Annotated in this window: 40 protein-coding genes and 1 riboswitch; of the genes, 17 read left to right on the top strand and 23 right to left on the bottom strand. The window is 54.4% G+C overall.

Annotation, left to right across the window (positions count from 1 at the left end):
- Positions 1–627: 627 nt before the first annotated feature.
- Positions 628–948: a 2Fe-2S iron-sulfur cluster-binding protein gene (locus FHS90_RS13545; RefSeq protein ID WP_066834178.1), complete on the bottom strand. Its 321-nt coding sequence runs from the start codon at positions 946–948 to the stop codon at positions 628–630.
- A gap of 34 nt (positions 949–982) precedes the next feature.
- On the opposite strand from FHS90_RS13545, the gene FHS90_RS13540 reads away from it, so the two are divergent.
- A complete protein-coding gene (locus FHS90_RS13540; RefSeq protein WP_182513429.1) occupies positions 983–2,131 on the top strand; it encodes a DUF8457 domain-containing protein in 1,149 nt (382 codons plus the stop codon).
- Positions 2,132–2,226: 95 nt separating this feature from the next.
- Here the strand turns inward: FHS90_RS13540 and FHS90_RS13535 are convergent, their stop codons facing one another.
- Positions 2,227–3,420, bottom strand: coding sequence for a TIGR03435 family protein (locus FHS90_RS13535; protein WP_182513428.1), 1,194 nt, complete (start codon positions 3,418–3,420; stop codon positions 2,227–2,229).
- 125 nt (positions 3,421–3,545) lie between these two features.
- Here FHS90_RS13535 and FHS90_RS13530 point away from each other — a divergent pair, with 125 nt between their 5' ends.
- Positions 3,546–5,060, top strand: a complete 1,515-nt coding sequence (locus tag FHS90_RS13530; protein ID WP_182513427.1) for a sensor histidine kinase — start codon at positions 3,546–3,548, stop codon at positions 5,058–5,060.
- A complete protein-coding gene (locus FHS90_RS13525) occupies positions 5,032–5,715 on the top strand; it encodes a response regulator transcription factor (protein WP_182513426.1) in 684 nt (227 codons plus the stop codon). The genes FHS90_RS13530 and FHS90_RS13525 overlap by 29 nt, the downstream gene beginning before the upstream one ends.
- A gap of 342 nt (positions 5,716–6,057) precedes the next feature.
- On the opposite strand, the gene rodA is transcribed toward FHS90_RS13525, so the two are convergent.
- From rodA to FHS90_RS13465, 12 genes are all read right to left on the bottom strand, one after another.
- Positions 6,058–7,332, bottom strand: coding sequence for a rod shape-determining protein RodA (gene rodA / locus FHS90_RS13520; RefSeq protein WP_066834191.1), 1,275 nt, complete (start codon positions 7,330–7,332; stop codon positions 6,058–6,060).
- 9 nt (positions 7,333–7,341) lie between these two features.
- Entirely contained in the window at positions 7,342–9,177 is a 1,836-nt protein-coding gene (gene mrdA / locus FHS90_RS13515; RefSeq protein WP_066834193.1) for a penicillin-binding protein 2, read from the bottom strand.
- Positions 9,174–9,698: a hypothetical protein gene (locus tag FHS90_RS13510; RefSeq protein WP_066834195.1), complete on the bottom strand. Its 525-nt coding sequence runs from the start codon at positions 9,696–9,698 to the stop codon at positions 9,174–9,176. The genes mrdA and FHS90_RS13510 overlap by 4 nt, the downstream gene beginning before the upstream one ends.
- Positions 9,691–10,593: a rod shape-determining protein MreC gene (gene mreC, locus FHS90_RS13505; protein WP_182513425.1), complete on the bottom strand. Its 903-nt coding sequence runs from the start codon at positions 10,591–10,593 to the stop codon at positions 9,691–9,693. The genes FHS90_RS13510 and mreC overlap by 8 nt, the downstream gene beginning before the upstream one ends.
- A 175-nt stretch (positions 10,594–10,768) precedes the next feature.
- The gene (locus FHS90_RS13500) at positions 10,769–11,797 is read right to left on the bottom strand and encodes a rod shape-determining protein (RefSeq protein WP_066834197.1); all 1,029 of its coding nucleotides are present in this window, start codon (positions 11,795–11,797) and stop codon (positions 10,769–10,771) included.
- An 81-nt stretch (positions 11,798–11,878) separates the two neighbouring features.
- Positions 11,879–12,148, bottom strand: coding sequence for a hypothetical protein (locus tag FHS90_RS13495; protein ID WP_182513424.1), 270 nt, complete (start codon positions 12,146–12,148; stop codon positions 11,879–11,881).
- A gap of 981 nt (positions 12,149–13,129) precedes the next feature.
- Positions 13,130–14,659 (bottom strand): bifunctional phosphoribosylaminoimidazolecarboxamide formyltransferase/IMP cyclohydrolase, encoded by a 1,530-nt coding sequence (gene purH, locus FHS90_RS13490; protein WP_182513423.1) that lies wholly within the window; start codon positions 14,657–14,659, stop codon positions 13,130–13,132.
- A gap of 4 nt (positions 14,660–14,663) precedes the next feature.
- Complete coding sequence (locus FHS90_RS13485; protein ID WP_182513422.1) at positions 14,664–14,861, bottom strand: hypothetical protein; 198 nt, start codon at positions 14,859–14,861, stop codon at positions 14,664–14,666.
- Positions 14,862–14,873: 12 nt separating this feature from the next.
- Positions 14,874–15,485: a phosphoribosylglycinamide formyltransferase gene (gene purN, locus FHS90_RS13480; protein ID WP_182513421.1), complete on the bottom strand. Its 612-nt coding sequence runs from the start codon at positions 15,483–15,485 to the stop codon at positions 14,874–14,876.
- Between the two features lie 1,592 nt (positions 15,486–17,077).
- Positions 17,078–17,914 (bottom strand): TIGR03915 family putative DNA repair protein, encoded by an 837-nt coding sequence (locus tag FHS90_RS13475; RefSeq protein ID WP_182513420.1) that lies wholly within the window; start codon positions 17,912–17,914, stop codon positions 17,078–17,080.
- 19 nt (positions 17,915–17,933) lie between these two features.
- Positions 17,934–18,080 (bottom strand): hypothetical protein, encoded by a 147-nt coding sequence (locus FHS90_RS13470; RefSeq protein WP_182513419.1) that lies wholly within the window; start codon positions 18,078–18,080, stop codon positions 17,934–17,936.
- Between the two features lie 77 nt (positions 18,081–18,157).
- Complete coding sequence (locus tag FHS90_RS13465) at positions 18,158–19,423, bottom strand: putative DNA modification/repair radical SAM protein (protein ID WP_066834209.1); 1,266 nt, start codon at positions 19,421–19,423, stop codon at positions 18,158–18,160.
- Positions 19,424–19,734: 311 nt separating this feature from the next.
- Here FHS90_RS13465 and FHS90_RS13460 point away from each other — a divergent pair, with 311 nt between their 5' ends.
- From FHS90_RS13460 to metF, 12 genes are all read left to right on the top strand, one after another.
- Positions 19,735–21,540, top strand: coding sequence for a hypothetical protein (locus FHS90_RS13460; protein WP_182513418.1), 1,806 nt, complete (start codon positions 19,735–19,737; stop codon positions 21,538–21,540).
- Positions 21,541–21,663: 123 nt separating this feature from the next.
- A complete protein-coding gene (locus tag FHS90_RS13455) occupies positions 21,664–21,963 on the top strand; it encodes a hypothetical protein (RefSeq protein WP_182513417.1) in 300 nt (99 codons plus the stop codon).
- Positions 21,964–22,154: 191 nt separating this feature from the next.
- Entirely contained in the window at positions 22,155–25,958 is a 3,804-nt protein-coding gene (locus FHS90_RS13450) for a PKD domain-containing protein (RefSeq protein WP_182513416.1), read from the top strand.
- Between the two features lie 10 nt (positions 25,959–25,968).
- Complete coding sequence (locus FHS90_RS13445) at positions 25,969–27,000, top strand: PorP/SprF family type IX secretion system membrane protein (protein ID WP_182513415.1); 1,032 nt, start codon at positions 25,969–25,971, stop codon at positions 26,998–27,000.
- Positions 27,001–27,194: 194 nt separating this feature from the next.
- Positions 27,195–28,031 carry a CvfB family protein gene (locus FHS90_RS13440; protein WP_182513414.1) on the top strand — a complete coding sequence of 279 codons (837 nt, stop codon included), beginning with the start codon at positions 27,195–27,197 and terminating at the stop codon, positions 28,029–28,031.
- Positions 28,032–28,062: 31 nt separating this feature from the next.
- Complete coding sequence (locus tag FHS90_RS13435; protein ID WP_182513413.1) at positions 28,063–30,606, top strand: DUF5916 domain-containing protein; 2,544 nt, start codon at positions 28,063–28,065, stop codon at positions 30,604–30,606.
- Between the two features lie 16 nt (positions 30,607–30,622).
- On the top strand, positions 30,623–31,285 hold the full coding sequence (locus FHS90_RS13430; RefSeq protein ID WP_066834221.1) for an oxidoreductase: 663 nt from the start codon (positions 30,623–30,625) through the stop codon (positions 31,283–31,285).
- A 1,094-nt stretch (positions 31,286–32,379) separates the two neighbouring features.
- Positions 32,380–33,165, top strand: coding sequence for an SAM-dependent methyltransferase (locus FHS90_RS13425; RefSeq protein WP_182513412.1), 786 nt, complete (start codon positions 32,380–32,382; stop codon positions 33,163–33,165).
- Positions 33,166–33,308: 143 nt separating this feature from the next.
- Complete coding sequence (locus FHS90_RS13420) at positions 33,309–33,818, top strand: hypothetical protein (protein WP_066834229.1); 510 nt, start codon at positions 33,309–33,311, stop codon at positions 33,816–33,818.
- Between the two features lie 477 nt (positions 33,819–34,295).
- Positions 34,296–35,441 (top strand): fatty acid desaturase family protein, encoded by a 1,146-nt coding sequence (locus FHS90_RS13415; RefSeq protein ID WP_182513411.1) that lies wholly within the window; start codon positions 34,296–34,298, stop codon positions 35,439–35,441.
- Between the two features lie 233 nt (positions 35,442–35,674).
- Positions 35,675–35,782, top strand: a riboswitch (SAM riboswitch).
- A gap of 83 nt (positions 35,783–35,865) precedes the next feature.
- The gene (metH, locus tag FHS90_RS13410) at positions 35,866–40,044 is read left to right on the top strand and encodes a methionine synthase (RefSeq protein WP_182513504.1); all 4,179 of its coding nucleotides are present in this window, start codon (positions 35,866–35,868) and stop codon (positions 40,042–40,044) included.
- Positions 40,045–40,523: 479 nt separating this feature from the next.
- Positions 40,524–41,477 carry a methylenetetrahydrofolate reductase [NAD(P)H] gene (metF, locus tag FHS90_RS13405; RefSeq protein WP_066834237.1) on the top strand — a complete coding sequence of 318 codons (954 nt, stop codon included), beginning with the start codon at positions 40,524–40,526 and terminating at the stop codon, positions 41,475–41,477.
- A gap of 208 nt (positions 41,478–41,685) precedes the next feature.
- On the opposite strand, the gene FHS90_RS13400 is transcribed toward metF, so the two are convergent.
- The 9 genes from FHS90_RS13400 to cmk form a co-directional block, all read right to left on the bottom strand.
- A complete protein-coding gene (locus tag FHS90_RS13400) occupies positions 41,686–42,624 on the bottom strand; it encodes a succinylglutamate desuccinylase/aspartoacylase family protein (RefSeq protein ID WP_182513410.1) in 939 nt (312 codons plus the stop codon).
- The gene (gene rimK, locus FHS90_RS13395) at positions 42,602–43,537 is read right to left on the bottom strand and encodes a 30S ribosomal protein S6--L-glutamate ligase (RefSeq protein WP_066834241.1); all 936 of its coding nucleotides are present in this window, start codon (positions 43,535–43,537) and stop codon (positions 42,602–42,604) included. Before rimK ends, FHS90_RS13400 begins: the two co-directional genes overlap by 23 nt.
- Positions 43,538–43,557: 20 nt before the next feature.
- Positions 43,558–44,028, bottom strand: coding sequence for an ATP-dependent zinc protease family protein (locus FHS90_RS13390; RefSeq protein WP_182513409.1), 471 nt, complete (start codon positions 44,026–44,028; stop codon positions 43,558–43,560).
- A gap of 323 nt (positions 44,029–44,351) precedes the next feature.
- A complete protein-coding gene (locus FHS90_RS13385; protein ID WP_246387028.1) occupies positions 44,352–45,554 on the bottom strand; it encodes a PQQ-dependent sugar dehydrogenase in 1,203 nt (400 codons plus the stop codon).
- Between the two features lie 780 nt (positions 45,555–46,334).
- Positions 46,335–47,129 (bottom strand): alpha/beta hydrolase, encoded by a 795-nt coding sequence (locus FHS90_RS13380; RefSeq protein WP_241498987.1) that lies wholly within the window; start codon positions 47,127–47,129, stop codon positions 46,335–46,337.
- Positions 47,130–47,230: 101 nt separating this feature from the next.
- On the bottom strand, positions 47,231–49,804 hold the full coding sequence (locus FHS90_RS13375; protein WP_182513408.1) for a family 20 glycosylhydrolase: 2,574 nt from the start codon (positions 49,802–49,804) through the stop codon (positions 47,231–47,233).
- A 1,433-nt stretch (positions 49,805–51,237) separates the two neighbouring features.
- Positions 51,238–51,780 (bottom strand): DUF502 domain-containing protein, encoded by a 543-nt coding sequence (locus FHS90_RS13370; RefSeq protein ID WP_066834285.1) that lies wholly within the window; start codon positions 51,778–51,780, stop codon positions 51,238–51,240.
- A gap of 76 nt (positions 51,781–51,856) precedes the next feature.
- Positions 51,857–52,750, bottom strand: a complete 894-nt coding sequence (locus tag FHS90_RS13365) for a 4-hydroxy-3-methylbut-2-enyl diphosphate reductase (RefSeq protein WP_182513407.1) — start codon at positions 52,748–52,750, stop codon at positions 51,857–51,859.
- 86 nt (positions 52,751–52,836) lie between these two features.
- Positions 52,837–53,532 carry a (d)CMP kinase gene (cmk, locus tag FHS90_RS13360; protein ID WP_066834259.1) on the bottom strand — a complete coding sequence of 232 codons (696 nt, stop codon included), beginning with the start codon at positions 53,530–53,532 and terminating at the stop codon, positions 52,837–52,839.
- 454 nt (positions 53,533–53,986) lie between these two features.
- On the opposite strand from cmk, the gene ade reads away from it, so the two are divergent.
- A complete protein-coding gene (ade, locus tag FHS90_RS13355) occupies positions 53,987–55,639 on the top strand; it encodes an adenine deaminase (protein ID WP_182513406.1) in 1,653 nt (550 codons plus the stop codon).
- 1,044 nt (positions 55,640–56,683) lie between these two features.
- On the top strand, positions 56,684–57,520 hold the full coding sequence (locus FHS90_RS13350; protein WP_182513405.1) for a sulfite exporter TauE/SafE family protein: 837 nt from the start codon (positions 56,684–56,686) through the stop codon (positions 57,518–57,520).
- The last annotated feature ends 151 nt before the right edge of the window (positions 57,521–57,671 follow it).

Genomic DNA, 57,671 nt, shown 5'->3' with positions numbered 1-57,671 from the left:
TTCCTCCCATCTCAGGACGAATTTACAGCCCTATCCCCCTTTGCTAATGCACAACTTTTCCACAGAGTTATTCAATACACTCAATGACAAGAACTTATACCCCGGAAGAAGTGTCAGAAAGTAGAAAGTGTGAGAGTGAGACAATCAAAGCAATAGCTTTTCTAGTTTGCCCACTGTTCCCTAAGATCCTTTCAGGATGACAAAGAGGGTGGTTTTGGGGGTGGTTTGGGGCTACTTTCAGAAAAACAGGCTGGAAACACGCATTCAAATTAATTGGCTGCAAATTCTCTTCTTGAGGCTCCTCCTACTCTTTATCTTTTTGCACGCATTGCGTCCCCCTTTGAAGGGGGTAGGGGGATGACCAAGGCCGTTGAAGAACTGTCAGCATCAGCTAAATGAAATAGAAGATTATTCTTGGAATACGTCACTCTGCACGAGTAGATCAACACGAGTCATCATCCCCCTACCCCCTTCAAAGGGGACGCAATGCGTGCAAATGCACTAGAGTGAAGCATGAGAATCTGCACTGAACAAGCGTTGCTGTCATGAGCGATTTTAATTGTTCACCAAATCCTTCAACTATTGTACACTCATCCCTTCAACACCTCACTCCTTCCTCCCCCTAAATCACCCGCTATAGGTCATGTGCGGCAGCTTGGTCTGCTCAGGTACTTGGCAGGTAACGGGGCCGGTGAGCTGGGTTTGGCAGGTGAGGCGTTCGTTGGGTTTGAGGCGGCCGTTGCTCCGGAAGCGCTCCTCGGCGGGGGTGGGCGGGGCGGTGTTTTCCATGCCCTGCAGCACAATCATGCGGCAGCTGGTGCAGCGGCCCCTGGCGCCGCAGGCGTGCATCCAGTCAATGCCTTGGGCCTGCAGAGCGGCCAGAACCGTTTGGCCTTCGTATACAGATACCCGCAGATCTGCCAGATTCCGCACCGTGATTTCCCCCATTATTCGCTATATTTACGAGCGTATGCTTCCGCCAATGAAAGACAAATATAATCAAATACGCCTCGCTCAGTACAGCCAAGAGCTAGCCCAGCGCCTCAGCGAGGAACACTTCGCTCAGCATGAAGTGGTTACTGCGCCGCAGTTGATTTCATTTACCCCCATCAAACAGGTGAACCTCTACCTCATCAGGGAGCTGCTCACGCTCTGGAACCATGAGATGGCCAACCTGCGCAGCCCTTACTTTGACTTTGAGAGCCCTGAGGTGAAAGACGCGCTGGTGCAGTTCATGAACGTGCTCTCGCGCAAAATCTCTATCAAGCGCCCGCACTTTGAGCCGCTCCTCCAGAAAGCCATACAAGACACGTTCCGGACGGTGCTGGAGCCGGTGGAGGTGTTTGAGGAGAAGTTTCTGCGGGTAGACGACCTCTCACCGGCCAAGCTGCAGGAAGGCCTGAAATACCAGGACCTGGACAAGGAGCTGTACCGCCAGTTCATAGACTCCCTCTCTGAGGAAAATCTGGACCGCGGCAAGGTGACCACCAAACTGCAGCGGTTCCTGAACGAGCACAACTCCCTGCGGTTTTCTGTAGCCGATGTGGTAACCCGTTTCAATGAGCTGAAACCCCTGAAAATGGAAGAGATCCTGACCCCGGAGGCTCCCGTAGCCCCTGTTGTCCCCTCCATTCCGGTGGTACCTGCCACACCGCCGCCCCCTGCTGCGGCACCAGCCCCCACTCCGGTGGCCGCCGTGCCGCCCGTACCAACTGCGCCGTCTACCAACGGTTCCTCTACGTCTTCGGGCGCAGCTGCCTCCCCGTTCTTCCGGCCAGAGGTGAACATGGAGCCTAAACTGAACGAGCGGTTCCAGCAGGAGCAGAAGCAGACCCTCAATGACCGTTTTAAGCAACCCGTGAACGCCTCTCTGGCCGACCGCCAGCAAGACCAGAAGATTGGTTCCCTCAAAGACGCCATCTCCATCAATCAGCGTTTTTCATTTATCAATGAACTGTTTGAGGGGGACAACATGGCCTACCACGCCGTAATCAAGCAACTTGATGAATTTGGCTCTGCCCATGACGCCAGGCACTATCTCCTGAACGAGGTGGGCAGCAAGTACAACTGGTCTAAGAAAGAAGAGCACGTGCAGAAGCTGGTGCGCCTGATTGAAAGAAAGTTCGCATAAGCCGTTTTTGACCTGTTTTTAGAAAAACAGCCCCAAAACAGAAATCCCCTGCCACCAGAAGACGGCAGGGGATTTCTGTTTTACCACCTTTCTGTCTACCGGAAAACCAGCACGTCAATAGACCGCTCGGCTTTCTCCAGTTTCAGGCCCAGCTTGGCCAGGGCTTCATGAACGGCGCCTTTTCTTTCGGGCTCAAATTCAAAGGAGAGGTCATACCGCGTTTGGTTGCCGGTTTCATCTACCACGGGCAAATTCACCATCCCGAAGCTCTCCAGATAATGGGCCACCTTCTCCAAGCGCACGTGCTCACCGTCAAACGCACCCGCAGAGGCTCCAAAGACCTCGGCCTTGGCCTGCGAGACGGGTATCTTTTTCACCTTGGCCCCATCTGCCACCTGCAGTACGTACACTGGCCGCAGGCGCTTCTCCAGGCTCGCCCGCACGGTGAACATCTTCTGGAGTTCCTGCCGGAGCGTGGGCAGGAGTTGGGCTTCCTGCCCTTTGGGCACAATAATATCAATGCAATACTTGGTCTTGTTCTCCTCCACGCTCTCTCCCGTGGTCAGATCAAGAGTGCGGCCGTAGGGCAGGCTTTCATACGCCAGGCGGTACACGCTTTCCAGCGGAAGGTTGATCATGGTAAGCCGGCGGCCTTTGAACACGGGGTCCTGCAGATACGAGTGGGACTGTCCGCCAACTCCTTTCAGCTCGGGCTGCACCAGAAAATGCGCGCGGGTGTGGGCCGCCGCTGTGAAGTACGTGAGCGGGTCTGCCGCCAGGTTGTCTTCCTTCAAAGGCAAATCTATGGGCTTGCCCGCCAGCACCTTCTCTATGACGGCAAAAGTAATGTTCTGGGGCGCCGTGATAGCCACCACCTTGCCCTGTGGGCTAATCAGCACCGAATGCGGAATCATGCGGTAGGGAAACGCCTTTCTGGCCCCGCCCGTGTCTGCCACCGCAAACAGCAGCGTAGACGGCCGGTTGGCCAGAAACCGCTGTATGCGCTGCTCGGTTTCTTCAGTAACCGTTATAATCTGCAGCCGGTCCTTGAACTGTTTCTGGAGGTCTTGCAGATGCGGCATGGCCTGCACACAGGGGCCGCACCACGTGGCCCAGAACTCCAGCAGCACCGCCTTGCCTTTCAGGTTAGCGAGATTGAGGGAGGGGCTGTTTCCGTTCAGGACGTTGCCGAAAGTGATGGGCGGCGCGGCCTCGCCGAGGGTGGTCTGGGCCAGGAGCGGCCCGTGCAGCGTGCCCGCCAGGAGCAGAAGTGAAAAAAGCTTTTTCATACGGTTTGAATAATTTCCCCAAACCTACCGCCCCGGCTCCGGGAACTGGGTTAACCAGCGTTAAGCACTGTTAATTAGTGTTAACGCCTGCCCTGCCCATGCGCAGAAACCTTATCTTTGGCCATATGAAGCGGAGAATTCACCTGGTCTTGCTCATGATGGTAACCTGCACGGTGGGCGTGGTGGGGCTGCAGCTCATTTGGAGTTACCAGAGCTACCGCACGGCCTCGCAGGAATTTACCAGAGACATCAACGAGGCGCTGCAGGAGGCGGTAAAGCTGGAGCAGGACGCCCGGCGGAGGGAGCTCCTGCAGCAGTACCGCGGCTGGCTGGCAGACACTAACCTGGTGAAGATCACGTGCCGCGTTGACCCCATCTACAAAACCACCAAATTTTCCCTCGCCGACAAACACCCCTGGGCCCCGGAGAAGCGGGAGCCGTTTGTGATTGGGTTTAACCATTTCACCCAAAAGCTGTCAAAGATCACGCCTGCGGCGAAAGCCTACTTCATTAAGCACTTTACAGAAGATCTTGTCTGGCAGAACCTGCAGGAAGGCTCTCTCTACTTCTACACCCGGCAACTGGGTAATAAGATGGAAGTGGCCTATACCCAGAACCGCCTCAACCCCGTGCGGCTGAAAAAGCTGTTCAGGCAGCAGTTACAGCAACGGGACATTACCGCTGGTTTTGAGCTGATTTTAGAAAAACAGGCCAGAAACAGAAATATTACCCAGTACCCCTACGCCACCCGCTCCTACAATGTGAGCCTTCGCAAGCCCCGGCAACGGGTGCAGGCGTATTTCCCAGACCCCAACCTGGTGTTTCTGCAGCGCATGAAGTGGGTGATTGGCAGCTCTCTGTTGCTCATCGTAACCGCTATCTTCTGCTTCGGCTATACTTTGAAGACCTTGTTCCGGCAGAAGAAGCTGGCCGTGCTCAAGAACGACTTCGTGAACAACATGACCCATGAGCTTAAAACCCCCGTGGCCACCATTAGCCTGGCCGCCGAGGCCATTCAGGCGTTTGATTTGAGCAAGGCTTCCGCCGAGGAATATATAAGCATCGTTCGGCAGCAGAGCGGGCGGCTGTCAGGGCTTATTGACCAGATCCTGAAAAGCGTGGCCCTGGAGCAGGAAAATGTGGCGCTGGAGAGGAAAAGAATCTGTTTGCAGGAGCTAACGGCCCACGTACTGGCCCAGCACAAACCCCAGCTGGAACTGGTGGCAGCCACCGTTGAAACCCAGTTCCCCCATGAGCGCCTCGTGGTCACCGCCGATGAACTGCACCTGGGCAACGTCTTGGCCACGCTGCTGGACAATGCCCTCAAGTATAGCAACAACCAGCTCCGCCTCCAGCTCTCCCTTTACCGGCAGGCCCACCACGCCGTGCTGGAAATAGCAGACAACGGGCTGGGAATAGCCCCTGACCACCAGGCTAAAGTGTTTGAGAAGTTCTACCGGGTGCCGGCTGGCAATGTGCACAACGTGAAAGGCTACGGCCTGGGCCTCAGCTACGCCAAAGCCGTGGCCGAGCGGCACGGCGGCACCCTCACCCTCCGGAGCCGGTTAGGCATTGGCACCACCTTCCTCCTTTCTATTCCGCTTGCGCGCCATGAAGCCCCCGCACCTGTTGTTGCTTGAAGATGAAGTGCCGCTGGCCAAGATTCTGCAGGAAAGCCTCCAGAAACGCGGCTTCACCGTGACCCATGCCCCAGACGGCCAGCAAGGGCTGGAGCTGTTTCGGCGGCAGCCGTTTGATATCTGCGTGGTTGATGTGATGCTCCCCCTGCTGGACGGTTTTTCATTTGTGCGGGAAATCAGGAAAGTAGACGGGCAGGTTCCGGTGCTCTTCCTCACGGCCAAGTCCCAGACCCAGGACCTGGTGCAAGGCTACGCCTCCGGCGGAAATGACTACCTCAAGAAGCCGTTCACCTTAGAGGAGTTGGTGCTGCGCCTCCATGAACTCCTTCGGCGGCAGCCGCCCAAAGAAAACCTGAGCGAAACCTTGTTGGTGGGCCGGTACACGTTTCTGCCGCAAAAGCAGGAGTTGTGGCTGGACAAGAAACTGCACGCCAAACTGTCTTACCGCGAAAGTGAGCTGCTCCTCCTGCTGGTGCAGCACCGCCACCAGGTGCTGGAGCGCAAAACGGTACTGCTGCAGCTCTGGGGCGATGACGGTTTTTTTCAGGCCCGCACCATGGACGTGTTCCTCACTAAACTGAGAAAGCACCTGCGGGAAGACCCTTCGGTGGAAATTCTGAACATCAGGGGCGTGGGGTACAAGCTGTTAGCTTAGAGCAGGTTTAGATTTGTTTTTTCGCTGCAAGCGGGCTTTACAGGAACCTGACCCGGCGGTTGCCTCACCCCGTGGCGCTGCCAGGCTGCTCAATGCCTGCTAGAGGAGAACCTTTTACCCTCGGTTTTTGACTGCAAACTCAAAACGTAGACAAGCGCTTAGTTGGCAGGCACCAGGTTTTCACTCAGTAGACGGCTCCTGTTTCCGGGCTGTTTTTGGCAAAACAGGGCAAAACTGGAACTTCTTTAGCTTTTCAGAAGGGCAAAGGAAAAGTTTGCGTTTTGGGCCTGTTTTTGAAAAAACAGCCCCAAAACGGGAATATTCACTACCAGCTCCCCCACGCTACCGCCCCAGATCCAGCTTGCGGTGGGCGTCAATGGCCAGCAGAATGAACAGCAGAATGGTAAATGACCACAAACCGGAGCCGCCGTAACTGAAGAACGGCAGCGGAATCCCCACCACCGGCGCCAGGCCAATGGTCATGCCCACGTTCACCAGAAAGTGGAAGAAAATGATGGAGGCCACGCAGTAGCCGTAGGTGCGGCCAAAGACCGAGCGCTGCCGCTCGGCCACGGTAATGATCCGGATCAGGAGCCCCATGAACAGCGCAATCAGCACCAGACTGCCAATCCAGCCGTGTTCCTCGCCCACGGTGCAGAAGATAAAGTCAGTGCTTTGCTCGGGCACGAAATCAAACTTGGTCTGGGTTCCTTCTAAGAACCCCTTGCCTAAAAACCCGCCAGAGCCAATGGCAATCTTAGACTGGGTTACGTTCCAGCCCACGCCCAGCGGGTCAATGTCTGGGTCTACCAGTACTTTGATCCGGTTCCGCTGGTGCTCCTGCAGCACGTTCTCCACAAAGAAGTTCACGCTGAACACCACCGCCAGCACCGCCACCCAAATACCAATGTAAGGGTACAAAAACCGTTTAATGCGGTGAAAGTTGAACCAGCCGTAGGCCGCCATCAGTACCGTGACGCCCGCTGCCAGGTACCACTGCGGAATCAGCAGCGTAAGCACGAACACAAACACGCCCACCGCCCCAATGATCAGGATCAACGGCGACATGCCCTCCCGAAAGAACGCCAGGGTGAACGCGGCAAACACCAGCGCTGACCCCGTCTCATTTTGCAGAATGATGATGGTGGGGGGCAGCAAGGCCAACCCCGCCAGCTTGGCCTGGTCTTTCCAGTTCTGCTGCCGCAGGTTAATGCTGCTCATGAACTTAGACACCGCCAGCGCCGTGGCAAACTTGGCAAACTCAGCCGGCTGCAGCCTGATAGACTCGGTGATCACCAGCCACGACCTGGAGCCTTTAATCTCTGACGCAAACGCCAAGGTACCCAGCAGCAGCAGAATAAAGAACCAGTAGATGACGTACGCCAAAGAATCATACGCCTTGTAGTCAATGGCAAACAACATGACAATGATCACCACTGATGCCCCAATCCAGACCAACTGCTTGCCAGAGTTGAGGGAAAAGTCAAAGATGTTGGTCACGTTCTCCGGGTTGTACACCGCGGCGTAAATGTTCATCCAGCCCAGGATCACCATGAGCGCGTACAGGCCAATGGTAATCCAGTCAATGTTCTGCGTAAGTTTATAGGAAGTCCGCATAGCTTACTGTTAATGCCCCCATTTGTAGAAGGCGCCACTGACCATATCATGCTCCCACCGTTTTCTAGCCGGGGTGGTGATGGAGTCATTCAAATATTTCTCTACCATTAAGCTGGCCATAGGCGCCGCGGCAATGGCCCCGCCCCCCGCGTTTTCCACATATACCGCTATGGCAATCTTAGGGTCATCTTTGGGCGCGAAGGCAATAAACACCGAGTGGTCTTTGCCGTGGGGATTCTGCACGGTTCCGGTTTTTCCGCAGATCACTACGCCAATGTGGTTCAGCCTGGCATACCGGGCGGTGCCTGATTCTACTACCCGCTGCATACCCTCTACTACCGCTGGGAAATGCCTGGGGTCTACTGAGGTGTAATGTTTCTCAGAATACGCTGGCAATGGTTTCCCCTTCTCGCCCACAGACCGCACAATGTGCGGAGTGTAGTAATAGCCGCGGTTGGCAATGGTGGCGGCAAAATTGGCCATCTGCAGCGGCGTCACCCCTGTCTCCCCCTGCCCAATGCTCACCGAGTAGATGGTGGGGAATTTCCAGCCTTTGGGCCCGTAGATCTTGTCATAGAACTGGGAGTTGGGCATTAAGCCTTTCTTTTCATTAGGCAAGTCAATGCCCAGCTTGGAGGCGAACCCGAAGCTCTTGATATGTTTGTTCCACGCATCCAGCCCCAGGTGCGAGTCCTGGAAGACGTTGGCTGACCGGCCTTTGTTCACCACGCTTCTGAACACCTGATAGAAGTACGGGTTGCACGACTGCTCAATGGCAATGCCCAGGTTAGACGGGTGCGGGTGACGGTGCGAACATTTTACCAGCGACCAGTTACAGGCATACCCTGTGTTTGGGGTGAGGGTACCTTCCTGCATGGCAATGAGCGCCTGCGCCAGCTTAAAGATGGAGCCCGGCGGGTACGTGGCCATGAGAGGCCGGTTGAAGAGCGGCTTCACCGGATCTTTCAACAACTTCATGTAGTTATTCCCCAGCTCCTTACCAGTCAGGAGCGAAGGGTCATAATAAGGGGCGGAGATTAGGGAGAGTATTTCGCCTGTTTTGGGTTCAATGGCCACAATACTGCCTGTCTTGCCTTGCATGAGCTTCTCCCCGTATTTCTGCAACTCCAGGTCAATGGTGGTGATCAGGTTCTGCCCGGCCACCGAGAGGGTGTCATAGGCCCCGTCTTTGAAAGAGCCTTTCTCCAGCCCGCGCACGTTCACCATGGTGTACTTCACCCCGCGCTGCCCCATCAGGTACTGCTCATACTGCCGCTCAATGCCGCTCACCCCCAGATAATCACCCTGGCGGTAGCCTTTGTAGGCTGAGTCCTCTAACTGCCGCGGGCTGATCTCGCCAATATAGCCCAGCGCGTGCGCAAGGCTCTGGTGCGGGTAGCCGCGTACCGTACGGGCATTGATGTAAAACCCGGGAAAATCAACCAGGTTGTCTTGAATGGCCGCAAACTCAGCATTGGTGAGGCGCTGCAGAAACGGCGACGGCTTGACATAGGAATAGGTTCTGGCGGCCTTGATTTTCTCCCGGTATTCCGGCAGGGTCAACCCCACCAGCTGGCAGAATTTGAGGGTATCAATGGCTTTGGCTTCTTTGGGCACCACCATCAGGTCATATACCGGCGTGTTCTCTACCAGCAGCTTGCCGTCCCGGTCATAGATCAGCCCCCTGAACGGATACTGCACCACGCGGCGCATGGCGTTGTTGTCGGCGGCAGTTTTGTAGCTGTCGTCTAAAACCTGTATAAAGAAAAGTTTGATGAGATAAACCGCCCCTATTGCAATAAAAATAGCTTGAATGACGTATTTGCGGCCTTCTAAGTACTTCATCTAAAACCCCTTGCTCTCCTCTCAAAAAATAACATCTGGAAGATCACCAGCACGGCTCCGGTGAACAAAGTACTGATGATTATCTTGGCCAACGTAAACCCGATCAATTTAAATCCATTCAGCTCCAAAAAAAACAGGGTGAAGTGGTGCACAAAGATCAAAACCATAGCATACGTCAAGAACCAGCGCCACCCCATAGACGTGAGGCTGGCGTTATCAGACACCTCATACCCATCCCTTGGCGTGAGTAGTTTGAGCATTGACGGCCTGAGGTACGCCATGAGTACCGTGGCGGCGGCGTGCATGCCCGCCGTGTCATAAAACAGGTCAATGGTGATGCCAGACATAAAAGCCAGAATGAGCAACAGCACCTTGTCAATGTCAATGGGCAGGAACAGAATGAAGCCTATGTACACAAAGCAGAAACCCCGGTCATAGAGCACCAGGTTGCGCATGAGCAGGATCTGCAAGCCCATAAGCACCACAAACTGTACTAAATGAATGAACCGGAAACTATTCATCTTCTTCTGTTACCCCTGATCTGATTTGCAAACTGTCCATTTCCAGCTTGCGTTTGTTTTCCACCACGTACACGTACGCCAGCTTATCAAAGTCAACGCTCAACTTCACTTTGATGGTATAGAAACTCTTGTCCAGCTCCTTCTTAACACTGATCACGCGGCCAATCATGATTCCCGGCGGATAAATCCCCCCCGAGCCGGAAGTCACCACCGAATCACCTTTGAATACCCTCTCACTCAGCGGAATATAGTGCAGACTGGCGGTCTCCGGGTCTCTGGTATCCCACTTGATAGACCCCAGGCTTCGGTTTCGTTTCAGCCGCACGGAGATCAGTGTCTGCGAGTGCAGCAGAGAAGTGACCGTGGCATAGTGCCTGGAAACGGCTTTCACCCTGCCTACCACACCCGTTGACGTGATAACCCCCATCCCGGCACTCACACCCGCCTCAGCGCCAATATTGAGCGTCAGGTGGTTGTTGAGCCGTCTCACAGAGTTGTTGATCACCCTTGCCGGACGGTAGGTGTAAACGGCGTTGTCCGGCACTCCTTGCCCCAGCGAGTCTCCCGCCAGCAAAGAAGTATCAGCCACCTGAAAGACTGAGTCCCTGACCAAGCCCAGGCTGTCATCCTGTTGCTGCTCCTGCAGGTCTGTCAGGCGAGCTCTGAGGCGGGCATTCTCAGCGGCCAGCGTCTTGTTGACGTCTGTTAGCTTGAAATACTCAGAGACCTCGCTCTGGAACTCCAGCACCCGCCCCACATAGTAGTTAGATGACTGGTAAAAGGCGGCATTGTGGTAGGTGTTGCTTCGGTAGAGCAGGTACAGCGACACGCCCTCCAGCAACAGAAACAACAGGAAAGCCCTAATCCGGAAGATAAACTGAAAGAGTTTCCGCATGGGCGTGCGTAATTAGAGCTTCTTTAACTTTTTGGGTTTATTGGCGACAATGGGCAAGGTAAAGTTCTGCGGGAGCGGTTTCTGAACCTTGCAGCCGCGCTGCAAAGGTGCTAAAAATGTGAAGGCAGGTTCTTACCGTGGCCATTTGCAGCGCAAAGACAAATTTAAAAAGCCCTTAGCTCAACAGCACGTTGCGGAACCCTTCAATATTCTTGACGGCCGCCCCCGTGCCCCGTACCACCGCGCGCAACGGATCTTCTGCAATGTGAATGGGCAGTTTGGTTTTAGCCGCCAAGCGCTTGTCCAGTCCGCGCAGCAACGCACCGCCGCCAATCAGGTGAATTCCGTTGTCATAAATATCGGCAGACAGTTCCGGCGGGGCAATCTCCAGCGCCTTCAGCACAGCTTCCTCAATCTTAGAAACTGATTTATCCAGCGCAATAGCAATTTCCTGGTAGGTTACTTTAATCACCTTCGGGATACCCGTCATCAAGTCACGGCCCCTGATCTCGAAGTCGGCGGGTGGGTTGTCCAGCTCGGTCAATACCGCCCCTACTTCAATTTTAATTCGCTCCGCGGAGCGCTCCCCAATCAAGAGGTTGTGCTGGCGGCGCATGTGGTCCAGAATGTCTTTGTTGAACACGTCGCCCGCTACGCGGATGGACTGGTCACACACAATCCCAGACAGGGCAATCACGGCAATCTCTGTGGTACCGCCCCCTATGTCTACCACCATGGTACCCACGGGTTGCTCCACATCAATGCCAATCCCTATAGCCGCGGCCATGGGCTCCTGAATCATCCAGACCTCGCGGGCATCTGCGTGCTCAGCTGAGTCTTTTACGGCGCGTTTCTCCACCTCGGTAATGCCAGACGGAATGCAGATCACCATGCGGTAAGACGGCTGAAACAGGCGTTTCTTGCCTTTGTCAATCATCTTGATCATGCCCCTGATCATCTGCTCGGCGGCGGTAAAGTCAGCAATCACCCCGTCTTTCAGTGGGCGGATGGTCTTGATGTTTTCGTGGGTTTTCTCGTGCATCTGCATGGCCTCACGGCCCACGGCCAACACTTTGTTGGTGGTGCGGTCAATGGCAATGATAGACGGCTCGTCTACCACAATTTTATCGTTATGGATGATCAGGGTATTGGCCGTGCCCAAATCAATCGCTATATCGGCAGTGAAAAAATTGAATAATCCCATTGGGTATCGTTAGAGTGCTCTGCAGGCAGAGTACTATATATGAAAAATAATTTCTTTACAAGGTACTACTTCCGCGCAAAATTAAGTATTTCCCGTTAATAATTTCTGTTGGGCGTAAAGCAGTTCTGTTTTTAGGCTGTTTTTTAGAAAACAGGCCAAAAACAGGTTCTCCGCTTTCAGGATTTTTTGAGAGTGATGAAGGGCTATCAAAGGCCTTTGGCTTTGTTGTTTGTTTTGCTGTGGCAGGAAGGAGCAGTCTGCTGCTGCTGCTGCTTTAGAAGTTGCTTCTGCAGATGCTGGAATGCGTAGTTCGCTGTTTCCTTTGCTGTGGGTTTGATGCTGCAGTGGCAATGTGTAGTCCGTTATTCCCCTGGCTTTGGCGCTTGACGCGATGCCTCACTCACTGTGTTGTTTCATCTTTTCCGGTAAGCGCTCACGGCCGCGAGGCCCCGTCCTGCCGGTTCGCACTGCTGTTAAAACTAGGCCCTCCGGCCTTGCCGCTCACGCGGCACCGTATTAACAGAGGCGCTCACCGTCAGGACTGGTTTCAGTTCCCCTCCTGATCAGCTTCTCTTGCTCTGACCGCCTCTGCAGTTAACTGTTGCTGTTCCGCTAGCCTGAGACGAGCCCGTGCTGCGCACATCAGCTAGGGGCAGAAATGTTAAAGGGGAGTAGCAATGGCAGAAGTGAGTACTGGGAGCAGAAGTACCAGCAGCTGAAGCAAATAGGAGCAATCTCGTAAGTAGAAGGATTGAAACAGTCATTGTGTTTCTGGCCTGTTTTCAGGAAAACAGCCCAGAAACGCAATGGCTGTTTTCTCCCCCTATGGCGCGGAAGTTACTTCCGTGCCTTCTAACGCCAGCTGATACTCCCGCTTGCGCGGGACTCCAGACGCGTGCCTACTGATGACGGGCGGTCTCCGGCTGCCCTCGCGGCACGGCAGCGAAACCAAGCATTGCTGCTTCATTCGTGCTGAAGTACCTGAGATGAAAAGTAAGGACTCAGAACTCAAGACTCAGAACTCACTTTGATACTCCCCCTTTGAAAGGCGCGAAGAGGGGGATGTTTACTCAGGAGGGCGCGCATTGCAGATCAACTCCCTTCCCGGGGGGGCAGTGGTGGGTTCCATACACCTGTCCCCGCTGTGCCGCCTGCTCAAAAGACCTCGTAGCGTCCGGAGGACCTGCGAGCGTCTGTGGCAACAACGCCAATCCAGCCCGTCACCCACTGCAGCTTTCTGTTTCCGGGCTGTTTTTCTGAAAACAGCCCGAAAACAGAAAGCCCCAGCTACTACAAGGGTAGCTGGGGCTTTCAACATCAATATAAGTGAGATTAATGTTTAAAGTGGCGTACACCCGTCATGACCATGGCCATGTTGCGGGCGTTACAGGCATCAATAGAATCCTGGTCTTTGATGGAACCGCCCGGCTGCACTACGGCAGTGATTCCCGCTTCTGCGGCAATCTCTACGCAGTCCGGGAACGGGAAGAACGCGTCTGACGCCATCACGGCACCCTGCAAGTCAAATCCGAAGCCTCTGGCTTTCTCAATAGCTTGTCTCAAGGCATCTACCCGGCTGGTCTGCCCCACGCCGCTGGCCAGCAACTGGTTGCCGCGGGCGAGCACGATGGTGTTAGACTTGGTGTGCTTGCAAACTTTCAAAGCGAACTCCAAACCGGCCACTTCCTCAGCCGAAGGGGCGCGCTCAGTGGCGGTTTTGAAGTCAGCGGCGGTTTCAGTGGCCAGGTCTTTGTCTTGCTCAATCACGCCGTTCAACAGGGTTTTGAACAGCTTAGCGGGCAACTGCACGGGTTTCTGGCGCAGCAGAATGCGGTTTTTCTTGCCTTTCAGCAGCTCCAGCGCGTCCTGGTCATATTCCGGCGCAATGAGCACTTCAAAGAAGAGTTTGTTCAGTTCTTCGGCGGTAGCCAAATCAACGGTTTTGTTGGCAATAATTACGCCGCCAAACGCAGAAACCGGGTCGCAGGCCAGGGCGTTTACGTAGGCTTGGTGCAGCGAATCGGCCACGGCCACGCCGCAGGCATTGGTGTGCTTGAGAATGGCCACGGCGGGCTGCTCCGCGAACTCCTGCATGAGCAACACGGCGGCATCTACGTCAACCAGGTTGTTGTAAGACAGCTCCTTGCCGTTCAGTTTATCAAAAAGGGCGTCCAGATTTCCGTAGAACGTGCCGCTTTGGTGCGGGTTTTCGCCATAGCGCAACGTCTGACTCTGGCGCTCGCTTTGTTTGAAGGCCGGGGCCAACTCCTGCTCCTGGCTCAGGTAGTTGAAGATGTGCGTATCATAGTGCGAGGACACATCAAAAGCCTTGGCGGCGAATTTCTTGCGGTCAGAAAGATCAGTGCTGCCGTTTTTGGCTTGCAGCAGTTCCACCACCTCGCCGTACTGCTCGCGCGAAGACACAATCAGGACGTCCTGGAAATTCTTGGCCGCAGCGCGGATGAGGGAGATGCCCCCAATGTCAATCTTCTCAATCACGTCTTCCTCAGCGGCACCTGAGGCCACCGTTTCTTCAAACGGGTACAGGTCTACAATCACCAGATCAATAGCGGGAATCTCAAACTGCTGCACTTCCTGCTGGTCCTGTGCATGGTCTCTGCGGTGCAGAATTCCCCCAAAAATCTTAGGGTGCAGGGTTTTCACGCGCCCCCCAAAGATAGACGGGTAGTCGGTTATCTGGTCTACGGCCACCACTTCGGCGCCCAGCCCCTCCAGGAACGTCTGCGTACCGCCGGTAGAGTAAAAGGTAACGCCTTGTTTCTGCAGCTCGCGCACCAACGGCTCCAGACCGTCTTTGTAGTACACAGAGATAAGAGCCGATTTGATTTGAACGGAATTCATCTGGTTAAAAAGAAATATGGGTTAGAAAGGAATAGGCAATAACATGTACGGCATAGGCCGAAGAAACCCCTGCCAATGACTGGTCTGCCCAGCCTTTACAGACAGGCGAAGGGGCAGGTGTACGCAACAGTGGCAGGGAGGCGCGCAGGAGACACAGAATGCGTGGCAGGTGCAGTGCAAAGGGCCGTGTCTGGTGCGTCATGGGGCTGGGTGGTTAGGCGGCCGGTGTTTCCGGGCTGTTTTTGTCAGCCGTCAGCAATTCTTCCACCACGCGGGGCAAGTGGGTATGCTCCAGCGTGAGCACCCGCGCCGACAGCGTCTCGCAGGTGTCATGGGGCTCTACGGGGCAGCGCTCCTGGTAAATAGGCGCGCCCTCGTCATAGTGTTCGTTCACGTAGTGGATGGTAATGCCGGTCTCTGCTTCCTGTGCGTTGATCACCGCCTGGTGTACGTGCTGCCCGTGCATGCCCTTGCCGCCAAACTTGGGCAACAGGCTGGGGTGTATGTTGATGATCTTGTTGGGGAACGCCTGCACAAAGCTGGCGGGCAGCAGCCACAGAAAGCCGGCCAGCACAATCAGGTCTGGGTGGTAGGCCTGCACCAGCTCCAGCACCTTTCCCTCCCGCAGCATGGGCCGGTCAAACACGGCAGTGGGCACGCCAAAATTCTGGGCACGCTGCAGGGCAAACGCTTCTGGGTTGTTGGAGAAGAGCGCCACTACCTGCACATGCGGGTGGTGCTCAAACTGCTCCAGCAGGCGCTGGGCGTTGCTCCCGGAGCCGGAAGCGAAAATGACGATGTTCTTTTTGTCTGAAGAGGTACCCAAAACTGCCGGTGCTGTCAATGGAAGAGCAAATATACTGTTTCTGGGCTACTTTTCTGAAAACAGGCGAAAAACGTTTCTTTTCTGTTGTGCTGTGGAGGTAGATGGGGGCTGTGAGGAGGTACGCCAGTCTAGCTTGAGGGGCGGTTGTACAGGTAGGTCTAGACTTTGCCCAGCGTTCAGCATTGCCCCTGCTCTGGCACTTTGATCGTTCACTTTACCAGGCGGTTTGTTTTTATAGGTAGGGAGGTACGGCTGCCGGGTATGTGTAGTCTGCTGTTTTCTTTGCTGGGCAGTGGCATGCGATGTCTCATCATCTGCTCTGTTCCATTGCTGCTGCAGTGGCAATGCGTAGTCCGCTGTCCTCCCTGGCTCTAGCGTTTGCTCCGGTGCCTCACTCACTGTGTTGTTTCATCTTTTCCGGTAAGCGCTCACGGCCGCGGGGCCCCGTCCTGCCGGTGAGCACTGCTGTTAAAACTACGCCTTTGGCGTTGCCTTCGGCACCGTATTAACAGAGGCGCTCACCGGCAGGACTGGTTTGGGTTCCTTTCCAGTTTAGCTTTTCCTGCTCTGTCTGCCTCTGTAGGTAACCGTTGCAGATCCGCTAGCCTGAGGCGAGCCCGTGCTGCGCACATCAGTCAGGGCAGAAGTGCTAATTAACAGAGGTGCCACTAGCAGAAGCGTTGATTGTTCATTGCTGCTTGTTTATTTACTTATTGTTGCTTGTTTGCCGCTTTCTCTGGTTCAAGTTTCCAACTTGGACCTACAATGGCGGAAGCTTTCAGCTTCCATGAGGCGGCAGCCTCACATTACCTCTGCCCTCTACAGCTCCCTCTTCTGCCCCTCTATGGCGCGGAAGTTACTTCCGTGCCTTCTAACGCCAGATGATATTCCCGCGCTGGCACGGGTCCCCAGACGCGTGCTTACAGCTGATGGGCCGTCTCTGCCTGCCCTCGCGGCGCGGCAGCGAAACCAGGCATTGCTGCTTCATTCCTGCTGAATCTCCTAAGGGAAAAAGAAAGTACTCAGGACTCATAACTCAGAACTCACTTTGATACTCCCCCTTCCAAGGGGGCGAAGGGGGATGTTGACACAGGAGGACACGCATAGCTAATCAATTCCCTTGTTGCCACATATAGTTGAGCCCAGCCCAGCATTTCGGTCTTCCGGATTTGCAATCAAGAAGCTGGTACACGGGGATTTGCAATCCCCGTGGCGGCACGTTTGATCTGCAGGCGCCGCAGATTGCAAATCCGCAGGTACCGTGTCCGGGATGACATATCCCTGACAGCCGAGATTTCAGAGACGAGGTCACACGCCACTTGCCCCACGCATGCCAGATCATTCCCCTCCTTTGGAGGGGTATAGATGGGTTCTACGCATGGCTGGTCTCCCCGCTGCTCCCGGTGAGCCTAAAGATTAGCCCTATCCTTGGCACGAGACTGGGGTTTCACGCAGTACCATCATCCAACAATTAACCATTTGCCATCTGCGGTGCTTAAAAGAACTTATAGCGCCCAGAGAGAACCTGCAAACATTTGGAACAAAAGCTGTTTCTGGCCTACTTTTCCCAAAACAGGTCGAAAACGCAAATTTCAAGGTTGCAGTCGGTGCGCTCCGGTGGGCAGCTGCTTGTTCTGAATGGGCTGATGCGCCTGCACGCGGGGCTTTTTCTCCGTCAGGTATTTCCAGTAGCGTTTGGGCATGTGCCGGAGGTGGAGCTTCCGGTTCTTCCGCTCCGGTATGTTCACATGGTCAAAGTAGACTTGCCACAGTTGCTGGTACAGTGGCTCCACCTCCGTAAGGAGTTCAATGGGCAGTTGGCCTTTTTTGAGGCTTTTGGGCAGCTCCTCTATAGAAACCAGTTGCACCTGTTCAAGGTCATAGTACGCGCCATACGCGCGGCGCACGTCATAAATAAGCCACGGCTGATCTGCGTAACGCTTCTCAAAATGGCCTACAATAAGGGGAAGCACGTTGAAATCTGGGTTGATGGGGGCTACAAACAAACCGTCTTGGGTGCGCTGAAACCGGATGAACGCCTCCATGCGGTGTTTCTCCCGGAACATCTGCTTGCCAATGGCGGCTATTTTCTGCACCACCGGCTCTGCAAAGTTCTCCTCAATACCGCTTTGGGGGCTGGCGAAAACCAGGCGCACAAACCGGAAGAGCAGCATCTCACACCCAGGTTGTTCCCACAGATAAGTTTTATACACGTTCTCCAGCGCGGCCTGAGACAATTTCTTTGCCAACCCTTGCCACACCCGTTTGGCCTTCGCCTCCTGGGTGGGAATGAAATGGTGGGTGGCAAAAATCCCGGCCGGGACCTCCCCCGCCTTGCCTATCTGGTCTGGCCACTCTTTACGCTCGTACGCCTCAAAGACCACAGTGAGCAGTCCTTCAAAAGAGCCGTCATAGGTGTAGAAGTGCATGGCGCGGTGGCTGGTTGGGTCAGGAGGCGATTTTGATGAACGGGTACACAGACTGGGCCACGGCTTTGCGCTGGGCGGCCATCTGCCGAAGTTGCGGCACCAAGGTGCTCAGTTTGCAACGGATAGAAAGGGGAGCTACAGTTTCACGAAGGGCTACAGGTTGCATGTTGTTTGTTATTTGATGTTTGACAAAGTTTAATTTCTTTCTGACTGGCCGTTTCTGACCATGTATTGGGCATTTAGTTACCCCGCCTGAGAGAACAGATCCAACTGACTTCCCCACAGGCCGTTTCGGTCTCCCTTTTCGCCGAAAAGGATTCTTCTCCGGATGACTTCCTCGTCCCATTCCCTTCTCTCCAAACTGCGCCCTCCGGCGGTGATAAAGTATTTCGCCCGTTTCAGCACCACCCCAATCTGGCGCAGGTGTTCCCAAGTGAGGGGCGCAAAGCGGCGGGCCGCCACTATTTTCTTCGCTGACTTCAAGCCAATGCCCGGCACCCGCACAATCATCTCATAGTCAGCAGTGTTGATTTCCAGGGGAAACACCTGCCGGTTGCGAAGCGCCCACGCCAGCTTGGGGTCAATCTGCAGGTCCAGTTGCGGGTTCTGCTCGTCTACCAGCTCATTCACACCAAACCCGTAGAGACGCAGCAGCCAGTCGGCCTGGTACAGGCGGTTCTCCCGGATAATGGGCGGTGTACTGATCAAAGGCAGGCGGCTGTCTGCCGTCACCGGCACATAGCCGGAATAATACACCCGCTTCAGCTCATAGTTTTGGTACAAGCCGCTGGCGAGGGTCAGAATCTGGCGGTCGTTTTCGGGGCTTGCCCCTACTATTAATTGCGTGCTCTGCCCCGCGGGCGCGAAGGCGGGGGTTGATTTAAACAGCTTCTTCTCCTCTTTCACCAGCACCAGCTGGTCTTTGATGTGGCTCATGGGCGTGAGCACCTCAGTGAAGTTCTTCTCAGGCGCCAGGGTCTGCAGGCTGGCTTCTGTGGGCAGCTCAATATTCACGCTCAGACGGTCTGCATACAGGCCCGCTTCCCGGATCAGCTCCTCACTGGCCCCGGGAATGGTTTTAAGGTGAATGTAGCCGTTGAACTTGTGCTCCTGGCGTAGTTTCCTGGCTACGCGCACCAGCCGCTCCATAGTATAGTCTGCATCTTTGAAGATGCCTGAGCTCAGGAACAACCCTTCAATGTAGTTGCGGCGGTAGAAATTGATGGTCAGGTCTACTACCTCTTGCACCGTAAAGGCCACCCGCTTCACATCATTGCTCTTGCGTGACACGCAGTAGGCGCAGTCATAGATGCAGAAGTTGGTGAGCAGAATCTTGAGCAGCGAAACGCAGCGGCCGTCTTCTGTATAGCTGTGGCAGATGCCCATGCCTTCAGCGTTGCCTAAACCTTTCCCCTCATTCTTGCGTTTGCCGCCGCTGGAAGAGCAGGAAACATCATACTTGGCAGAATCTGCCAAAATACTTAGCTTTTCTATGACGGTGTGCTGCATGGCGTATGCTAAATCTGCTCCTGAATTCGTTAGCAAGGTAAGAGACTATTTGCTAAAAAGCTAATTAAATTAGTATTATTTATTTCTAATCCTGACCCTCTCCTTACCAAATAACTAATAACAATAGCAACCCATGGTTTCTTATTTTTGTCAGGAGTTTTTGCCGTATTTTTAGGGATGGAGCAAAAGGTATGTACACGGCACCGCAATTAATCTGTAAGCGCGCTGAGGGTTGGTGGGTACTGCTATTCTGCGTACTCCTGTGCTTTTGCCGCCCAACCCCTGCCACTGCCCAAACCACACCAGACACCTTGCTCTCCGCCCCTGTGCGGCCCACACCGGCCTTGGCCCCAGACACCACTGACCCCAAACGGTTCCTGCAGAAGCTACGGCATATCAGTCAGCGGAAAACCCTGTTCGGGCGGTTTGTGAAAGCGCTTGTCATTTTCAAACCCAGGCAGCAGGTTGTGCCCCTGGAGATAGAGCTGTTGCCCCAGGCTCTTGAGCAGCATACTTACAAAGTGGTCAGGTCTATTTACTTTAAGCGGCTGGAGCCATTTGGTTTCTCTATCAATGACACCCTGGCTTTGCCAGACAACGACCTGGAGCGACTGGGCAATGCCCTGCATATGCGCACCAAACGCAGCAGGCTAAGCAACACCATTCTCTTTAAGGAGGGCGACATGCTGGAGCCGCTGGCGTTGTCTGAATCTGAACGTCTCCTGCGCCAGACAGACTATATTCTGGATGCCCGCGTCACCATCAACGACTCTACCTCTACCCAGGACAGTGTAGACGTGGTTATTTACACCCGTGACGTGTTCAGCATTAGCGGGTCCGGGTCTGCCAGCACCTCGGGCACCCGCCTTTCCCTGCGTGACATCAACTTTATGGGCGTGGGGCACCAGTTCCGCACCACGTACCGGTTTGGGCTGAGTGAACCCCAGCCGTGGCAGTTCACTGGCAGCTACCTAATTGAGAACATCTCCAGCAGTTACATCTCAGCCGAGCTGCTTTACCAGAACACGTATTATTATAAGCAGCAGAGCCTCTCCTTCAGAAGGGACTTTTACGCCACCACCACCAAATATGCCGGCGGCGCCTCTGCCGCCTGGTTCCAAACCCTGCAGCCCACCTATATTTTAGGGGAGGGCCCGCCCCCGGCCCCTAACGAGGAGTTAAGTTATATTCCGCTGAAATACTACACGCAAGACTTCTGGATTGCCCGCGCCTTCCGGCTGAAGTCCTATGACCTGGCCCGGGACAACCCCAGCCGGTTTATTACGGCCGCGCGGGTAATGAACATTAAGTACACAGAGGGAAGCGGCCCCACCATCCAGAGTGCCCGCCTTTACCTGGCCGCCTTCGGGTACAGTCTCCGGCGGTATTACAAAGACCAGTACCTGTTCGGTTTTGGCCGTACAGAAGATATTCCGGCGGGAAACCTGCTAGCCATCACCGCCGGGTTTGAAGACGGTGCTATCAAAAACAGGCCTTACCTGGGTGTGAAAGGGGCATTTGGCAAGTACAACCCCTCGTTCGGGTACCTCTACGGGGGCGTTGAATACGGCAGCTACCGGCACAACGAGGCCTGGGAGCAGGGAGTGCTCACCTCAGAGGTTCTGTACTTCACGCCGCTTCACCGCATCCGGAACTGGCGCTGGCGTCATTTTATCTGGAACAGAACCTCTATTGGCCTGCGGCGGCCTGACTTCTTCGCTCTGGATGTAGACCAGGAAGACGGCATTAGGGGGTTCAGTTCTGCCAGCGTGCGGGGCTACCGCAAGTTTGTGCTCAACTATGAGACCAACCTTTTTTCACCGCTCACCTTGTTCGGCTTCCGGCTGGCCATCATCGGCTTTGCCGATATGGCCTGGCTGACCAATGTACAGAACCGATCCCCGTTTAAAGAGAAACCCTATACCGGTTTTGGGATTGGAGCCCGTTTCCGGAACGAATATTTGCCCTTCAACACCATTCAGATCTTACTGGGGTATTACCCAAGGCTCCCGGAGGTGGGGGGACAGCAGGAGTTTAAGATCTTCCAGACCGGCCGCCAATACTATGATTTTAATGAGCTAAGGTTCACCCAGCCGCTGATCACAGAGTTCAGGTAGTTTCTGTTTTGGGCCTGATTTCAGAAAAACAGCCCGAAAACAGAAACCACCTTTTGTCATTCAGGGAACTCAAACATTTCCCTCCAGCCCCTCGGGTTCTTCCCTCTATGAAGACCTTGTCCCTTGTATTTTGTTTGGGCTTCAAATATCTTTGGCAAGTACCTACCGTTTCTTTTTATCGCCTCCGGAGCGCCACTGCCAGGTTTAAAGAGCAACCAGGAAGAAATTTCTCCAGGCTATTCAGCCTACAAATCCCAAACCAACACAAGCTCAAAACACCTGCCGTTGCCACTCCTCCGGCACCCCGCATTTACAAGTGCTAAAAAAAAGCCAACCTTGTTGCAAAAGCTCTTGTTATTAAAGCAATATCTCAATAATATTTATTATTTTGCCATAGAAGTACGGGTACGTCTTGTTGTTTAAAGCTGGGAATAAGGCTTCGTTCGCGTTGGGGTGTTTCCTCTTTTGCAGCGCTGCCCGGTGTAAAGTGCTGCATAGCCCCCTTTCACCGCTTTCCTGAAAGATCAGAGGTATACATAACTCACAACCACCAAGTTTCCCAGCAGTCAAAGCACCGCCCGCCGGGAAGCCGCTCACACATTATTTTTTTCTCTGTGAAACGAAAGGCCACCGTTAGATGGATTCTGTCCTGCCTCCTGCTCTTGTTTTTGCCTGCCCTGTCCAGCGCGCAGAGCACCTCTAACAAAGGCCGTGATTTCTGGTTAGGGTACATGGCCCACTATGAGGGCACAAGGTCACAGATGAACCTGTATATCACCTCAGACAGAAATGCTGTTGTCACGGTTACCATAGGCACCTTGTCTCCTACCCAACACAATGTCACGGCCAACCAGGTGACCATCATCCCCATACGTTCCCAGTTGGCCCACGTCTCCAGCAGCGAGGTGATTGAGCAAAAAGCCATTCATGTGACCTCAGATTTTCCGGTAGTGGTGTACTCGCACATTTATTTCACGAACAAGTCAGCGGCCACGCTGGTTTTGCCGAGCAATACCCTGGGGCGGTCTTACTACGCGATCAGCTATGACCAGCTTCAAAATGTTCAGAACGCAGATGAAGCCACCTCACAGTTAATGGTGGTTGCCCTGGAAGACAACACCACTATCAATATCACCCCAACCGCGACTACCCTGCGCGGAAATCAGGCTGGGGTAACCTTCTCCCCGCCCAGGCCTCTTATGAAAGGGGAACTGTACCAGGTTCGCTCCAAAACAGACCTTACCGGAACCAAAATTGAGTCAGTTGACACAGGAATGGGCAGTTGCAAACGGATTGCTGTTTTCTCAGGCAGCTCCTGGACAGCGGTTCCCCTTGACTGCCCGGCCACCTTAAGCGGAGATAACCTTTATCAGCAACTCTACCCTATCAGTGCGTGGGGGAAGAACTTTGTCACAGCCCCCTTCCTGAGCCGCACAGCTGGAGACGTGTTCAGGGTGCTGGCTTCTGAAGACAACACCGCCATTACTATTAACGGGAGCAGGATCACCAGAGACAAAGGAGAGTACCATGAATTTGAGAGCAAAGTGGCTAACTATGTGACAGCAGACAAACCTATCCTGTTTGCCCAGTATGCGAAAACCCAATCCTGTGACGGGGTGCTAGCAGACCCGGAGATGACGCTTGTGAACCCTGTAGAGCAAACCCTTACAGACATTACCCTATACTCTTCAAAAGACTACCAGATTTCAAGGCACTACATCAATGTGACCATGAAAACTGCTGACACCGCCTCTTTTAGGTTAGACGGCAAAAGAGTAACCTTCACCCCCATTGCCGCCAATCAAAACTTTGTCTATTCGCAGAACACTGTCACCACTGGGAACCATAGCCTGAAAGCAGACAGCGGGTTCAATGCGGTTGCCTATGGCTTTGGCAATGTAGAGTCTTACGGCTACTCAGCGGGAGCCAATGTAAACAACCTGAACCAAAACATTACAGTGCTCTCAGACAGCATCTGTGACGGGCGGGACATCCGCTTCAAAGGATTTGCCGTTTACCAGCCGCTGGCCTGGAAATGGCATTTTGGAGACGGCACCACCTCAGATGAACAGAACCCCACCCACAGGTTTCAGGGAGTTGGCACCTACACCGTCTCCCTGGTGACCACCAAGTCTAACGGAAATGACTGCGACTCCCAGGATTCTACATACATTGAGGTGGAGGTACACCCCAACCCGGTAGCAGATTTTGATTTTGCCACCGTGTGTACCAATGACAGTACCCGGTTCACAGACAAATCAACGGTTACCACAGGTGAAACCATTACCCATTGGCGCTGGGACTTTGGTGACGGCCAAACTTCTACCAAACAGCACCCGGTGCACCTGTACAAAAAACCTGGCACGTATACGGTCAAGTTACAGATCCAGACCCAGGCTTTCTGCCTAACAGATGTCTCCAAAACCATCACCATTTTTGAGCCACCCGCACTAAAATTCAGCGCAAGCTCTACCTGTGACGGCAAATCAATGGTTTTCCAAAACCAAACCACCGTCGCCGTTGGGAACGTAGTGCGCTGGGAATGGGATTTCGGCGACGGCACCACCTCCAATGAAGAGCACCCCCGCCATCTTTTCCCAAGCCACGGCACGTACACAGTGAGACTCAAAGCCACCTCTGATCAGGGTTGCTCAGAAGCCAGTAGCCTGGTGGTGACCGTAGACCCGGTTCCGGTTGTCCGTTTCAGTTTACCAGATATTTGCATAAAAGACAAGGCAGTTTTCCAGAACACCTCCTCTATCACGAGCGGTTCTCTCCGGTACTTATGGGATTTTGGTGACGGCAAAGGCACTTCAACAGACCCGCAGCCACAGTACCGTTACACAGCTGAGGGCATTTACACGGTTAAGCTGGTAGTGACCTCAGATAAGGGATGCAAAGACAGTGTTGCCCACACCTACACCATTAGTGGGGCGGTGCCAATCCCAGACTTCACGGCCTCCTCATTCTGTCAGGAGCAAGGGGTTGAATTTAAAGATGCCAGCAGCATTGCGTTTGGGAACATAGTGCGGTGGCGCTGGGACTTTGGTGATGGCCGGTTCTCTGATGAGCAAAACCCCAAGCATACCTACCCCACCGCCGGCACTTATACTGTGAAACTGCGCATCTGGTCTGGCATTGTCTGCACAGATTCTGTTACCAAAACCATTACGGTTATCCCTAATCCCAAGGCAGGCTTTACCACCGCCAATGTCTGTGAGGGCGAGTTAGCGCAGTTCACCAACACCTCTACCGCCAACGGGAGCGGCACGCTCACCTATCGCTGGGACTTTGGCGATGGCAAAACCTCTTCGGCGCTAAGCCCTTCCCACCTATATGCCGCCCCAGGCAACTACACCGTCACCTTAACGGTTAGGGGTGGCAATGCCTGTGAGCAGGTTTTCTCCCAGGCGTTCACTGTTTACCCTACCCCCAAAGCAGATTTTTCCCCAACAGTGGGCTGTCTGGCAAATGAGGTGTCTTTCCAGGACATGAGCAGTCTGCTCACGGGCAGGCTGGTGAAATGGGAATGGGATTTTGGTGATGGCATTTCTTTGCAAACCCAGCACCCCAAACACAAATACGGCAGAGCCGGAAGCTTCACGGTACGCCTCAAAGTTACCTCAGACAAAGGGTGCACCCACGTGGTGAGCAAGACGGTCACCATCACCCCTACTCCTGTTGCCTCTGCGGGAGCTGACCAACTCCTTTGCGGACAAGTCACCACCCCTCTAGCGGCCAACGCGCCCGCCCCTGCCACCGGTCTCTGGACGGTGGTCAGCGGCGCTGGGGGCACTTTCTCCAACCCGTCTAATCCTAAGGCAACGTTCACCGGCACCATGGGCGAGACCTATACCTTGCGCTGGACCGTCAGCAACAGCCCGTGCGTGAGTGTACAGGATGAGGTAGTGGTCAAACTCCGGCCCACTCCTGCCGCAGACGCCGGCAAGCCCGTGATTCTGGTGGAAGGCGAAAGCACCACCCTTGCCGGTACTGGCGAAGGATCTTTGAAGTGGAGCCCAGCCTACGCCCTTAGCAACCCAGACATAGCCAACCCGGTGGCCTCGCCCATGGTCACCACTAAATACTACCTGCACGTCATGTCAGAGGCGGGTTGTCCTAACATTGACAGTGTAGAGATCAAAGTGCTCAAGAAACTACAGATTCCCAAGGCGTTTTCCCCTAACGGGGACGGCACCAATGATGTGTGGGAATTGGGTGGCATTGAAGACTACCCCAGAATCACCATTGACATTTATAACCGCTGGGGTGAAAAAATCTATTCCACCTATGGGTACCCCACCCCCTGGGATGGTAAGCGCAACGGCCAGGACCTGCCCATTGGCGCCTACTACTACATAATAGATCCGCACAACGGGCGGCCTAAGTTCTCTGGCTCTCTCACAATTCTGCGTTAACGGCATGGCCATGAAGAAACACCTCTTCCTTCTTTTGCTGTTGGCGTGGCTCCCTTCTTTTGGGCAGGCCCAGCAGTTACCGCATTACAGCCAGTACATGCTCAACCCGTTGCTGCTCAACCCCGCCCTTAGCGGAACAGACAATTACCTGGACATCCGGACGGGTTACCGCAACCAGTGGGTTGGGCTGGAAGGCGCCCCTACCTCCTATTACCTGAGCGCGCACATGCCCTTAGGGCGGTTAGACTATATCAACTCGGCCACTTCCTTTAGCCCGCGGCCTATCTCAAAGGGCAAGTACCGCAATCAGTGGAAGCCACCCCACCGCAGCACCTCCCAGAAACCGCGCGCCCACCACGGGGTAGGCGCCCTGGTGCAGGTTGACCAGGCCGGAGGGCTGAAACGGACCGATGGGCAGCTCACCTACGCATACCACCTGCCCCTGAACGCTGATTTGAAACTTTCTGCGGGCGTGGTGGCGGGATTCACCCAGTACAGCCTGAACCGTGACCTGCTCACCTTCACCGCCGCTGGGGACCCAGTCACCACCGCCCGCGAGTACAACCGGCTCTTACCCAATGTGGGCGTGGGCGTGATGCTCTACAGCTCCCGCCTCTATGCAGGCATCTCTGTGGCCCAGGTACTCCCCACCCCGTTCAGCTTCAGAAACTCTGAACCAGAGGTACCCGCAAAACAGCAGCGGCACGTCTTCGCCCATGGCGGATACCGCTTCTTTTTAGGGAAACACTTCAGTGTAATGCCTTCGCTGGTGGTCAAACACGCCTCGCCCAGCCCGGTTTCATTTGATGCCAACACCAAGGTGTACTGGAGAGACCAGTTCTGGGTGGGAGGCTCTTACCGCCACCATGACGCCACCGTTCTCATGGCCGGTTTCCAGCTCAGGCAGCTGTTGCACCTGGGCTACGCCTATGACATGACCACCTCTGCCCTCAGCAGCGTTAGCCACGGCTCCCATGAGCTGGTGCTGGGCCTCATGCTCCGGAACAAACGGGATATCTATTCCCCTTCCCAATACTGGTAAGCCTGTTTTGGGGCTGTTTTTCAAAAAACAGCCCCAAAACAGGAAAAGGAACCGGACTCATCTTAAAGCCCCTGTTTCTGGCCTGTTTTTCTGAAATCAGCCCCAAACTACCATGTCTAACAGAAATTCTGCCGCCGGTAGATAGGTGCCGGTTAGATTCTCTACCTTTGTTCCTGAACACAAACCGGATCAATATGCTGCACCTAGGCGACTACAACTACTTGGAAATTCTGCGTGATTTGGAACACGGCCTGTACCTGGGCTCTGATGATGGCGACGTGCTGTTGCCCCGCAAATACGTGCCCGCAGACGCCCACGTGGGAGACATGCTCTCCGTGTTTGTGTACCGTGACTCAGAAGACCGCCTGATTGCCACCACCCTGGAGCCCAAAGCCAAGGTAGACCAGTTTGCCTGCCTGCAGGTGAAAGATGTTAACCGGTTTGGGGCGTTTCTGGACTGGGGTCTGGAGAAAGACCTGTTTGTGCCCTACTCCAACCAGCATGAAGACCTGCACGTGGGCCAATGGGCACTGGTCTACCTGTATCTGGATGAAACCTCTGACCGCATTGTAGGCTCCACCAAGCTGGCGCCTTACCTGAGCTACGAGCCCATCACACTGGAGGAAGGCGATGAAGTCAGTCTGCTGATTGGCCCGGAGAAGGCGCTGGGGTATCAGGTGATGGTGAACAACAGCTACCTGGGCATGTTATACCGCAATGAGGTCTTCCGCAAACTGGAGCCGAACGAGTACACCCAAGGCTATGTCAAAAAGATAAGGGAAGACGACAAACTGGATGTGAGCCTGCAGAAACAAGGCTACAATGAGGTGGAGCACGCTGCTGAACTCATTCTGGAGCGCCTCAAAAAAGAAAACGGTTGGCTACCCCTCACTGATAAAACCGCCCCTGAACTCATCTACCAGACCTTGGGCATGAGCAAGAAAACCTTCAAGAAAGCCATTGGCGCCTTGTACAAACGCGGCGAGGTGCAACTTCAGCCAGACGGGGTCAGTCTTTTAACCAACCCCTAAACCCGCCGTCTGCGTTCCGCCTACACCCTTTATGAGATACGTCTGTCTTCTCCTGTTCCTCCTCAGCTGCTTTCTACAGGCAGCTGCCCAGGCACAGGCGCCCAAAGAAACAAAACACCTGCAGGCGGTACGCACTGCCACTCCCCCAAAAATTGACGGGCTCCCCACCGAGGAAGTCTGGCAACAGGCAGCACCCGCCACCGGCTTTACCCAGAATGAACCGGTGAACGGCGCCCCTTCCCGGCAGCGCACCCAGGTGCGCATTCTCTATGATGACGAGGCTATTTACGTGGGTGCCATGCTCTATGACACCGCCCCAGACTCAGTGCTCACCCAGCTCAGCCAGCGTGATGGCGGGCAGGTGAACGCAGACATGTTTGGGGTGTACTTTGACACTTATCTGGACCGGCAGAATGCCTTCGGGTTTGAGGTCTCCACGGCCGGGGTGCAGACAGATTTCAGGTCTACCAGCAACGGAGATGACATGGCCTGGAACGCGGTCTGGGAAAGTGCTGTGGCCCGCCATGACCAAGGCTGGTCAGTTGAGTTCAGAATCCCTTACTCCGCCATCCGGTTCCCTAAGAAAAATGTGCAGGAATGGGGAGTGAACTTCTGGCGTTCCACCCGCCGCTACCGCGAAAGCGCCTTCTGGAATTTTGTAGACCGGTCTATGCAGGGCTGGGTCAACCAGTTTGGCGTGCTGCAGGGGGTGCAGGGGCTGGAGGCACCGCTGCGGCTTTCGCTCATGCCCTACCTTTCCGGCTACGCCGACCACTTCCCCACGGAGCAGGAGGGGAAGAAAGACCTGAAGACCACCCTCAACGGCGGCATGGACATCAAATACGGGATCAATGACGCCTTTACCCTTGACATGACCCTGGTGCCAGATTTTGGGCAGACGCAGTCAGACGCGCAGGTGTTGAACCTGTCGCCTTTTGAGGTGCGCTTCAATGAGAACCGCCAGTTTTTCACAGAGGGCACCGAGCTGTTCAACAAAGCCGGTCTGTTCTATTCGCGCCGCATAGGGAACGAACCCTTGCACCTCTATGACCTGCGGTATGACTACAGCCAATACGGCAGGAGCGAGGAAGTAGTGGTTCTGGAGAACCCCGAGAAAACAAGCCTGTTGAACGCTACCAAAATCTCAGGGCGCACCAACAGGGGGCTGGGGATTGGGGTGTTCAACGCCGTGACCCAGAACACCTATGCCACGCTCAGGAGCAACAAAACGCAGGAGGAGTTCAAAGTACTCACAGACCCTGCCACCAACTACAATGTACTGGTTCTGGACCAGAACCTGCCCAACAGCTCATACGTTACGTTCACCAACACCAACGTGACCAGAGGCAAAGGCTTCTACAACGCCAATGTGTCTGGGCTCATGACCCGGCTCCGGAACAAGAAGAACAGCTACACCCTCAACCTGGCCGCCAACCTGAGCCAGCGCTTCCACAAAGGGTCTGTTCCCCAGGGCACAGACAAGGTGGAGCTGGGGCACGCCTATTACGCAGACTTTGGCAAGACCAGCGGCAATTTCCAGTTCACGGTACGCCACAGTACAGAAAGCGACTCTTATTTTATCAATGATCTGGGCTACCTGTCTAACAACAACATCATTGAGAACGAAGCCAACATCAGGTACAATATTTTCAAGCCTTTCTGGAAGTTGAACAGCCTGTTCAATGCCGTGGGGGTGGAGCACCGCCAGCTGTACAAGCCCAACTTGTTCAGCAGGCTGGTCTATTACCTGGAAACCAACGCCACCTCCAAGAACTTCATCTCATTTGGGTACACGCTGGCCTGGCTGCCCAGGAACAACTTTGACTTCTTTGAACCCCGCTCCCGCTCGTATGAAGGTGTGATCCAAGGCAGGGTTTTCAAAGACCGGGGCGGCATTCCCAACCGCAAGTTCAGAGACCCCGCCGGCACAGAGCTGAGTGGGTACATCTCCAGTGACTACCGCAAAAAATTTGCCTTAGACCTCAACGGCGGCGTTTACCACTCCCCAGCGTATGACCAGCTGAACACCTGGGTGGGCATTAGCCCCAGGGTTAGGGTCAATGACCATTTGCAGATGGTGTACAGCGCTGAGTTAAGCCGTGATCTGCGCGACTACGGTTTCGCCGGGAACGGCGAGAATGACAGTATTTTCTTTGGGTCCCGCACCGTGCACACGGTTACCAACTCGCTTACGGGCACCTATATCTTTAACGCCCGCACCGCCCTCAACCTGAACATGCGCCACTACTGGTCCAGTGCCAACTTCTATGACTACTTCCTGTTGCAGGACAACGGCGACCTGGAACCGGTAGACCACACCCCGTCTTCGCCGTGGGCGAAAGACCGGAATTTCAACGCCTTCAACATTGACCTGGTGTACAGCTGGCGCTTTGCCCCGGGCAGCGAGGTCAGCGTGGTCTGGAAGAACGCCATTTCTCAGGAGTTGTTCCCAGAGCAGAACAACTACCTCATGAACCTGCGCAACACGTTACAGGCAAACCAACTCAACAGCTTCTCCGTTAAGATTCTGTACTATTTAGATTACCAGGTCATGAAGCGTGCCCTCAAATCTTAACCCTTACAACAAGCCTATGGAATCACCCAAAGTAGCGTTGATTGCCGGTGCCAGCGGTCTGGTGGGGAGCCATTGCCTGCAGTTGCTGCTGCAGAGCCCGCGTTACCGCAAAGTGATTTCAGTGGGCCGAAGGGAGCTGCCGGTACAGCACCCCAAGCTGCAGCAGGTAGTGGTAGACTTTAACCACCTGGAGAAGCACCGCCACAGCCTCACCGCTGATGATGTGTACTGCTGCCTGGGCACCACCATCAAGAAAGCGGGCTCGCAGGAGAAGTTTAAGCAGGTAGACTACACCTATGTGGTCAACCTGGCCAAAGTTACCTCCCACACGTTTGCCGCCCAGTTCCTGGTGGTGTCGGCGCTGGGCGCCGATGCCGGCTCCCGCCTCTTCTACAACCGGGTGAAAGGCGAAATGGAGCAGGCGGTGCAGGCGTTGCCCTTTACGGCCGTGCATATCTTCCAGCCTTCGCTGCTGCTGGGCGACCGGCCGGAGGTACGGTTTGGAGAGAAAGCCGCCGAGGTGTTTATGAAGCTCTTCGGGTTTATCTTCAAGGGCCCGCTCAGGAAGTACCGCGCCATACCCGCCAAAGCCGTGGCAAAAGCCATGCTCGAAGCCGCCAAGCAAGACGGCGGCGGCGTGCAGCGGCACCCGTCAGTCCAGATGCAGCAGTATAATTAATTGTTCATTGCTGTTTCTGTTTTTGGGCTGTTTTGGCGAAAACAGGCCAGAAACAGCATAGCGTTGTTGCTTCTCCCTGCGGAAGAAGGTCAGGAGGAGGGGAAACGGTTCATGTTGTTATGGCAGAAGCTACTGGCACAGACGCTCGCAGGTCTGAAAGACGCTACGAGGTCTTTTGAGCAGGCGGCACAGCGGGGGCAGGCGTATGGAACCCACCCCCTCCCGGGAGGGGAATTCTCTGCAACGCGTGCCCTCCTATCTAAACATCCCCCTTCGCCCCCTTCAAAGGGGGAGTATCGAAGTGAGTTTTGAGTTCTGAGTCTTGAGTTCTGAATCCTTTCTTTCATCTCAGGTACTTCAGCACGAATGAAGCAGCTATGCCTGGTCTCGCAGCCGCGCCGCGGAGGCAGCCAGAGACCGCCCGTCATCAGTAGGCACGCGTCTGGGGACTCGCGCCAGCGCATGATAGGGGAAACCATTCGCATCAGCAATCAACAGCCAATCAACCATTCCACCGGCTGATGTGCGCAGCACGGGCTCGACTCAGGCTAGCGGAACTACAGCACTAACCTGCAAACAATCTACATCAAGAAAAGCAATAGCAGCAATGGAACCTAAACCAGTCGTGGGGGTGAGCGCCTCTGTTAATACGGTGCCGCTCCAGCGGCAAGGCCGGAGGGCCTAGTTTTAACAGCAGTGCTCACCGCCAGGACGGGGCCCCGCGGCCGTGAGCGCTTACCGGAAAAGATGAAACAATGCAGTGAGTGAGGCACCGCGTCAACCACCAAAGCCAAGGGAACAGCGGACTACGCATTCCTGCAGCAGCAATTGGCTGTCACTAAATACAGCATCAAGCGCCACCGCCAAGGGATCAGCATACTACGCATACCTGCCGCAGCCAGGGGAGCAGCAGACTTCGCATTGCAGCAGCAGCAACTGGCAGTTACTAACCTACGGCAGCCACTGCCAAGGGAACCTCAGACGACACATCGCCTTTAGAACAGCAGACCAATCCTTCCCGCTGCAAAGCGCCTAGCTGTATGCCCCAACCGCCAGACCTTCTCCCCCGTACAGTCTGCAAACAACTACTGCCTATGTCCTCGGCCCAACACCAGATCAAGCATTTCTTTCCGCGCAGCGCGCACTATGACCCCCAATGGGTGCGGGAGCATTCAATGGGCGAAAACGTACTTTTCAACCTGGAGAGCATCACAGCCCTGCTGCCTCTGAGGGAAGGTATGCGGGTGCTGGACCTGGGCTGCGGCAAGGCGGCCAGCTCCATTTTTCTGGCGAAGGAATTCAAGGTGCAGGTGTGGGCGGTAGACGAGGCCATTTCGGCCACGGCCAATTATACGCGTGTGCTGGAGGCCGGGCTGGAGAACCGCGTGTTCCCGCTGCAGGCAGACGCCCGCGCGCTCCCCTTCCCGGAGGAGTTCTTTGACGTGGTGCTGGTGATTGACTCGTACACCTATTTTGGGACAGATGACAAGTACCTGCCCTACATCTGCCACTTTCTAAAGCCAGACGGATACATTGGCGTTGTAGACGTCTGCTTCAAAGAAGAGATTGAGACACTGGAGCAGGTGCCCGTGTTTCTGCGCGAAGACTACCAGGATTACTGGTACTACATCCATTCGGTGCCCTGGTGGCGGAAGCTCTGGGAGAAGACGGGCCTGGTGCAGGTCACGGTGGCAGAGCTGCTGCCGGCCGCCGAGCTCATACGGGAGCAGTACGTGAAGGATTTTGAGGAGCACGGCCAGAAAAATGACCCTTTTGCCCGGGCGCTCAAAAAAGACAACCACCACCATATCAGCTTTTTCCGGCTTATTGGGCAGAGAACCCGCAAAGATGCCTACCTGCAGTCTTACAAAAAAAGTTAACTTTGCCCCAGCGGCGGCCACTGACCGGGAGGCTGTACCGGCTGCGTACGTTTTTGAAACTGGTAAAATAATTCTGCCCCAACTGCAGTTTTATAGGGGCTGGGGCAGTATCACCTGTCTTAGAAACAAGAATTAACTTTACTATGAAGAAACTGCGATTTATTTTTGGGCTGAGCCTGCTGTGGTGTTGCCTTTTCTCTGTTACCCAGGCCCGTGCCCAGCAGCATGGCGTTGGGATCAGGGTGGGGGGCCTTTCATCTGGGATCTCCGGCAAGTACTTCCTGAACGGAAGCGCGGCCATAGAAGCGATCATAGGCACCAGTTTCGGGCGCAAAGGCTTTCATCTCACCGGGCTGTATGAGCTGCACGCCAGTGCCCTGGGGGTACCGGGACTGCAGTGGTTTTACGGCGCGGGGGCGCACATTGGCTCCTACAAGGGGCGGTATTACCATGACCGCACCTACAAACACTACTATGATTCAGCAAATAAAACCCTCGCCACGGTGGGGATAGACGGAATTGTAGGTCTGGAATATCAGATTACGGAAATTCCGGTTTCGGTGGGCATCGATTTTAAGCCATTTTTGGATGTCAACCAAGACGGTCTTTTCTTGTTTCCTGACGGAGCTCTGACCGTTAGGTACACATTCTAATGCTTCCCCAGACCTACTTGAAAAAGCCTGCCCTGTGCAGGCTTTTTCTATTTCTGCGGTTTCTGTTTTAGGGCTGTTTTTCAGAAAACAGCCCCAAAACAGAAACCGGGTTCAGACTTTTTCTCACACGCACTTTTCTTTTAGCCGGCCGCCGGCCGAAACAAATACCTACTATTTACACCTTCCCCAGCACTTTATCCTCAACAACCTCGTTGACAAGATAGCAGCCCCAGTAGATGGTCTGGTTTTTTATTTTCATCTTTAGGGCATGTGTAAAGTTGGTCTATCTTGCGGCAGGCGGTTTTGGCAGGAGTTGCCTATTGGCTTCTCTCACCTTTGCAGCACTGGCACAAGGCTGAAGAATTCTTTTGGCAGCACCTTATTCTAGCTGTTTGTACTGACAGACCACTGATTTAAACCTTCTCCTTGGCACAAAAACCCCCTACCGGCGCTGCCTGGCCTTTTCACTTCCTCTTCATGTCTTCCAAGTTAAAATTCATCAATAAAGATAAGTCTGCGTTCTATGCCACCACCCGTTTACGGGTAGAGGCTTACCTGAAAGAAAATGGCAACTCTAAGCATGCCAACGCCGCCATGTGGCGCAAAATAGCCTTCTACCTGGTGGGGGCGGCTGGCCTTTATGGTCTTATTCTCTCCAATTTGTTTTCTGTGTGGCAAATGTTTGGGCTGGCCTTGCTGCTGGGGGTGTTTTGCGCATTGATTGGCTTCAATGTGTGCCATGACGCTATTCACGGGTCGCTTTCGGCCAGCAACAAGGTTAACAAAAGCTACAGCTTTGTCTTTAACCTCATTGGCGCCAGCCCCTACGTCTGGAATTTGACCCACAACGTGGTGCACCATACCTACACCAACATACCTGGCCATGATGAGGACATAGAGGTGGCACCCGGCCTCATACGGGTAAACCCGGAGGAGAAGGTCTTGAAACACCAGCGGTTCCAGCATATTTACGCCTTCGGGCTTTATAGCCTTTCTTCCATCTCCTGGGTGCTGAGGAAAGACTACCTCAAGTTCTTCCAGAAAAAGATAGGAGAACATGCCACGGTCAACCACCCTAAAAAAGAGGTCTTCAGGCTCTTCTTTTACAAGACCATCTATTACGTGATGTTCATTGCACTGCCCCTGGTTCTCTTAGACATTACCTGGTGGCAGTTTTTGATTGGCTTTGTTAGCCTGCACCTGGTGGAGGGGCTGGTTCTGGGGCTGGTTTTCCAGTTGGCGCACGTGGTAGAAGGAGCCGATTTCCCTACGCCCAATGAAGACGGCAACATGGAGGAAGCCTGGGCAGACCACCAGATGCGTACTACCGCCAACTTCGCCACGCAGAACAAGCTGGCTGGCTTCCTGCTGGGCGGCCTGAACCAGCAGATTGAACACCATCTCTTCCCTAAAGTTTGTCACATCCATTATCCGGGCATTGCGGCCATTGTCAAAGCCACAGCGCATGAGTTCGGGCTGCCCTACATTGAAAGCCCTACATTCTTGAAGGCTTTGAGCTCCCACTACCGCATGCTCAAGAAGCTGGGCTGGCAGGCGTACCGGGAACAATCCCTTTCCTTGGCAACTGAAAGCTCAAAGCATAAGCACCTTCTTGTCAGCTAAGCCCTAGACCTGCTAGCTGAAAACGCATGTGCCTTGCCCTAACGCTTATGCCAGCCGCGCAGCACGCAGGTTACTTTTAGACAGGAGTTTCTCCTATTCCTGTTTTCGGCCTGTTTTTGGGAAAACAGGCCGAAAACGGTTTACTCAAATTCCTTCTCCTCTCCCCGTACTTAAAAATCAAGCCCCCAATACCTTCATTTGCAGAATCCAACCCCAGCCTGTACCTTTGCAGATGCTTATCAAGAAAGACGGAGGGATTAGGCCCTGTGATGTCTTAGCAACCCAATTCAGTTGGGTGCTACTTCCTACCCGCTGCACCTACGCGCCGGGGGAGATGAGTGACGGAGATTCCTACACACCTGCCCGCCACTTTCCTCCTACCCTTTCTTGAGCCGCCACTAACCCTTTAGGTTTGCACAAGAAGATGACCCGCATTGAGGAAGAAGTACAGAAACGAATTTTAGTCTTAGACGGTGCCATGGGTACCATGATCCAGCGGTACAACCTGCAAGAGGAAGATTACCGCGGCCAGCGTTTCAAAGACTACCACCTGGACGTGAAGGGCAACAATGATTTGCTTTCCCTCACCCAACCCCACATCATCAAGGAAATCCACAGCCTCTACTTTGAGGCGGGCGCCGATATAGCCGAAACCAACACCTTCAGCGGCACCTCCATTGCCATGGCCGACTACGACATGCAGGACCTGGTGTACGAACTGAACTATGAATCTGCCAGAATAGCCAAAGAAGCCGCCCAGGAATGGACTGCCAAAACCCCGGAGAAACCCCGCTTCGTAGCCGGCGCCATCGGGCCTACCAACCGTACCGCTTCTTTATCGCCGGATGTGAACAACCCCGGCTACCGCGCCATCACGTATGATGAGCTGGTAGAAGCCTACACCGAGCAGGTGCGCGGGCTGGTAGACGGCGGCGTGGATTTGCTGTTGGTAGAAACCATCTTTGATACCCTCAATGCCAAGGCGGCCCTGTTCGCCATTGACCAATACAGCCAGCAGACGGGCAAGCGCTTGCCGCTCATGGTGTCCGGCACTATTACTGATGCCAGCGGTCGTACGCTTTCCGGCCAGACCGTGGAGGCGTTTTTGTACTCGGTTTCACACATGCCGTTGCTGAGCGTGGGCTTTAACTGTGCCCTCGGGGCGAAGCAGCTGCGGCCGCACTTGCAGTCTTTAAGCAAGGCGTCAAAATTCCATATCAGTGCGTACCCCAATGCCGGTCTGCCCAACGCCTTCGGGGCGTACGACGAGACGCCGGAGCAAATGGGCCAGCACATCCGTGATTTCCTGGAGAACAACTTCGTGAACATCGTGGGGGGCTGCTGCGGTACCACCCCGCCGCACATCAAGGTCATCGCTGAGATTGCCAAAGAATACCCGCCGCGTCCGTTGCCGCAGTTACCGGCCGTTCCTACCTACTCGGGCCTGGAGCCGCTCACGGTGTACGAAGGCTCTAACTTTGTGAACATTGGCGAGCGTACCAACGTGACCGGTTCCAAGAAATTCGCCCGTCTCATTCTGAACGAGCAGTACGAAGAAGCCCTGGCCGTAGCCCGTCAGCAGGTGGAGAACGGGGCCCAGATCATTGACGTGAACATGGACGAAGGCATGCTGGACTCAGAAGCCGCCATGACCTTGTTCCTGAACCTCATCGCCTCTGAACCAGACATCGCCCGCGTGCCCATCATGATTGACTCCTCCAAGTGGAGCGTGATTGAGGCCGGTCTCAAGTGCGTGCAGGGAAAAGCCATCGTGAACTCTATCTCCCTCAAAGAAGGCGAAGAAAAATTCAAAGAGTATGCCCGCAAAGTGCGCAGCTACGGCGCGGCTGTGGTGGTCATGGCCTTTGACGAAGAAGGCCAGGCCGACAACTACGAGCGCCGCATCCAGATCTGCGAGCGTGCTTACAACATCTTAACCAAAGAAGTAGGCTTCCCCGCCGAGGACATCATCTTTGACCCCAACATCCTGACCGTGGCCACCGGTATGGAGGAGCACAACAACTACGCCGTCGACTTCATTAACGCCACCCGCTGGATCAAGCAGAACCTGCCCGGTGCCAAAGTAAGCGGCGGGGTGAGTAATATTTCGTTCTCGTTCCGGGGCAATGACCCCGTGCGCGAAGCCATGCACTCGGTGTTCCTGTACCATGCCATCAAAGCCGGTCTGGACATGGGCATCGTGAACGCGGGTATGCTGGAAGTCTACGAGGAAATTCCGAAAGACCTGCTGGAGCGCGTGGAAGATGTGTTGCTGAACCGCCGCCCAGACGCCACCGAGCGCCTCGTGGAGTTCGCCGAAACGGTGAAAAACAAAGGCAAAGAAGTGGTGCGCGACGAGGCCTGGCGCAACGAACCGGTGCAAAAGCGTTTAACGCACGCATTGGTGAAAGGACTGGTAGAATACATTGACCAGGACGTGGAAGAAGCCCGCCACCTGTACAGCAAACCGCTGGAAGTGATTGAAGGTCCGCTCATGGACGGCATGAACGTGGTAGGCGACCTCTTCGGCGAAGGCAAAATGTTTCTCCCGCAGGTGGTGAAAAGCGCCCGCGTGATGAAAAAAGCGGTGGCGTATTTGTTGCCTTATATTGAAGAAGAGAAAGCGAGAGTGGCTGCGCTGGAAGCAGAAGACGGACCTCACCCCCAACCCCTCTCCCACGGAGAGGGGAGTTCTGCTGATGCGTTGGGAAACTTTGTGTTTACATCGCCGGCCGAAAAGTGGAAAGTTTTGAAGGAGTTTGCGCAGCACAACCGCCAAGAGCCTACCAAAGCAGAAGATGTGCTGTGGCAAGCCCTTAGAAATCGAAAATTGGAGGGCTTCAAGTTCAGGAGACAGCACGCTATTGAAGAATTCATCGCCGATTTTGCGTGCTTGAATCCACGCGTAGTGGTAGAAGTGGACGGAGAAATCCATGAGCAGCAGCAAGAATACGATGCGCTGAGAACCGATTATTTGAACAGCCTTGGTTTCAGAGTAATCCGCTTCACCAACGAGGAAGTGCTCACCCAAATACCGCAGGTGTTAGAAAAAATAAGAAAGGAACTCCAAAAGGAACCATTACCGCTCCCAACCCCATCAGCGGACACCCCCTCTCCGCGGGAGAGGGGGCAGGGGGGTGAGGTCTCCCGCTATGCCGGGCGCATTCTCCTCGCCACCGTGAAAGGCGACGTACACGACATAGGCAAAAACATTGTGGGCGTGGTACTGGCCTGTAACAACTACGAGGTGATTGACCTGGGCGTCATGACCCCCGCCGATAAAATTCTGGATGCCGCCCGTGAGCACAACGTAGACGTAATCGGCCTCAGTGGTCTGATTACGCCTTCTTTGGACGAGATGGTGCACGTTGCCCGAGAAATGGAGCGCCAGAACTTCAACATTCCGCTGCTCATTGGCGGGGCCACCACGTCCCGTGCCCATACCGCTGTGAAAGTGGCACCGGCCTACAACGGCACCGTGGTACACGTGCTGGATGCCTCGCGCAGCGTGCCCGTGGTAGGCAACCTGCTGAGCCCGGACAATAAAGAGCAGTTTGCGGCAGACATCAGGAAAGAATATGACGAGATGCGCGAAGGCTACCTGAGCCGCCAGAAGGAAAAGAAATACCTGCCCCTGCCGCAGGCCCGTGCGAACAAACTACCCATTGAGTGGAAAGCCGAAGATGTGTACACGCCCGCCAAAACCGGTGTACAGGTGTTCCAAAACTTCCCGCTGGAAGAACTGGTGCCGTACATTGACTGGACGCCCTTCTTCCAGGCCTGGGAGCTGCACGGCAAATTCCCGAGACTGCTGGAAGACGCAGTAGTGGGTGCCGAAGCCACCAAACTGTACGCCGATGCTCAGGCCCTGCTCCAACGCATTGTAGACGAAAAACTGCTCACCGCCAACGGCGTGGCAGGTCTGTTCCCAGCCAACAGCATAGGGGATGATGACGTGGAAATCTACACCAATGAGCAACGCACCGAAGTCCTCACACACTTCCGTACCCTACGCCAGCAAGGCCAGAAAGGCCCGAACGTGCCCAACTTAGCTTTGGCTGACTTTGTCGCGCCTAAAGAAACCGGATTGGCAGATTACACGGGTGGTTTCGCGGTAACCGCCGGTATTGGCCTGGACGATCTGGTAAAACAGTTTGAAGCCGATCATGACGATTACCACAGCATCATGGCCAAAGCCTTAGCTGATCGTCTGGCCGAAGCATTCGCGGAGAAACTACACGAGATTGTGCGTAAGGAGATTTGGGCCTACGAGCCCGAGGAAAGCCTCACCAACGAAGAACTCATCAAAGAGAAATACCAGGGCATCCGTCCGGCGCCCGGTTATCCGGCCTGCCCGGACCATACCGAGAAAACCACGCTGTTCCAGCTCCTGAACGTGGAGAAGCACACCGGCATCACCTTAACCGAGAGTCTGGCCATGTGGCCTACGGCGGCGGTGTCGGGTATGTACTTCGCGCACAGGCAGTCACGGTACTTCGGGTTGGGCAAGATTGAGAAAGACCAGGTGGTAGATTACGCGCAACGCAAAGGCATGCCTGTGGAGGAAACCGAGCGCTGGCTGTCGCCGAATTTAAATTACTGATTTTCCGTTTTTGGCCTGTTTTGGTGAAAACAGGCCAAAAACGGAAAACCAAACAGGTGGAGTGGAGCCGGAGAAACCCGTCTTTTATATTGTACTCTGTTTTCTCTGCAACCCTCTCCCCCTGCTGTCATCCTGAAAGGAACTTAGGGAACAGTAGGCGAACTAGAAAAGCGTGGAAAAAGCGCTGCTACTGTTCGCTCACAAGATCCTTCCAGGATGACAAAAAGAAGGGAATAAGAGCCGAAACAAAAGCAATAAGAAAGGTAAACCTCTAGAGACATAAACAAAATAGCGAAAGCGATGTCTGTGTCTAATGGCAGTCCCGTTTTTGGCCCGTTTTCCAGAAAACAGGCCAAAAATGGGAAAGGACCCAAGCAGAAGCTTACCCCATAGAATTACAATAAAACAGAAGCATCGCCCTGGGCGGAATCAAAAATAAACATCGGCCAACGGCCAAAAAAGACACCGACACTACGTCAATGAAAGTTACCGAGCACTTACAGAACGCTACCCAAACCCTTTTCTCTTTTGAGATATTACCACCGGTGAAGGGCACCAGCATTCAGTCTATTTACCAGGGCATTGACCCGCTCATGGAGTTCAAGCCGCCGTTCATCAACGTGACCTACCACCGCGAGGAGTACGTGTTCAAGGAGCGCGAGAACGGTTTGCTGGAGAAAATCACCATTAGAAAGCGGCCCGGCACGGTGGGCATCTGCTCCGCCATCATGAACAAGTACCACGTAGACGCGGTGCCGCACATCATCTGCGGGGGCTTCAGCAAAGAGGAAACCGAGAACGCGCTCATGGACCTCAACTTCCTGGGCATTGACAACGTGCTCTTGCTGCGCGGCGATGCGGTGAAGACCGAGCCGGGCTTTAGACCGCACAAAGACGGTCACGCCCACGCCTCTGAGTTAATTCAGCAGGTGGTGCAGCTGAACCACGGCAAATACCTGGATGAGGAAATGGAGAACCCTGTGCCCACCGATTTCTGCATTGGCGTAGCCGGTTACCCGGAAAAACACATGGAGGCCCCCAACCTGTCTACTGACCTGAAGTACCTGAAACAGAAGGTTGACCTGGGGGCAGATTACATCATCACGCAGATGTTCTTTGACAACGAGAAGTTCTGTGATTTTGTGAAAGCCTGCCGCGCCGCGGGAATCAACGTGCCCATTATCCCGGGCCTGAAGCCGCTGACCACCAAAAACCAGCTCAACGTGCTGCCGCGCTATTTCAACATTGACCTGCCTGAGGATCTGGTGAACGCCGTAGAAGCCGCCACAACGCCCGCGCAGGTGAAACAGATAGGCATTGAATGGACCATTCAGCAATGCAAAGAGCTGGTGGAGTTTGGGGTGCCCTGCCTGCACTTCTATACCATGAGCAAGTCTGAGGCCACCGCGGCTGTGGCAAGAGCCATTTTCTAACAGCTGTTTTCAGGCTGTTTTTCAAAAAGCAGCCCCAAAACGGGAGCCTGTCTATTTAACCAGACAGGCTCCCGTTTTTATTTGACAGCATGCTCTCTGTTATCTTCTGCCCCCACGCAACTGTTGATTCTATTCCTGTTTTCAGCCTATTTTTTGAAAAACAGCCCCAAAACGGGAATGTGTCCCAAGAGAAAAGTTCACCTGAAGATCAGTAGCCAATGTGCAAGATGGCATCTCCCTGGTTGACCACGGGCATGTTGTTGACGCCCACCACGTAGCCGCTCACGTGCGAGGTAATGGGGTGGGTGGCATAGCCGAAGGGGTCTGACACGGCCCCTACCTGCTGGCCCCGGCTCACCGCCTGTCCGTTTTTGACAAAGCTCCTGAACATTCCTGCCCGCCGGGCCCTGATCCAGGTGGTGTTCTGGCAGATGACCGGGGGGTGTGACACGGGCACGGCCTGCTCAACCATCTGCAGGTACTGCATGATACGGATTGTGCCTTCCATGGCCAGGTTGATCCCGGGTTCGTCAAACCGCAGCGACTCGCCGGTTTCATAGACAATGATGGTTTTGCCCATGCCGGCGGCTTGTTTCCGCAAAGAGCCAGGGCGGTAGTTAGAGTTGAGGATGAACGGTGCCCCAAATGCCTGCGCCAGGGCATCTGCCTGGCCGTCACCAAAACGGCAGCGTATCTGGGGGTAATTTGATTTGCTCCGCCCGCCGGTATGAAAGTCAATGCCACAGTCTACCAGCGGCAGAATCTCTTTGACAAATCGGGCGGCCACGCGGCTGGCCAGGGAGCCCTTGTCATTGCCCGGGAAACTCCGGTTCACATCTTTGCCGTCTGGCACCTCGCGGGAGAAGTTCAGAAAGCCGTAGATGTTGAGAATAGGGATGGCCAGCACCGTTCCGCGCAGCGGCGTGAGCATATTGCGCCTGATCATGCGCCTGATAAGCTCAATGCCGTTTACCTCATCACCGTGCATACCGGCCATGAGCAGCAGCACCGGCCCCGGCTCCTGCGCCCTGAACACGTGAATGGGGATATCTATCGCGGTGCCGCTGGGCAGACGGGAAATGTTCAGCCTGACCAGTTTTTCGTCTCCCGGATAAATGGGAATGTCATTGATGATCATCTCCGCCATCTGGGGTAGTCTTTTTCTTCGCTTTTTTAGGTTTCCCTTTGTTAACCAGCAGCTCTGTGTACTCAATGATTTTTCCGGCAATGTCTTGCTGGGTGGCTTTCTCAATGCCTTCCAGCCCCGGTGAGGAATTCACTTCCAGAATGAGCGGCCCGCGTTTAGACTGCAGCATGTCAACACCGGCCACGTCCAGGCCCAGAGACTTGGCGGCCATGAGGGCGGCGGCTTTCTCGGCGCGGGTAAGTTTGATGAGGCTGGCGCTGCCGCCGCGGTGCAGGTTAGACCTGAACTCGCCTTCTTTGCCCTGCCGCTTCATGGCGCCCACCACCTCGCCGTTCACCACAAACACGCGTATGTCGGCGCCTTTGCTTTCGGCAATGAATTCCTGCACAATAATGCGGGCCTTGAGGTTGTGGAAGGCCTCAATCACTGACTCGGCGGCTTTCTGGGTTTCGGCCAGGACCACGCCCAGGCCTTGGGTGCCCTCCAGCAGTTTGATCACCAGCGGTGCGCCGCCCACTTCGGCAATCAGTTCTTTGACTTGTTTGGAGTAGTTGGTGAAGGCGGTCTTGGGCATGCCCAGCCCGGCGCGTGCCATGATCTGGAGGCTGCGCAGTTTATCACGGGAGCGTACTATGGACTGGGAGGCCACCACGCTTTTCACCTTCATCATCTCAAACTGGCGCACCACGGCCGTGCCGTAAAACGTGACAGAGGCCCCAATGCGCGGAATCACCGCATCAATGCCGGTGAGCAGCTCCCCCTTGTAGAGAATATGCGGGTCGCCTTTCTCCATGACCAGGTCACAGCGCAGGTGGTCTAGCACCACCGCCTCATGGCCGCGTTGCTGGGCAGCCTCTACCAGGCGGCGGGTAGAGTATAATCTAGGGTTGCGCGAAAGGATCGCAATTTTCATACAGTCAGAGCGATAAAGGGTTATTTCTTCTTTTTAGACTTGTTCTTCGCCTTCAAAGACAGGTTTTTCTTAGACACGTCTACAATGAACCGCTTGCGCAGCAGGGTTCTGCCCAACAGCACCGGATATTTGAGGTCACTACGGTCTGAGAGGGAGAATTCAGTCTCTACCTCCTGCCCATGAATGAGAATCTTTGTACGGATAATGTAGCGCTCCTGCACATCGCCGAACGAACTTTTTACACTACGGAGCGAAAATTCACTGAACTGGAAGGCCTTGTGGTTATACGCGGGGTGGTTCTCATCCAGCAGCTCAAAATGAATGGCGCGGGTGCCGTCTGGCAGATTCACCTCTTTGATGTTGTTGCAGTGGATGGCGGAGGTGTACGCCCCCGTATCTACCTTGGCCTCAATCTCAAACAGCTCCAACTCAGGGAAATCTACCATTTCCCGGCGGCCAATAATACTTTTCTCTGGGCTACTCTTTTTCATAGGCAAAGCCGCAAACCGTGGTACATGCTGTTTTTGGCCTGTTTTCAGAAAAACAGGCCAAAAACAGAAATCAATTCATTTCATAAACAAAGCTGCTCCTGGCCCTAGGCTCCTGTATGCCACCACCCGGCTTTGTCTGCCCAGCCTTTGATGACCGTACCACATGCCAGACGGCCTATTGCCCTTCTCCAGTTCTCCAGGCACAGGGGTAACTCAGGAGACGCACAGTTGAGGCCTGATCACAGAACTGCTTTTTTGTTTCAGCGGAAAACAAAGCCCCGCTGTTTTGGGGCGAATTTCAAAAAAAGAAGCCAGAAACAGAACTACTTTCTGCCGGCATAGGTAATGCGGTAGATGGCGTTGTTCATGTCATCTGACACCAGCAGGGAGCCGTCTGGCATCATCTCTACGTCAACGGGCCGCCCCCACTCCTTGCCCTCCTGCAGCCAGCCCGCCGCAAACGGCACAAAACTGCCCTTGCCCTGAGCGTTTTCCCGGTAAAGGCTCACACGGTAGCCAATCTTCTCGGTCCGGTTCCAGGAGCCGTGCTCAGCAATGAAAATCTGGTTTTTGTAGTTCTCCGGAAACATATTGCCCGTGTAGAACTCCATGCCCAAGGTTCCGCCGTGCGGATTCAATTTCTGCACCGGCGGGGTGTATGCGGCGCAGTTCTTTCCCTTGCCAAACTCAGGGTCCAGGATTTCACCCGCGTGGCAGAACGGGTACCCGAAGTGCATGCCTTTGCGGGGGGCACGGTTCAGTTCATCTGGCGGAAGGTTGTCCCCCATAAGGTCACGGCCGTTGTCTGTGAACCACAGCTCCTTGGTCTCCGGGTGCCAGTCAAAGCCCACGGTATTGCGCACGCCGCTGGCAAACACTTCCAGCCCTGACCCGTCTGGGTTCATGCGGTGAATGGCGGCATAGACAGACTCTTTTCTGTCACAAATGTTGCAGGGCGCACCCACGGGCACGTACAGCTTGTCATCTGGGCCAAAGGCAATGTATTTCCAGCCGTGATGCTCCTCTGTGGGGAACTTGTCATAGACCACCACCGGCTTGGGCGGGTTCTTGAGGTTGGCGGCAATGTTATCATAGCGGGAGATGCGGCTGATCTCGGCTACGTACAGCGCCCCGTTGCGCAACGCCACACCGTTGGGCATTTTCAGGCCGGTGGCAATGGTGATGACCTCATCAGCACGGCCGTCTTTGTTTTTGTCTGGCAGGGCGTACACGTTGCCTTTGTCACGGGAGCCCACATACAACGTACCGTCTGGCCCTAACACCATAGAGCGGGCGTTCTCCACCTTCTGGGCGAAGTAACTGATTTCAAACCCGTCTGGCAGTGAGATTTTGCTCAGGTCAGGGTCTTGGGCAGGCTGTTCTGTGACTTCCTCAGAGGTGGTGTCTTGCGGCGCCTTAGAGGTTACCTCGCCTTCCTGGTCAGCGCCTGGTTTCTCAGAGTTAGAGGAGCAGCCTACCACCCCAAGCATGGCCAGGGCAACAATACTCATTTTCAAAGACTTCATGTTTTTCATAGTTTAGTAGTGGAACGGAACATCAGCAGATCAGAAAAAACCCTTTTCTAGGCACTATCACCAAATCCATATCAGTAGAAGTAAAAACACTGCTTCTGCCGGCAAAAGTAGCCCCTGCTCACACCTTTTAACAGCTTTACCTTTTCTTAGTAACTTACGCCAGACTTGTATATGCTTGCATAAGTAAATCAAGGTTAGAGCTTGTTTAAATTTTGATTTTGCAAGCGAAAACGGGGAGCGAAAGGTTCTGGCGAAGCGTTTTTTGAGCAGCATAGCAGCGCTATGGTGCGAGTCAACCGCGAAGTCAGGTTCTTTTGATACCCGTTTGCAGACCAAAAGGCAAATTTAAACATGCTCTTAACTCCACATGGATCCCTTAATGGGCTACCAACCTTCTTTATCCTTCTGGGGAGCATAATCGGCTTATTCATAGAGCCTGTTTCCATTTGGGTTTGCTGGCGAAAAGACTCTGGCACAGCCCGGTTCTTATGATGCCGTTTTAAGGCGCAAAAGTCAGGAGGGAAAATGCGCTTACTGGTGTACTCAGTCATCCCCTATGAGTACTTCTGAATTCCCTAAAATGTTTGGTATGTGACAAGATCTGCCAAAGGAGTTCTGAGAATAAGGGCCGCTGCGTAAAAAGCGCAACAAGTTTGTCCTTTCTTTTTGACGGCCCGCGCCCCTCTCCTCCCCATGACTGTTTCTTAGGCATGAGGCGCTTACGCTGGCCACCTGGTGCTGCGGGTTTGCCTTACCTACAGGCGCTGCACTCTATCTCTTCCTGATAAAGTTGGCGACTGCGTGCAGCAAGTTGGTATGGCCCGTCTGCAAGACCACCAATTTATGCCGGTGCAACGCATTTAGAAAATTCTTCAGGCGCCCGTGCGAAATAATCTGGTCATATTTTCCCAGGAACACCGTCACCTCAATCTCACTCTGGTTCAACAGCTTTACCAGGTAAGCGGTGCTGAAGGTCAATTTCCGGAAGCCTGTCCAGCTGCGGTACACGCGCACGCGCTTTTCAGGGGAGTTCATCTGCCAGTTGGCAAACTTGACCAGGCTGGTGTCTACCCATCTTTTGCGCTCCAGCCAATGCAGGGTTTTAAAAAAGCGGGTGGGCCGCAGCACTATGCCTTTAAACACCCCTTGCAGCCAGCCGGGATAGGTGGCAATGTTGTACAGCAGGTGGGTCTTGATACCGTCTGGGGCAATCAGGTACAACTGGTCTATCTGCGGGTGAAACTTCTCCAGTGTGGTGAGGGCAAACTTACCGCCCATGCTGAAAGCCATCACTGAGAATTTGGTTATTCCCTCCTTTTCCAGCAGCGCCTGGATAAACTCCTGCAGCTTTCTCTTACTCAGCGGCTGATCTGCCTTACTCAAGGTGCTTTGCCCATGAAAGAACAGGTCAATGGCATAGACGGTGTACTGCGGCTGCAGCACCCGCGCCATGGCGTCATAGTAATGCCCCTCCTGCCCGTACCCGTGAAACGCCAGCAGGGCCTTGGGACCGCTGCCCATTATGCGGTAGTGGAGTCTGGAAGACTTAAGTTGAAGGAGAGGCACGCGGCAATTTGTTGGTGAGACTTCTTATACGCAAACAGCTTGGCGTTTTGGGGCTATTTTTCAGAAATCAGCCCCAAAACGCCAAGCTGTCTTCAGGAATTCTACTTGTTCTCTACCGTTACCGTTCTGCCAGACCTGCCTGCCGCATCAAACACCGCCAGTTTCACGGTGCCTTTCTCCGCAATGGGCCCCGCATACGGTTTACTTTTCACGGTAGGCTCCGCCCCGTTGGTGGTGTACCGGATGGTCAGGCCCGGCAGCTGCACGTTGGCCAGCACTTTGCCGTTTTCTACCTTCGCGCCTGCGGTAGGAATGCGGTAGTTGAAGCCGCCGGCATAGTAGCTCAGCCTTGGCAGTTCGCGCTTGCCCAGCACGTTGGTGAACTCAGACCAAGCTTGGGTATAAGCCGTCTTGCTCTCTGCTGATCCAGGGTTGGTGGCCCAGCTGGGGTCCGGGGCCCAGGCGCGTTCGGCCAGGCCCATCAGTTTGGGCAGCAGCATGTACTCCAGGCGTTCCGGGGTTTTCACAATTTCGCTCCAGAGCGGGGCCTGCAGCCCTATGATGTTGGCACGGGCCTCGGGTTTGAGCTGCTCTTTTCCGGCGAACGCCGAGGGCGAGACCGGGTCATTGTTCTCGTTCACCCGCATGCTCTTCATATAGTCAAACGGAATGAAATAGAACGGTTTGTCTACGTCCAGATACCCGCCCCAGTTGTGGCCCAGCTCATCATAATTTTTCTGGTAAGACAGGTCCATGTAATAGTGCGTCACATTGGTCAGCACCACTTTATAGCCAGCATTAGCCATGCGGTAGGCCAGGTCAATGTTTTGGCCCAGGTTATTCCAGACGTCTACGTGCACATTCTCCTTCACAAAATCCGGATTGGCCACATAGCTTAGCTTGCCGTTGGTGCGCACTTTAGTCAGGCCCACTTCTTCCCAACCCGACAGGTAGAGGCTGCGGGCCTTGAGCATGGCATTCACCTTCCCGAAGTAATAGTACCACACATCATCAACGGTCTTCACAGCCGGGTTAGAAGCCATCAACGCCTGCACTGCCGGTGACTTTTCCCACACACCGTTGGGCACTTCATCCCCCCCGAAATGAATAGTTTGGATAGGCGCCCCGGCTTCTTTGTACATGCCCAACAGCTCATCGGTCACTTTTTCCAGGAAGTTGTAGGTAGACGGCAGCGCCACATTCATCACGTTGTCATTGAAATTCTGCACAGACCGGTACACCGACTTATCCTGCGGGTCACGCAGTAGGTATTGCTCGGCCTCAACCTTTTTGCCTTCCTTCATGAGGCGCGCGTACCGCGAATCCATGGCTTTGACGGCGGCGCGGGCGTGGCCGGGCGTCTCAATCTCCGGAATCACCTTGATGTGGCGGTCGCGGGCGTATTTCAGAATCTCTATAAAGTCAGCGCGCGTGTAGAAACCGCTTCCGCTGAGCTTGTCTACCTCTGGCCCGGAGCCGTAGGCCGGGTTCATAAAGTCCAGTTCATCTTGCGTATGGCCGCGGCGCGCGCCCACCTGGGTCAGTTCAGGCAAGCCCGGAATCTCCAGGCGCCAGCCCTCGTCATCACTGAAGTGGAAGTGGAACACGTTGATCTTGTAGAGCGCCAGCAAATCCAGCACTTTGAGCACCTGCTCCTTGGTTTGGAAGTTGCGGGCCACATCCATCATGTAGGCGCGGTGCCCGAAACGCGGTGCATCTTTCACCTGCACGCCCGGCACCGGCACAGAGGTTTGTTTCTTGGCCAAGGCCGAAGGCGGCAACAACGTCAGCAAGGACTGCGCCCCGTAGAAAGCGCCCGCTGCCGTGGTAGCCGAAATCACCACTTCCTGCGGCGTCACCGTCAGTTCATAGGCTTCCGGGCCCATGCCCGTTTTCTGCTGTAGTTTGATGGCTTTGCCCGTCCCCGCTGTTTTCACCGCCGGTTTAGTCCCCAACACGTTTCCTAACTGAACCGCCAGCAAATCTGCCTCTTTCTGGAAAGCCTTGTCGGCCACCACGGGCACCGCCTGGGTCAGTGTGAACGCCTGGCCGGTTTCTTTGTACTGCGCCGGCGTAGGGAAAATCTTGGTCAGCTTCTCAGCGGGAATGTCTTTGATTTCCTGATTCTTGGTAAAAATACTTTGCGGGGTTTCCCAGTCAATGGCGGTATGGTTAGGCTTGATGATGTTCAGGGAAACGGGATAACCTTTGCTTTTGTCTTTGTCCCACACCAGGTAAAAGCCCTGCGGCGCCCGGAACTGGTTCACCACCTGCCCCGCGCCTACAAACTCAATACGCTGCGACGCCCCTGCGGCTAAGGCTTTGGAATTGGCGGTAGGCATCATCTTCAGGTAATCGCCGTTGATCAACTCGGTCTTCACAGGCGCCGCCTCGCCCGCCTTGGGCTTAAACGAAGGCGACCCGTGGAAATACAGGGTCCAGCCCTGGGCAGGCAACGCCTCCTTGCCGGTATTCTGGATGGTCAACGCTGAGAGCGTCTGGTTTTTGCCCTGGTGTTTTTCTTCTACCACCTCCCAGGTCAGTTGCAGGGGCGCGGCAGCAGACTGATTGGGGGTGGTTTTTGCTTTGTCTGATTGGGTAGAGGTAGTCTGTCCGCACCCCTCTGAGGAGAAGGCCAACGTGCAAACCAGAGCGACAATGAAATATCTAAACATGGGGATGTGGTAAGGTACTGATCAGCTTAGGAAGCACTAATAGAACAAAAATGCCCGTCTTCACCAAAAAGAATTCATGCTGCTTTCCTATTCTTGGCTGTGCACCAGAAAATCTGTTCTACAAGAACTACTCCCAACAGAGTCACTTCAATCAATTGATTCAGGCGTTAGCCGGCCCTTTTGCGCCTCCCCCCTTCAGATCAGACCAGCCAGGCTATTTATTCCCCAAATTGCGTTTTCGGCCTGTTTTCCAGAAAACAGGCCGAAAACGCAATTTTATGCTGCGGCCGGAGGCAATCTGGTTCAATGTCATTTTCCGGGAACGCGTAGATTGGCAGGTAAACATCTGTGTCTCTTTCAAAAGGAAAAGGCTGTCCAGTTTTAGGCTCTTCCGCGGTAAGCAGGCCATGTCCTGGCATGCGTGTCAACATCCCCCTTCGCCCCCTTCAAAGGGGGAGCATCAGAGTGAGTCCTGAGTCCTGAGTTTTGAGTCCTTTCTTTTCATCTTAGGCAATTCAGCATGGATGAAGTAGCAATGCCTGGTTTCGCCGCCGCGCCGCGAGGGCAGGCAGAGACGGCCCATCAGCTGTAAGCACGCGTCTGGGGACCCGTGCCAGCGCGGGAATATCATCTGGCGTTAGAAGGCACGGAAGTAACTTCCGCGCCATAGAGGGGCAGAAGAGGGAGCTATAGAAGGCAGAAGTAATGTGAGGCTGCCGCCTCATGGAAGCTGAAAGCTTCCATCATTGTAGGTCCAAGTTGGAAACCTGAACCAGAGAAAGTGACAAACCAGCAGCAATAAGTAAACCAACAAACAAACAACAATGAACAATCAACACTTCTGCTGGTGGAACCTCTGTTAATTAGCACTTCTGCCCATGGCTGATGTGCGCAGCACGGGCTCGTCTCAGGCTAGCGGATCAGCAACGGTGACGTGCAGAGGCAGACAGAGTAAGTAAGGCAGTTACAGTAAAGGAACCCAAACCAGTCCTGGGGGTGAGCGCCTCTGTTAATACGGTGCCGCACCAGCGGCAAGGCCGGAGGGCCTAGTTTTAACAGCAGTGCTCACCCCCAGGACGGGGCCCCGCGGCCGTGAGCGCTTACCGGTAAAGATGAAACAGTATAGTGAGTGAGGCACCGGAGCAAACGCTAGAGCCAGGGGAACAGCAGACTACGCATTACCACAGCAACTGCAGCAGCAGGCTGCACTTTCCTGCCACAGCAGCAACAGAGCCAGAAACCCGCAACCAGCGCAAGGCCACAAAGCACAGCCAAGTGGAAACAGCAGACCACGCATTGCAGCAGCGGCAGCAGCGGCAAACAATACTACCCACCGCCTCCGCCTGCCTCAGGATAATTTAAAAGATGAGGTAAAAAGGAGAAAACCTGTTTTGGAGCTGTTTTCCGAAAAACAGCCCTAAAACGCACTTACGCTACAGCTTAGACACCCCGCCGGAGACAATAAACTTCATCATCTCGCCACTTGGAATCTCCAGGTAGGTCACGTTTTCACGGGAAACCAGGAAGAGCTCGCCCGAGAAGTTGTAGGAGTGCGGAAAGTAGACCGCCACTTTGTCTGGGAGGTTCACCGCCTCCATAGACATCTGCGTCACGAAGCCCAGTTTATACGTGTCCTGGAACTGCGTCATCTTCACCAGCACCGGCTGGTTGAATTTCTGGTTTTCGCCCACAAAGGCGTCAAACAAATCTTTGAGCGATGAGTAAATCATGCTCACCAGCGGCAGGCGGCTCAGAATGCGCTCAGTGAGTACCAGAAACGGCCTGACCAGAAACGAGGAGCCTATGAACCCCACCACCGTGGTCAGCATGATGATCAGAAGCAGCCCCAACCCCGGGTAGTCTAAATAGAACAGCTCATCTAGCCAGTCTACCGTGGCCACAATAATGTAGACGGTGAGGCTGATGGGCGCCATAATCAGAAAACCATTCAGGAAATAGCGTAGAATGCGTTTCATAGACAAGAAGATAGAAAAAAAGCCCCAAGGGGTGGGGCTTTAAAATACTGATTAATCTCTATATAGGTTATTTCTTTTATACTTCAGCGGGCTGACTGGCCTGAATGGCGTCTGCCACTTCCTGCATGAGCCACATAGGCGTTGACGTCGCGCCGCAGATACCCACAGAGGTTACGCCGTCAAACCAACTCCTATCCAGCTCGGCGGCATTCTCCACAAAGTAACTGTTCGGGTTTACCCGCTGGCACACGGCGTAGAGCGCCTTGCCGTTAGAGCTTTTCTTGCCGCTCACAAACACCACCACGTCATGCTGCTGGGCAAATTTCTCCAGCTGCGGCTCGCGGTTAGAGACCTGGCGGCAGATACTGTCATTGGCGTCCAGTTCCTCCACTTCGGCGCCCGCCGCTTTGGCCGCGGCTACGCGTTGCTCAATGAGCTCCTTCATTTTGTAGAAGCCTTTGGTACTTTTGGTGGTCTGGCTGAAGAGCGTGATGGGCCGGGTGTAATCCAGCTGGTCCAGGTCTTCCTCGGTGGTGATGACAATAGCGTCATTCCCGGTTTGGCCGGCTAAGCCAATTACCTCAGCGTGGCCTTGCTGCCCGTAGATGACCACCTGACCGTCAATGGCTTTGGTGGAATCATAGGCGTGTTTCACGCGGTTCTGCAGTTTGAGCACCACGGGGCAAGACGCGTCAATCAGCTCCAGGTTGTTTTTAAGGGCAGTTTGGTAGGTTTCCGGCGGTTCACCGTGCGCCCTGATCAAGACCTTGCAGTCATGCAGCTCCTGCAGTTGGGCGCGGTCAATGATGCGCAGGCCTTTGTTGTAGAGCCGCTGCACCTCCATGCTGTTGTGCACAATATCGCCCAGGCAGTAGAGCTCAGAGACTTCCTCCAACTCGTCTTCGGCCATCTGAATGGCGAACTCTACCCCAAAACAGTAGCCCGAATTCTGGTCTATGGTTACGTTCATACCTCGTGTCAAGTATCAAGATGTGCGAGCAAGACAGGCAATCAATGGGTTGCCCCTGTCTTTTACTCTAATCCAGAACAAACCGTTTACCCGGCAAGTTCTTTTTGCAGCAACGCTGAATGCACTAAATCCAGTACAAAGTCTACCTGTTCGTCAATGGTCATGTGCGAGGTGTCCAGCAGGTGGGCATCTTCGGCGCGCCTAAGCGGGCTTTCCTCCCGGGTAGAGTCAATGTGGTCGCGTTTCTGCAGATTCTCCACAATCTCATCAAACGGCACCAGCTGGCCTTTCTCCAGCAGCTCCTCCTGCCGGCGGCGAGCGCGTATGTCTACCTCGGCGGTCATGAAGACTTTCACCTCGGCGTCTGGGAACACGGCGGTGCCAATGTCGCGGCCGTCCATGACCACGCCGCGGCGCTTGCCCATTTTCTTCTGCTCAGAAACCATGGCGTGGCGCACGGGGGCCAGCACGCTCACCTCGCTCACCTTCTCAGAGATATACATCTTCCTGATTTCGTCCTCTACATTGAGGCCGTTCAGGAACACCTCGTTGCGGCCGTTCTTGGAGTTACGCTGAAAGGAAACCTCAATGTTGTTCAAGGCCTCCTGCACCTTTTTGGGGTTGGTGAGGTCAATGAAATGCTCCAGAAAATAGAGGGTCACCGCGCGGTACATGGCACCGGTATCAATGTAGGCGTAGCCCAGTTCCTGTGCCACTTGCTTGGCGGTAGTGCTTTTGCCGCACGAAGAGTACCCGTCAAGGGCTACCACAATCTTCTTCATACCAGTACTTACAGATTAGCAATCTTTGGTGGGGCAGGGAATTCCCTTCCCTGAGCGCATTTTGCGCTGGTAGCTTTTGGTCTTCTTACTCAATGATGTGGATTTACTGGTACATGCCGGAGCCGCAGCCCCCAGCAAGAGGCACCACACCAACCCAAGGGAAAAATACTTTCTCAAAACCATTAACTTTGGCTGCAAAGATACACGTAATCTACCGGAACCGCTACGGGTTTTTACTGACCCGCCTGTTTTCGGCTTATTTTTCACAGGAGCTTGCTTAAATTTAGATTTTGCCAGCGAAAAATGACAGAGTAAGGTTCTGCCGAAGCATTTTTTGAGCAGCGTAGCAGCGCTACGGTGAGAGAAAAATGCGAAAGCAGGTTCTTGCTATGCCATTTTGCAGCGTAAAAGATAAATTTAAACATGCTCTATAACTCATCAGAAACGTACCACCATGGCCCAACCAAGATTCTTCAAAGTGAGCGGCAATATCATAGATGTCCTGAACCGGGAAATCTACCCAGGCACCCTTGAAATAGCAGACGGTCACATCAGCCGCATCTTGCGGGAACCTGTGGCCGAAACACAGTATCTCCTGCCCGGGTTCATTGATGCGCACGTGCACGTAGAAAGTTCTATGCTGGTGCCGTCTGAGTTTGCGCGGTTGGCCGTGACGCACGGTACCGTGGCTACCGTCTCTGACCCGCATGAGATTGGCAACGTGCTGGGGCTGAAAGGCGTGGAGTACATGCTGGAAAACGGGAAGAAAGTGCCGTTCAAATTCTACTTTGGGGCACCGTCTTGCGTGCCGGCCACGCCCTTTGAGACGGCGGGCGCCGAAATCACCCCTGAGGACATTGAGGAGCTTTTCCTTCGGCCGGAGGTCAAGTATCTGGCGGAGATGATGAACTGGCCCGGCGTGCTGAACCAGGACGAGCTGGTGATGCGCAAAATCACGCTGGCCCAGAAGTTTGACAAGCAGATTGACGGCCACGCCCCCGGCCTTATGGGAGAACAAGCCCATGCCTACGCCGCCGCCGGCATGACCACCGACCACGAGTGCTTCACCGCCTCTGAGGCCCGCGACAAGCTGGCCGCCGGTATGAAAATCCTGATACGCGAAGGCAGCGCCGCCAAAAATTTTGAGGCCTTGATTGAATTGCTCAGCGAGTTCCCTGACAAAATCATGTTCTGCTCAGATGACAAGCACCCGGACAACCTGGTAGAGAGCCACATCAACGAACTGGTGAAGCGGGCGCTGGCCAAAGGGCATGATTTGTTCCACGTGCTACAGGCCGCCTGCGTGAACCCGGTGCAGCATTATAAACTGGAAGTGGGCCTCTTGCAGGAAAAAGACCCGGCAGATTTCATTGTAATAGACAACCTGGAACAGTTCAACGTGCTTCAAACCTACATCAACGGCCAACTGGTGGCTGAAGACGGGAAAAGCAAAATTGAATTCACGCCCAGCGAGATTGTCAATAATTTTCATGCGCAGCGGAAAACGGTAGAACAGTTCCACTTGGCGGCGCCCCAAGGCTTGGCCAAACTGCGGGTCATTGAGCCGTATGACGTGCAACTGATTACCGGTATGCTGCTGCTAGATGCGAAAGTGGAAAACGGAAACGTGGTGAGTGACGTGGCGCAAGACGTTCTCAAAATGGCCGTGGTGAACCGCTACCAGAACACCGAGCCCGCTATTGCCTTCATCAAGAACTTCGGGTTGCAGCGCGGGGCCATTGCCTCTAGCGTGGGGCATGACTCGCACAACATTATTGCCGTGGGCTGTGATGACGAGAGCCTCTGCCGCGCCGTCAACCTCTTAATTGATGCCCAGGGCGGGATTTCGGCCGTGGCCGATGACCGGGAAGAAGTGTTGCCCCTGCCCGTGGCCGGCATCATGTCTGCCGAGGACGGCTACTGGGTGGCCGAACAATATGCCCAACTGGACAAAGCCGCCAAGGAACTGGGCAGCACGCTCACCTCGCCGTTCATGACGCTCTCGTTCATGGCCCTGCTGGTGATTCCGGCGCTCAAGCTCTCTGACAAAGGCCTGTTTGACGGGCAGCATTTCCAGTTTATAGACGTGCTGGTGGGCAATGAGTGAAGGATTGGTTGAGGGAATAGTTTTGGGCTGATTTAGGAAAAACAGCTCATAAACGGCTTTTGCTGAACTTGACCGCTAGGTACCGCAACCGAAAATCTTTTGAGGCAGATGAAATAGCTGCAGCAGCTACCATGGCGTTACAGGGCAATGCCGCTACATTTCTGTTTTCGGCCTGTTTTTCGCAAAACAGGTCAATAACGCAAAGGCGGATTTTCAGCACAAAGGGAAAATGCAGTTTAGGCTACATTAGCAGAAGCTGTTGGCGCAGACACTCGCAGGTCTGGGAGACACTGCGAGGTCTTTAGAGGTGCCAAACTGGTCAACATAGCTGTACTTGAATTTTTTGAATCAAAACTAATTTCTGTTTTGGAGCTGTTTTGCGCAAAACAGCTCCAAAACGTAACGGCGGTGTTCCTTCTCCCTCAGGGAAAAGGTTAGGATGAGGGCACAGACGCTTCAGGCACAGACGCTCGCAGGTCCTCCGGACGCTACGAGGTCAGAAATGGGTTTTATAAAATTAGCGACCAGCCAGATCTCCCTATGCCCACTTCTTTGCGCTGGCGCGAGGCCACAGTCTCGTGCCTTGGAATGAGACTTGTCTCCAGACTCGCGGGGGATGGTGCCAAGGTGTCAGGGGAAAGTGTCTTGAACAGGTCACTAGGTCTATCTCTCCTTGTCCCATTTAAAGATCTGAAATGCGTTGTTTGCTGCTAGGCAGCAAGGGTAGTCTGGAGACTACCCGCCACTGGTAGGCACGCGTCTGGAGACGCGCGCCAGCGCAACATCAGGGCGCGTTGCCAACCGGCTTTATTCCGCTGGCGGGGAACTTCCTTCCTTCCACCTAAATCCTGTTTTTGGCCTGTTTTTCGCAAAACAGGCCAAAAACAGAAACCTTTCCTTTTTCTTCAGGAGCAACTATTATTTCTGTAACTAGTAAGCAAAGAAGGCTGGCGGGACTCTTCACCATGGCCTTCTGGGTCTAACGCTCAATTCGCCGGGTGTTTGGCCATTTCTGCTTTCCTGGTACGCTTAACCCTTTCCAACTTGGTAACAGAACTCCTCATTTTTTTGATTGGCGTGGCCGTGAGCGCGTTTGGCGTGCTCATTGGGTTTGGGGGCGGGGTGTTCATGGTGCCTATTCTCATCATTTTCTTTCAGTTTCCCATTGAACTGGCCATTGGCAGCGCCATGTGTGCGCTGCTCCCAGCCTCAGTGATCTCAACGGCCTTCAACTTTAGGGAGAAAAGCATTGATTACGTGGTGGCGTCTCTGCTGCAACCCACCTCTATGCTGGGCACTGTGATAGGGGCGTTTCTGGTGGCGTACATGCCGGTGCTGCAGATGCAGTTTCTGTTTGCGTTGTTTGTGACGGTCACGGGCGTCTACATGCTGGCCACCTACAAGAAAAAGCAAAAAAAGAAGAAAGGCATGCTATACCGCATCAACCGCATGCCCACCTCTTTTATCAGGAAAAACCACAGCCGGCACACCGCCTACCGCCTGAATGGGAGCCTGCTGGCTTTTCTGGGTTTGTGCACCGGCACGCTGGCGGGCCTGTTTGGCGTGGGCGGCGGGTTTCTGCAGACGCCCCTCATGATCAAAGCCTTCAAAATACCTTCGCAGATTGCCATCTCCACCTCACTTTTCATCCTGATCATCACCAGCCTGACGGGCATTTCCTCGCATTATTGGCTGGGGCACATTGACTGGACCCGGAGCCTGCCCCTCATGCTGGCGTTTGCCGTTGGGGCGCTGCTGGGGAAAGGGCTCCTGAAGAAACGAGCCTCTTCCCAGCAGTCATCTGAACGCTTAATTGGGGTTGGGCTTCTGCTGGCGGGCATGAGCGTGGTGGCGCACATTTTCATCAAATATGACTTCTAGCGCGGGCCCCGCGTAATGCACAGGGGGGGGTTTGGGGGGGGGTTTTTTTAAAAAAACCCCAAAACACCCCCCAGGGTGGGGGGGGGCCAATAGGAGGCTAAAACGGGGCGTATTGTTGAAAACGTAGAACAAAATTTAGTGAGGGGACGGG

It is taken from the genome of Rufibacter ruber, assembly GCF_014138425.1.
GTDB lineage: Bacteria > Bacteroidota > Bacteroidia > Cytophagales > Hymenobacteraceae > Nibribacter > Nibribacter ruber_C.
This window is presented reverse-complemented; position numbering and strand designations above follow the sequence as displayed.

Excerpts from the sequence above, each read along its gene's own strand:
- FHS90_RS13545 (WP_066834178.1), bottom strand. The coding sequence starts at position 948 with ATGGGGGAAATCACGGTGCGGAATCTGGCAGATCTGCGGGTATCTGTA.
- FHS90_RS13540 (WP_182513429.1), top strand. The coding sequence starts at position 983 with ATGAAAGACAAATATAATCAAATACGCCTCGCTCAGTACAGCCAAGAG.
- FHS90_RS13535 (WP_182513428.1), bottom strand. The coding sequence starts at position 3,420 with ATGAAAAAGCTTTTTTCACTTCTGCTCCTGGCGGGCACGCTGCACGGG.
- FHS90_RS13530 (WP_182513427.1), top strand. The coding sequence starts at position 3,546 with ATGAAGCGGAGAATTCACCTGGTCTTGCTCATGATGGTAACCTGCACG.
- FHS90_RS13525 (WP_182513426.1), top strand. The coding sequence starts at position 5,032 with ATGAAGCCCCCGCACCTGTTGTTGCTTGAAGATGAAGTGCCGCTGGCC.
- rodA (WP_066834191.1), bottom strand. The coding sequence starts at position 7,332 with ATGCGGACTTCCTATAAACTTACGCAGAACATTGACTGGATTACCATT.
- mrdA (WP_066834193.1), bottom strand. The coding sequence starts at position 9,177 with ATGAAGTACTTAGAAGGCCGCAAATACGTCATTCAAGCTATTTTTATT.
- FHS90_RS13510 (WP_066834195.1), bottom strand. The coding sequence starts at position 9,698 with ATGAATAGTTTCCGGTTCATTCATTTAGTACAGTTTGTGGTGCTTATG.
- mreC (WP_182513425.1), bottom strand. The coding sequence starts at position 10,593 with ATGCGGAAACTCTTTCAGTTTATCTTCCGGATTAGGGCTTTCCTGTTG.
- FHS90_RS13500 (WP_066834197.1), bottom strand. The coding sequence starts at position 11,797 with ATGGGATTATTCAATTTTTTCACTGCCGATATAGCGATTGATTTGGGC.
- purH (WP_182513423.1), bottom strand. The coding sequence starts at position 14,659 with ATGAATTCCGTTCAAATCAAATCGGCTCTTATCTCTGTGTACTACAAA.
- FHS90_RS13485 (WP_182513422.1), bottom strand. The coding sequence starts at position 14,861 with ATGACGCACCAGACACGGCCCTTTGCACTGCACCTGCCACGCATTCTG.
- FHS90_RS13475 (WP_182513420.1), bottom strand. The coding sequence starts at position 17,914 with ATGCACTTCTACACCTATGACGGCTCTTTTGAAGGACTGCTCACTGTG.
- FHS90_RS13470 (WP_182513419.1), bottom strand. The coding sequence starts at position 18,080 with ATGCAACCTGTAGCCCTTCGTGAAACTGTAGCTCCCCTTTCTATCCGT.
- FHS90_RS13465 (WP_066834209.1), bottom strand. The coding sequence starts at position 19,423 with ATGCAGCACACCGTCATAGAAAAGCTAAGTATTTTGGCAGATTCTGCC.
- FHS90_RS13445 (WP_182513415.1), top strand. The coding sequence starts at position 25,969 with ATGAAGAAACACCTCTTCCTTCTTTTGCTGTTGGCGTGGCTCCCTTCT.
- FHS90_RS13440 (WP_182513414.1), top strand. The coding sequence starts at position 27,195 with ATGCTGCACCTAGGCGACTACAACTACTTGGAAATTCTGCGTGATTTG.
- FHS90_RS13435 (WP_182513413.1), top strand. The coding sequence starts at position 28,063 with ATGAGATACGTCTGTCTTCTCCTGTTCCTCCTCAGCTGCTTTCTACAG.
- FHS90_RS13430 (WP_066834221.1), top strand. The coding sequence starts at position 30,623 with ATGGAATCACCCAAAGTAGCGTTGATTGCCGGTGCCAGCGGTCTGGTG.
- FHS90_RS13425 (WP_182513412.1), top strand. The coding sequence starts at position 32,380 with ATGTCCTCGGCCCAACACCAGATCAAGCATTTCTTTCCGCGCAGCGCG.
- FHS90_RS13420 (WP_066834229.1), top strand. The coding sequence starts at position 33,309 with ATGAAGAAACTGCGATTTATTTTTGGGCTGAGCCTGCTGTGGTGTTGC.
- FHS90_RS13415 (WP_182513411.1), top strand. The coding sequence starts at position 34,296 with ATGTCTTCCAAGTTAAAATTCATCAATAAAGATAAGTCTGCGTTCTAT.
- metH (WP_182513504.1), top strand. The coding sequence starts at position 35,866 with ATGACCCGCATTGAGGAAGAAGTACAGAAACGAATTTTAGTCTTAGAC.
- metF (WP_066834237.1), top strand. The coding sequence starts at position 40,524 with ATGAAAGTTACCGAGCACTTACAGAACGCTACCCAAACCCTTTTCTCT.
- FHS90_RS13400 (WP_182513410.1), bottom strand. The coding sequence starts at position 42,624 with ATGGCGGAGATGATCATCAATGACATTCCCATTTATCCGGGAGACGAA.
- rimK (WP_066834241.1), bottom strand. The coding sequence starts at position 43,537 with ATGAAAATTGCGATCCTTTCGCGCAACCCTAGATTATACTCTACCCGC.
- FHS90_RS13390 (WP_182513409.1), bottom strand. The coding sequence starts at position 44,028 with ATGAAAAAGAGTAGCCCAGAGAAAAGTATTATTGGCCGCCGGGAAATG.
- FHS90_RS13385 (WP_246387028.1), bottom strand. The coding sequence starts at position 45,554 with ATGAAGTCTTTGAAAATGAGTATTGTTGCCCTGGCCATGCTTGGGGTG.
- FHS90_RS13375 (WP_182513408.1), bottom strand. The coding sequence starts at position 49,804 with ATGTTTAGATATTTCATTGTCGCTCTGGTTTGCACGTTGGCCTTCTCC.
- FHS90_RS13370 (WP_066834285.1), bottom strand. The coding sequence starts at position 51,780 with ATGAAACGCATTCTACGCTATTTCCTGAATGGTTTTCTGATTATGGCG.
- FHS90_RS13365 (WP_182513407.1), bottom strand. The coding sequence starts at position 52,750 with ATGAACGTAACCATAGACCAGAATTCGGGCTACTGTTTTGGGGTAGAG.
- cmk (WP_066834259.1), bottom strand. The coding sequence starts at position 53,532 with ATGAAGAAGATTGTGGTAGCCCTTGACGGGTACTCTTCGTGCGGCAAA.
- ade (WP_182513406.1), top strand. The coding sequence starts at position 53,987 with ATGGCCCAACCAAGATTCTTCAAAGTGAGCGGCAATATCATAGATGTC.